This window comes from Telluria antibiotica (assembly GCF_011682055.1).
GTDB classification, from domain to species: domain Bacteria; phylum Pseudomonadota; class Gammaproteobacteria; order Burkholderiales; family Burkholderiaceae_D; genus Telluria; species Telluria antibiotica.
The window spans coordinates 129,327-184,791 of the sequence record NZ_JAAQOM010000004.1; the positions used below are offsets into that span (position 1 = coordinate 129,327).

Consider the following 55,465-nt stretch of genomic DNA (forward strand, 5'->3'; position numbering starts at 1 on the left):
CCGTGTCGTTAGCACGGAAGAAATTTAACACACGTACGACGTTCGGATGGACGATGCGCGCCAGTGCGCGCCCCTCCTCGAAAAAACACTTCAAGCCGATCCGGAAAATGGGCAGGTTCGCCTTCGGAATCACGGGTGCCAGCTCGCCCGGCGGGCGCAGCGCGAGGGCGCTGGGCAGGTACTCCTTGATCGCGACGGCATTGCCGTCGCCGTCATATGCCAGATAAACAATACTGAACCCGCCGGACGCAATTTTCTTTACAATGCGATATCCGCCAATTTCCAGCCCGTCGGGCAGGGGAGCATTATTCTGGGCAGCCATTTGGGAAAGTATTCCTTGCTAAACACGGCGATTGTGTGGATAAATCACCGCTTTGTAAAGAATAAGGGAATCTCGCAAAACCACAGCGCGCGGCGCCATCCGCACCGCGCCGCGTCGGGGGCCTTGCAGATTCCGGAAATCGGGGACTCCATTGAGCATTTCTAGCATGACAGGTTATGCGGTCGCCACAAGCGAAGGCGCTGCCGGCACGCTGACGATCGAGATCAAGAGCGTCAATTCGCGCTTCCTCGACCTGCAGTTCCGCATCAACGACGATTTGCGCGCGCTTGAACCGGACCTGCGCTCCGCCATCATGGCCGCCATCACCCGCGGCAAGGTCGAGGTCAGGCTGTCGTTCGGCCGCAAGGCCACGACCGGCTCCCAGGCCCTGAACCATACCCTCCTCGCCGACCTCGCGCGGCTGCAGGGCGAAGTCACGCGCCACTTCGTGTCCGCGCCGCTGATGACGGTGGCGGAGCTGCTGCGCTGGCCGGGCGTGATCGAGGAAGCGCAGATCGGCCAGGAATCGCTGCAGGCCGACGTCGCCGCGCTCGCCGCGAAAACGATTGCCGCCTTCGTCGACAGCCGCAAGCGCGAAGGCGCGGCGCTGGAAGCGATGCTGGTCTCGCGCATCGAGGCCATGGAAGCCATCGTCAAGCGCATCACCCCGTTGATCCCGCAAGTCATCGCCCAGTTCCAGCAAAAGGCCATCGAGCGCATGCAGGACGCGCTGGGCCTGGCCGGGCACGGCAATCCGCAAGTCCTCACGCGCCAGGAAGTGTTCGAACGGATCCGCCAGGAAGTCACGCTGTACGGCATCCGCATCGACGTCTCGGAAGAATTGTCGCGCCTGACGGCGCACCTGAACGAGACCCGCCACATCCTCAAAAAGGGCGGCCAGGTCGGCAAACGCCTCGACTTCATGATGCAGGAACTGAACCGCGAAGCGAATACGCTGGGCGCCAAGGCCTCGGTCAAGGAGCTGGCCGATGCGTCGATGGAGCTCAAGCTGCTCATTGAGCAGATGCGCGAACAGGTACAGAATCTCGAATAAGCGCGAGCACGCCGCGGGCGTGCATGCGTCACGCGTGGGCACGGGGTGTCCACCCTACCGCGATTTCGTAGGGTGGGCACCCCGTGCCCACGCGGATTTGAACATCATGATTTACACGTAATAAAGGAACCCACCATGCTCACCTCCGCTTTCTCCGGCAGCCTGTTCGTCGTCGCCGCCCCGTCCGGCGCCGGCAAGTCGACCCTGGTCAATGCGCTGCTGGCACAGGAACCGGGCATCAAGCTGTCGATCTCGACCACGACGCGTCCGCCGCGCCCGGGCGAACAGGACGGCCGCGAATACCACTTCACGACCGCCGAGGATTTCGTCGCCCGCGCCGACCGCGGCGAATTCCTGGAATGGGCCGAGGTGCATGGCAATTACTACGGCACGAGCCGCCTGACGGTCGAACAGGAAATGAAGACGGGCACCGACATCCTGCTGGAAATCGACTGGCAGGGCGCGCGCCAGGTGAAAAAACAGTTCCCGGACGCGGCCGGCATTTTCATTTTGCCGCCGTCGATCGCGGCATTGGAAGAGCGCCTGCACAAGCGCGGCACCGACGAGCCGCACATCATCACGCGACGCCTGCTAGCTGCGGGGGGCGAGATCGCTCACGCTCCCGAGTTCGAGTATGCTATCATCAACGAAGAGTTCAACGTCGCCCTGTCCGAGCTGCAGGCGATTGTCAAAGCGACACGTTCGCGCTTCGCCCAACAGGCCGCTCGCAACGCCTCGCTGTTTGCCCAACTGGGAATCCACGTTCAACAGCAGTCCTGACCGTCCCGCTACGGCTCGTAATTATTTGATCAGTCGGGGTCAGAGCCCAACCGAGAAATTCGGGCTCTGACCCCGAATATGTAAACTTCCCGGAGTATTGAATATGGCCCGCATCACCATCGAAGATTGCCTGAAAAACATCCCGAACCGTTTTCAGCTGACCCTGGCCGCTACGTACCGCGCGCGCCAACTGCTGCAAGGCCACACCCCGAAAGTCGAAGCCAAGGACAAGCCGACCGTCGTCGCGCTGCGTGAAATCGCAGCTGGCAAAGTCGGTCTGGAAATGCTGAAAAAAGTCCCGATGTAAGTCGGGCGGTGCCAGAGTACGTTCTTGGGGTCGGAGCCCGAATTTATCGGGTGGGCTCCGACCCCAACTGATCCCAGCCCGTGATTCTGTTATGCTGTTTCCATACTGCGGCTGATTGTCTTTACGTATGAGCTTATCCTCACCGGATTCCGTCCACTCGGGCACCAACAACAACAACAAGGCGAGCCGGCCCGGCCGGCCCGCCAACAAACCGCAGGAAGCCGAACCGGCCCCCGCTCCGGGCGTCGCGTCGATCACCCATCTGGCCACCAAGCTGGCCGAATACCTCACTCCCGTCGAACTCAAGCGCGTCAAGGAAGCCTACCGCTTCTCGGACGAGATGCACCTCGGCCAGGTCCGCAAGTCGGGCGAGCCGTACATTTCGCACCCGATCGCCGTCGCCGAGATCTGCGCCGACTGGAAGCTGGACGCGCAGGCCATCATGGCCGCGCTGCTGCACGATGTGATCGAGGACCAGGACGTCAAGAAGGAAGAGCTGCTCGAGCGCTTCGGGCCGCAGGTCGCCGACCTCGTCGACGGCCTGTCGAAGCTGGAGAAGATCGAGTTCCAGAGCGTCGTCGAAGCGCAGGCTGAGAACTTCCGCAAGATGCTCCTGGCGATGGCGTCCGACGTGCGCGTCATCCTGATCAAGCTGGCCGACCGCCTGCACAATATGCGCACGCTGGGCGTGATGGCCCCGGCCAAGAAACGCCGCATCGCAAGCGAGACGATGGAAGTCTACGTCCCGATCGCGCACCGCCTCGGCCTGAACGACATCTACCGCGAACTGCAGGACCTGTCGTTCTCGCACCTGTATCCGCTGCGCTACCGCACGCTGTCGAAGGCGATCAAGTCGGCGCGCGGCAACCGCCGCGAAGTGGTCAAGAAGATCCTCGACGCGGTCAAGACCCAGCTGGCCACGGCCGGCCTGCCCGCCGAAGTCTACGGCCGCGAAAAGACCCTGTTCGGCATCTACAAGAAGATGCGCAGCAAGCACCTGTCGTTCTCGCAAGTGCTGGACGTGTACGGCTTCCGCGTCGTCGTCGACACCGTGCCGAACTGTTACGTGGCGCTCGGCTCGCTGCATGCGCTGTATAAGCCCATGCCCGGCAAGTTCAAGGACTACATCGCGATCCGCAAGATCAACGGCTACCAGTCGCTGCACACCACCCTGATCGGCCCGTACGGCACCCCGGTCGAATTCCAGATCCGCACGCAGGACATGCACCGCACGGCGGAGTCCGGCGTGGCCGCGCACTGGTTGTACAAGACGGGCGACCAGAACATGACGGACCTGCAGCAGCGCACGCACGCGTGGCTGCAGTCGCTGCTCGACATCCAGCAGCAGACGGGCGATTCCGCCGAATTCCTCGAGCACGTGAAGGTCGACCTGTTCCCCGACTCCGTCTACGTGTTCACGCCGAAGTCGAAGATCATCGCCCTGCCGCGCGGGGCGACGCCGCTCGACTTCGCCTACAGCATCCACACGGGCATCGGCGACCACACGGTGGCCGTCAAGATCAACCACGAGCCCGCTTCGCTGCGCACGGAACTGCGCAACGGCGACATCGTCGAGATCGAGACCGACCCCGACTCGCGCCCCAGCCCCACGTGGCTGAGCTTCGTCCGCACGGGCAAGGCGCGCTCGGCGATCCGCCACCACCTGCGCACCATCAACCTGAACGAATCCGTCGAGCTGGGCCAGGAACTATTGAGCCAGGCGCTCGGACAGTTGGGCATCAAGCCCGAGCTGGCCCCGTCGACCATCGACCGGCTGCTGGCCGAATCGTCCGCGAAGTCGATGGACGAGGTGTATGCCGACATCGGCATCGGCAAGCGCATGCCCGCCCTCGTGGCGCGGCACATCGTGAGCCTGCTGGGCGGCGACGTCGCCTCCGTGCCGGCCCAGCCGAGCAATGGCAGCGAGCTCGACCCCGTGACGATCTACGGCAGCGAAGGCGTTGCGGTCCAGCTGGCGCCGTGCTGCCTGCCGATCCCGGGCGACCACATCATCGGCCAGCTGCGCCGCGACCAGGGGCTCGTCGTGCACACGGCCGACTGCTCGCAAGCGAACCGCCTGCGCCTGAAGGAACCGGACCGCTGGATTCCGGCCCAGTGGGGCACGGAACTGAACCGCCGCTTCGACTGCCGCATCCGCCTCCTGATCAACAACGAAAAAGGCATCCTGGCGCGCGTTGCCGCCGAGATCGGCGAATCGGACGCGAACATCACCTACGTCGGCATGGACGAGGACGACGAACACATGATGACCCAGCTGCGCTTCACGATCCAGGTCAAGGATCGCGTGCACCTGGCGCACCTGATCCGCAACCTGCGCCGTGTCGCCGGCGTCAACCGCGTCGAGCGCGAACGGGCGTAAGCGCGACGGTGCGTGATTGATGCCGTGTCATCAATCACGCGCTCACCATTCCCACCGCGACGCCTCCTCTTCACAGCGCCAGCGTGCACCGGAACCCGACGTAGGCCAGCTCCGCCTGCGGCCGTTCATCGACGACCGTGAAGACACCGGCCCCATCCCGCGACGACCAGCTCCCGCCGCGCGCCAGCGCCCTGCCCCACCAGCTGCGTCCGGCATGCGGCCACCAGCCGAGCCCCTGCTGCATCGATGCACCCGGCGCCGTCGCCAGCGTCGGCGAACCGGGCGCGAAACAGCGCGCGACGACACCCTCCGCATCGCCCTGCACGTCATCGAATACCCAGCTGAACGCGTTGCCCGCGACGTCGTGGATGCGCTCGCCGTTCGACAGCGCATGCCAGCGCCGTTCCAGCGGTTCGGCCGGCACGACGCAGGCCGGCTGGGCCGCGTCGACGCTGCCCAGGTGCAGGCCCTGGAACATCCGCCCCACTCCGACGGCGCCGCCGCTCCAGTTGGCGGCCTGGCCCGCGAGATCGTGCGCGATGGCCAGCGCCTGCAGTTCCGTCAGCAGCCCGTACCCCGCGCGCGCGCACGCTGCGCGCGCGGCGTGGTAGCCGATGTGCACCCACGGCGGCGCCGTTGCACTCAACACGACGTCGCCGTCGGGCCCGCGCGCCGCGAGCCAGCGTGACGCCGCGAAGGCGGGCACGGTGACGCCGCAGGGCAGCGTCGTGGCCGGCACGGCGACGAAGCCGGGCGGCAGGGAGCACGCGACCGCCACGACGGCCACGTCCGCGTCGAGATTCCCCATGCCGGCCTCACTCGGAAGGAATCAAACGGCAGCGATGTCCGGCACTCATGGCGCACCTAGAACATCTGGTAGACATACGGCGACAGCGCTGCCTCCGGCCGCGCCGCCACGTACAGCGCGTGCAGGGCGCGCGCGGCGTCGGCCACCTGCGGCGCGAGCGCGGCCAGCTCGGGATGCCCGTGCGCGCGCCAGTGCGTCGCCAGACGCGCGCCGAACTCGCCCGCATCCAGGCACGACGGGGCGAGGAAATCGTCGAGGCCCATCGTCGTGCGCGTGCGCTGGGCGTAATAAGTGGCCAGGCGCGGATTCGGGCCCAGCGGGAACGGCACCTCCCCTTGCCCCGTGCCAGCGATCAGGGCGTCGAACAGGGGCGCCGCCAGCGCCCGCAGCGCGCCGTCGTCAATCGAGCTCATAGGTCTTCCTCCAGTCTTCGTCATCCGGCAGAGGCGGCTGGTCGCGGCGCCACAGCACGACGTCTTCCAGCACCAGCATGTCCATCTCCGTCCGCATGAAGCAACGGTAAGCGTCCTGCGGACTGCACACGATCGGTTCGCCGCGCACATTGAACGACGTGTTCACGAGCAGCGGACATCCGGTCAGCCGTTCGAACGCCTCGATCAGGGCACGGAACTCAGGGTGGCTGTCGCGGTCGACGGTCTGGATGCGCGCCGAATAATCGACGTGCGTGACGGCCGGGACGTCGCTGCGCGGCTGGTTGATGAGGGCCATCATGTCGTCGTCGCCGGCCTCGAACGCCTGCATGTCCATCGGCAGCCGGCGCATGGCGTTCACCGGGGCCACCATCAGCATGTAGGGACTGTCTCCGTCGACGTCGAAATACTCGCGGCAGCGCTCGCGCAGCACGGCGGGCGCGAACGGGCGGAACGATTCGCGGAACTTGATCTTGAGGTTCATCGTCGCCTGCGTGCGCGGATTGCGCGGGTCGCCGAGGATCGAACGGGCGCCGAGCGCCCGCGGCCCGTACTCCATCCGCCCCGACAGCCAGCCGACGATCCGGCCCGCCGCGAGCGCTTCGGCCACAAGGCCAAGCCGCTCGCCACGGTCGGCGATCCGCCGGTACGGATAGCCCTTGCGCTCGAGGAAGGCGACGATTTCTTCGCTCGAATAACGCGGCCCCAGGTAGCTGCCGTGCTGCGCATCGCCCGCTCCCGGGACGCGCCGGCGCGGCGCTTCGTACGCCATGTGATGTGCGAGCAGCGCCGCGCCGAGCGCCCCGCCCGCATCGCCGGCGGCCGGCTGGATCCAGATGTCGTCGAAGATGCCGGCCGCGGCCAGCTTGCCGTTGGCGACGCAGTTCAGCGCCACGCCGCCCGCCAGCACGAGATGGCGCTCCCCGCTCAGGCGGCGCAGGTGGCGCGCCGTCTTGATTACGATCTCCTCCGTCACCTGCTGGATGCTGGCCGCGAGGTCCATCTCGCGCCGCGTGATGGGCGTTTCGGGCACACGGGCCGGACCGTCGAACAGCTCGGCGAAGCGCGGCCCCGGCATCGTCATCCCGTCCAGCCAGCCGAAATAGGCCATGTCCAGCCGATACGAGCCGTCGGCGCGGACGTCGATCAGGTGTTCGCGGATGCGCCCGGCGTAGCGAGGACGGCCATAAGGCGCCAGCCCCATCAGCTTGTACTCGCCGGAATTCACCTTGAAGCCGCAGAAGCTCGTGATGGCGCTGTACAGCAGGCCGAGCGAATGCGGGTAATCGATCTCGGCGAACAGCTCGAGCTTGCGGCCGTGGCCGACACCCAGCGTCGTCGTGGCCCATTCGCCGACGCCGTCGATCGTCAGCACGGCGGCGCTGTCGAACGGCGACGGGTAGAAGGCGCTGGCCGCGTGCGCCATATGGTGCTCGGCGAACAGCACGCGGCCGGCGCGCCCCAACGTGCCCAGCGTCTGGCGGACGTGTTCGTTCACCCAGATCTTGTCGCCCAACACGGCCCCGGCGGCCTGCACGAACAGGTCGCGCGCGCCGTCCGCATCGCCACGGCTCGCGCCGGCGCAGGCGTTCTGCACGACGCGGTCGAACGTCAGCAACGGATTGTCGTAGAAGACGATCGCATCGAGGTCGGCGGCGTCGACGAAGCCCTCCTCGAGGCAGTAATTGATGGCGTTGGCCGGGAACGACGGGTCGTGCTTGCGGCGCGTGAAACGCTCTTCCTGCGCGGCCGCGACGATCTCGCCGTCCCGCACGAGCGCGGCCGCGGCGTCATGGTAATAGCCGGCGATGCCGAGAATGGTCTTGCCCATGGCGCCTCCTCAGCTGGCCCGCGCCAGTGGCGCATCAAGCATCGCCGCGACGACAGGTTCGAGCGAACGCGCGAGGGCGTCGTGGCCGGCCGGCGTGAAATGGATGTCCTGTTCCCAGCGCAGCTTGCGGCGCGCGTCGGGCGCGATGCGCAGCAGGTGGGGCAAGGGGTCGTGCAGGCGGCAGCCGGCGTCGTGCGCCAGCTCCGCGAACCGGGCCTGGTAAGGCGCGGCATCGCACGTCTCGTCGAGATGCTGCGGCAACGGCAGCGGCATCAGCAGCACGGGCCGGTCGAGCCCGCGGATCCAGTGCAGCAGGATGGCGCGCAGCAGGCGCCACGCCGGGTTGGCGGGCGAGTCGTAATGCGGCAGCGGCTGGTATTGCGTGAGGTGCTGGATCATGTCGCGCATGCCCAGCTTCGTGACCATCTTGCGCAGCATGAAGAAGCGCCCGCCCTGGTCGACGGCCGCGGCCTGCGCCGCGTCCAGTTCGTCCTCCCCGTACGGTTCGCGCCGCGGCGGCACCTGGCACAGCCGTAACGCGTCGTTCTCCAGCACGTAGTAGGGCTTGGCATACAGGCGCTCGACGCCCCGCTCGTCGCGGTGCGGACGGAATTGCGCGACGACGCGCCGGATGTTCTCGACGAACACGGCGATGATGACGAGGTCGTGCTCGATGCCGCGGGCGAATTCGCGCCAGACGAGGTATTGCTGGTCGGTGCCCGTCGACGACAGGCCGAAGTTGTAGAACTCGACGGGCGGCGCGCCCGCGCCCTCCAGCCGCGCTTCCAGCAGGTCGGTGTAGCGCTGGCGGTTGCACACGGCGTCGCCGGCCGTGAACGAATCGCCGAACACGAGTACCCGCCGATGCCCCGGCGTGCGCGCGTGCGCGAAGGGCCGGTCGGCGCGGAAGCCCTGCTCGTTGACCTGCATGAGATACCCGCCGCCCTCGTGCGGAATGCGTGCTTTCAGGCCGGGAATATATCGATAACCGACGACCGGGTGGTATTCGTAGAGTTGCCTCATCATTTCCTCGTATGCGCTGCTGGACGAAACGATGATGCGATATTTGATTATGCGGATTTTTATGCCACCTCAACTTTCTCGGCACTCACTCCGCCGAAATCGAAATCCGCGTAAATGGAAACTCAATTTCTTCCGATATATTTTTCTCGAAAAATCATTTTAATGGGAAATAAAACAAATACTAGCAGCAGGAGATACCTTGAATGAATTGCACTCAGGCTATTTCTTTATCGTATCCAATAACGGCTCAAGCCGCCGCGCATGCGTGGCGACAGCCCTTGCCCGCATTTGCGCTTCATAGTCCGGATCGAGCGTGCCCATCAAACGGTCCCAGAACAGGAAGTACCAGCCGAAGTTGTAGCGCGCCCGCGCGTGGTGAATATTGTGCGCGACCGACGTATTGACCCAGCGCCCGAACCGATGCGTAGCCCAGCTTGCGGGCAGGATTTCATGGCCCAGGTGGGCATATACGGCATAAGCCGTGTTCACGTAACTGAAAACGAGATATGCGACGATATGCTTGGGCAAGAAAAACAGGATGATGACGACGGCCCCGGAATCGACCAGCGCTTCCAGCGGATTGATGGAATACGTCGTCAACGGCGTCGGATTCGTCGACAGGTGATGCGTACGGTGAAAGAACCGGAACAGCGCGCGATGATGCATGAGCCGGTGCGTCCAGTAAAAATATGTGTCCTGGACGGCCATCATGATCGGCACACTTAGGATCAGATATGCCCAGCCGTAATCCGATACATTTGCATAGAACAGGCGCTGCGATTTGCTGGCGACGAGAAGGATGGCGATCGATATCAGCGTGAACACGAGAATACTGCTCGTCGAATACAAAGCCTCGCGCATCAACTGCTGCCGGTCGATGCGCCCGGGCTGCAGGCGCCTGTTCGCGCTGGCCCGGCGTTGCCACCACGCCCGGGCGACGAAGCCCAACACAACGAACATCAGGTAGCGCTGCGCTTCAACGATGGCGATGAACCTCAGTTGATGCAGGAATTGAGAAGTCGCGGATAAGTGATGCGGAGGCGTCATCGGTCATCGGGCGCATCGACAATGTCGTGCTAGAAGGAAATGACCAAGCGTAACATAATGTCAATACAAGAATAATCACGGACTGTCACGCCCGGCGATCGACCCGGATGGCGCCGGCACCCGAACAACGCAACGCCGTTGGTGCAATTCGAGGATGCGGTCGAATGCCGCGCATGCCCCGGCGCACGCGTCCGCGATCTCGGCCGATGTGCGCACGCCCGCGCGCAGCGCTTGCATGAAGGCGCGCCAGCGCGGGCCGGGGCCGGCGGCGTCGCCTTTCAGGTAGCGCAGCGGGTGCGGCGCCAGACGGTCGCGGAGGCGGCCGTACAGCACGGCGCCGCCGAGTTGCGAACCTTCGATCACGTAGTGCACGCCCCAGCGGTAGGCGGCGCTCGCCGACGCGGGCCAGATGGGGCCGGCCGGGGTGGTCGCGAATGTGTATCCCGCATCCGCGAGGTCGGCGTCGATCTGCGCCAGGCGCGCCGCGTGGTCGACCTGGGGACCATCCGCGTAACCGTCCAGCCACGCTTCCAGGGGCGCGAGCCAGGCGCGCAGCAGGGCCAGGTGGGCGGTGTAGTCGTGCAGGGAGGCGTCGGGGGCGCCGATCGGCAGGTCGGCGTCGAGCGCCGCGTGGCGGCTGGCGGTGGCTGCGCGCAGGGCGGTCAGCGGATCGGCTTCGGACGCGACATCGGTGGAGCGGTTCATGGCATGCGGGAAGCTGAAACCGCCATCTTATCAGCCGCATCGGCGGCGCGCCGCGCGCCCGTCCGCGACATCAGTCGGCGGCCGGTTCCGGATACTCGACGCTCAGGATTTCCAGCTCGTCATTGCCTTGCGGCGTATGCAGCGCGACGACGTCGCCTTCGCGCGCCTTGGTCAGCGCGCGCGCCACAGGGGAGACCCAGCTGATCTTGCCCTTCAGCGGGTCGAGCTCGTCGATGCCGACGATGGTCACGGTATGTTCCTCGCCCGCCTTGCTGACGTAGCAGACCGTGGCACCGAAGAACACCTGGTCGTTGCCGTGGTGGACGGACGGGTCGACGACGAACGCGGAGTCGAGGCGCTTCGTGAGGAAGCGGATGCGCCGGTCGATCTCGCGCAGGCGGCGCTTGCCGTAGATGTAGTCGCCGTTTTCCGAGCGGTCGCCGTTCGACGCGGCCCAGTGGACGATGCGCACGACTTCCGGCCGGTCGACGTCGATCAGCTGCAGCAGCTCGTCCTTGATGGCCTTGTGGCCAGCCGGCGTGATGTAGTTCTTGGACCCGGCCGGAATCGCCCGGGCGAGCGCCAGGGCCTCGTCATCGTCGTCGTTGTCCGACTCTTTTACAAATGCCTTGTTCATGCGGCTATTGTAGCGCCTTCGACAACCCGCGCGCGCATGACCGGGACCGGTGCCGCCCCCGTTTTCCCGTATCATGAAGCCATGACACGAGCCCTGCCACGCAGCCGGATGTTCGCACCGCTGGTGTACCTGGCGGCCGTCGTGCTGCTCGTCGAGGAATGGTGCTGGGACGCCGGCATGCGCCTCGCGCGCGCCCTCGCGCGCTGGCCCGCGCTGGCCGCGCTGGAAGTCCGCGTGCGCCTGCTGCCGCCGTACGGCGCCCTGTGCGCGTTCGTACTGCCCGGCCTGCTGCTACTGCCCGTCAAGGTGGTGGCACTTCTCGCCATTGCCCACGGCCACGTGCTGTCCGGCATCGCGACCATCGTCGTCGCGAAGGTCGGCGGGGCGGCCGTCGTGGCCCGGCTGTACGTGCTGACGTTGCCGACATTGCTGGCCGTCGGCTGGTTCGCGCGCTGCCACGGCTGGTTCATGGCGGCCAAGACCCGCTGCCTCGATTACCTGCGATCGAGCCACGCCTATCACCTCACCGGACGCGCGTTGCGGGCGCTGCGCGTCGGCTTCAGGCGCGCGGTGCGCCGGTTGCGGCCCCGCCCGGCCGGCCCGAACGGCCGCCATGCCAGCCGCACCGTGCGCGTGCTGCGCCGCTTCGTGGTCCAGTGGCGTGCGCGCCGGCGCTAACCGGTAAACTGTGAACATGAGCCCAGACACGCCCTATCCCGCCCCCGATACCGCGGTAGCGTCCGCGCCGTCGCCCGTCCTCGCGCCCGCGATGCAGGCGTCGACGACCGAGATCTACCTGTTCGACGCCGACACGCTGCGCCTCGTCGACGTCAACCAGGCGGCCCGCCGCAACCTCGGCCATGAACTCAAGACACTGAGCGGCATGACCCCGCTCGACCTGGCGCCCCAGCTCGACCAGGGCGAGCTGCGCGCGCTCATCGATTCGCTGGGCCAGGAGATCGGCGACCAGGTCAGCCTGCGCACGCGCCATCGCCGCGCCGACGGCAGCACGTACCCGATCAGGCTATGCTTCCTGCGCATCGTGCGCGACGGCCGCTCGCTGATCCTCGCCATCGGCGACGACCTGTCGCTGGAACTCGCGGCCGGCATCGCGCTCGAGCAATACCAGGCGCGCTTCAACGCCGTCGTCAACCACACGCCCGGCCTCGTCTACCAGTTCGTGCTGCACGCGGACGGCACCATGGCCTATCCCTACCTGAGCGAAGGCTGCACGGCGCTGCTGGGCCTGTCGGTGTCGGAACTCCAACAGGATCCGGACCGCTTCGTGAAGCTGATCCTTCCCGAGGACCGCAAGGGTTACCAGGATGCGATGGCCGCATCGAAGACGGCGCTGGCCGCGTGGAACTGGGAAGGCCGGATCTGCGTGGAGGCGTGGAACGACGTCAAGTGGATCAGCCTGCGCGCGACGCCGTTGCCGCTGGATGGCGGCGGCATGCAGTGGGACGGCATCATGACCAACGTCACCGCGAGCAAGCTGGAACAGGAAGAGACGCGCCGTTCGCGCGCCCGGCTGGCCGAGCTGACGAACCACATCCAGCAAGTCAAGGAACAGGAACGGGCCCGCATCGCGCGCGAGATCCACGACGACCTGGGCGGCAACCTCACGGCGATCAAGATGGCACTCGCAATGCTCGCGGGGCGCCTGCCCGACGACCCCGCGTTGCGCGACAAGGCGGATTACCTGGACGACCTCGTCGACCGCACGATCGAGGCCGTGCACCGCATCTCGCTCGACCTGCGCCCCAGCACGCTCGACCTGGGGCTCGTCGCGGCACTCGAGTGGCAGGCGCGCGAATTCGAGAAGCAGATGGGCATCGCCTGCGTGTTGCGCTGCGCCGACCGGGAAATCGAACTCGACCCGGACCGGGCGGCCGCGCTGTTCCGCATCGTCCAGGAAGCGCTGACGAACATCGCCAAGCACGCGGGCGCCACGCGGGTGACGGTGAGCCTGCGCCGCCAGCGCCAGCACTTGACGCTCGGCATCTGCGATAATGGCCGCGGCATCACGCCCGCCGACCGTCTCAAGCCCCAATCGTTCGGCCTGCGCGGCATGAGCGAACGCGCCCGCGCGCTGGGCGGCACGCTCAGCCTGGAGCAGGCACCGGGAGGCGGCACGATGGTCGTCGTCAAGATCAGGCTGGCCGCCCCCGCGGCCGGACGCAGCGAATCCACCCGAGCATGACAGAAAAAGCCAGCATCCGCGTTTTTATTGCAGACGATCACGCCATCGTGCGTGAAGGCCTGAAACAGATCCTCGCCGAACAGCGCGACATCGTCGTCGCGGGCGAAGCCGAGACGGGCCTCGACGCCATCAAGCTGTTCCGCAAGTCCCGCTGCAACGTGGTGCTGCTCGACATCTCCCTGCCCGACCGCAACGGCATCGAAGTGCTCAAGCAGATCAAGAGCGAGAAGCCGGAGCTGGCCGTGCTGATGCTGTCCATGCACCGCGAAGACCAGTACGCCATTCGCGCGCTGAAGGCGGGCGCCGCCGGTTATCTCACCAAGCAGAGCGCGCCGAAGGAACTCGTCAACGCGATCCGCCAGGTGGCGAGCGGCCAGCGCTACGTCAGCGCGCAGTTGGCCCAGGTGCTGGCGGCCCAGTTGGGCGAGAACCACGACACGCCCGTGCACGAAACACTGTCCGACCGCGAATACCAGACCCTCACCCTGATCGCCTCCGGCAGGACCGTCAGCGAGATCGCGCGCGAACTCTCGCTGTCGGTGAAGACCGTCAGCGAATACCGCTCGCGCCTGCTGGCCAAGATGAAACTGAAGACCAGTGCCGAACTCACGCACTACGCCATCCGCAACCAGCTGATTGACTGATTCACCCGCTGTCAATACAGTCTGTACATATGCGTGGTAATTCCGCGTTTAATCAGCGATTTGATTTTCTGACAGCGGCTTACTATGGCGACAATAAGCATTCCATATTGCAACGTCCAAAATGTCCAGCTCAAATCGCCCGCCGGGGGATTCCGGCCCCAACCCCGCCGACATCGCACGCGAAGCGTTCCGCCGGCTTGCCACGCGGCGCGTCGCGCCGACGCCCGACGCCTATCGCGAGATCTATAACGAGATCGCCGGCACCGAGGCGCCGCCGCCCGCTCCGGCGTCCGACCCCGGCCCGGAACACGTGCTGTCCGGCTTTGCGCACAAGCTGGCCGACACGCCGGGCGAACTGGCGGAATTCGGCGTCCGCTTCAACCGTGCCGTCAAGCAGCGCGACTGGGACGGTTATGCGCGCACGCTGTCGCAACTGGCCGAGAAACACCTGCGCCGCCATACGCACCCCGCCCTCTCGCTGGGGGCCGAGGATGGCGACGCGAAGCTGCTGCGCGACCTGCTCAGCCGCACGCTGACGTTCGCCGTCGCGTCGCTGCTGTCGGGCACGCCGACGCTGTCCAGGGAGGCGGAATCGCTGGGCGCCGCTGTCAAGATCGCGCACAGCGAAGACGCGCTGCAGGAGATCGCGACGCGCCTGAAAGACTTGTGCTACCAGATCGAACTGAAGAGCGGCGACACGGCCGAGCAGCAGGAGCTGTTGTTGCGCCTCTTTAAACTGCTGCTGGAAAACGTGTCCGAACTGCTGGACGACGACAGCTGGATGCGCGGCCAGATCGCCGCCGTGCAGGACCTGATTTCGGGGCCCCTGGACCACCGCGCCCTGGAAGACGCCACGCGCAGCCTGAAGGACGTCATCTACAAGCAGGGGCAGCTGAAGCACGGCATCGCGGACGTCAAGGCGACCGTCAAAAACATGATGATGACGTTTATCGACCGTCTCGGCTCGGTGGCGGCGTCGACCGGCGACTTCCACGAAAAGATCGGCGGGTTTTCCGAGCGCATCCGCCACGCGGGCAATATCGAGGAATTGAACGTCGTGCTGGAAGAAGTGCTGCGCGAAACGAAGATCGTGCAGGCCGAGGCGATGGCGTCGCGCGACCGCATGCTGGCCGCGCACCAGGAAGTGCAGGAAGCCGAGGCGCGCATCCGCGACCTGGAAGCGAAGCTGCAGCACATGAGCGAGCTGGTGCGCGAAGACCAGTTAACGGGCAGCCTCAACCGTCGCGGCCTGGACGACGTGTTCGAACGCGAGAGCGCCCGCGCCGACCGCCGCGGCACGCCGCTGTGCGTGGCCCTGCTCGACCTGGACAATTTCAAGAAGCTCAACGACACCTACGGCCACCTGGCCGGCGACAACGCCCTGCGCCACCTGGTGAAAGTCGTGCGCGACACGCTGCGCTCGATGGACGTGATCGCGCGGTTCGGCGGCGAAGAATTCCTCATCGTGTTGCCGGAGACGAATGTCGAGGCCGCCTCCGCCGCCATGGTCCGGGTGCAGCGCGAATTGACGAAGCATTTCTTCCTGCACGAAAACGAGAAGATGCTCATCACGTTTTCCTGCGGCGTCGCGCTGCGCCGGCCGAACGAGGACCAGGCGAGCCTGATGGCGCGGGCGGACCGGGCCATGTACGAGGCGAAGCAGAACGGCAAGAACCAGGTGGTGGTGGCGCGGGACTGACCCCGCCGTCCTTCATTCCACGCACACGCCGGCCGTCGAGCCGGCTTTCCCCTTTCACGCAACCCCTGCAGGGCGCGGTGCCGTTCAACCGCGCCTGCAGCCGTTGCGCTCGCGGTTGCATGGTCACGCATCGCTGACACGGCGCCGTGGCCGAAAGACTGAATCGTAATCCCCCGCTTTATCGACGATTTGATTTCCTGGCGTCGGCTTACCATGGCACCAATAAGATTCCGTATTGCAACGGCCATGCGGAAGCTAGACCCATGACGTCACTTCAGGATCCGACATGTCCAAATTGCATCCCACGAAAACCCTGTCCGCGCTGGTGCCGCGCTACGTGACACGCTTCGCGTGCGTCGGCGCCGCCTGCGAAGACAATTGCTGCTCCGGCTGGCTCGTCACGCTCGACAAGAAGACCTTCAACGCCTATCGCAACTCGACCCATCCGGAGTTGAAGCCGATCTTCATCAAGCATGTCAAGCGTTCGCGTGCCACGAACAATGATCTGCACTACGGAAAGATCACACCCGAACCGGGCAGCCAGTCATGCTCGGCCCTGTGCGAGGGCCTGTGCGCTATCCAGAAGCACCTCGACGCGAGCCATCTGTCGAACACCTGCTTCACCTATCCCCGCCAGACGCGCCGTTTCCTCGGTCAGCACGAACAGGCCTTGAACCTGTCGTGCCCGGAAGCGGCCCGCCAGGCGCTGCTGCACTCGGATGCCTTCGATTTCGTTGAAGAAAAGGTCACGGTGCGCGATGCGGATATGGTCGAAGGCTTTGCCGCGTTCGGCCTCACCACTGCCGCGATGAACGACGTCCGCATCTTCTGCCTGCAACTGATGCGCACGACCGACCTGGCGCTGTGGCAGCGGCTGGCGATCCTGGGCGTATTCTGCGAACGCCTGAACGTCACACTGGCAAATGCGCAACATGTCGCCGTGCCCGCCCTGCTGCGCGATTTCGCCACCCTGATCGAACAAGGCGGCATCGTGGACGCACTGCGCGACCTGCGCCCGAACCACGAAGCGCAAGCAATGGTGTTCTCGACCCTGCTGGCCGACCGCGGTTTCACGACCACGTCTCGGATGCAAGCCGACCAGGTGCGGATGATCAGCGCCAACCTCGGCGCCGACGAAAGCGGCCAGACGACCGCGGAGGCCCTCGTCACCGCGTACACGCGGGGGCTGGAACGCCTGGGACACGCACTGGAGCAAGCGCCTCACCTGCTCGAGAACTACGTCCTTAACGAAATGTTCCTGACCTTGTTCCCGTTTTACGGCATCAATCCGTTCGACGCCTACCTGCAATTGGTGGCGCGTTTCGGCCTGTTGCGCCTGATCCTTGCCGCGCAGTGCAACAACGAAGGCGATTTACCGGACGCAAATGTCCTCGTGAACACCGTGCATGTCTATTGCCGCCGTTTCCAGCACCAGGGCACGTTCGCGCGCCGCGTCAACGGGGCGCTGCACGCCAGCGGCTGGTCGAGCCTGGACAAGCTGTACGGTTTTTTGCGTAGCTGAAAGAACAAAACGGAGCACTGAAAAACGCGGGGCCGGCAGAAAAACAAAAAAAATCTCGCCAGGGCCTAAACTTTTTCCGTACGGCACCGTTACCTGAATCAACGACGGTTTGAATGTCACAGAACAGCGTGACAGACCAAAGTGAACGAGCGGCACGTCGCCGCACCCACGTAAGACCAAGTCTGGAGAGACACCATGTCCTCGGTAATCAATACTAATATCGCATCCCTGAACGCCCAACGCAACCTGATGACGTCGCAGACTTCGCTGCAGACCTCGATCCAGCGCCTGTCGTCGGGCCTGCGCATCAACAGCGCACGAGACGACGCCGCCGGCCTCGCGATTTCGGACCGCATGACGTCGCAGATCAACGGCATGACCCAGGCGACGCGCAACGCGAACGACGGCGTGTCGATGTCCCAGACGGCCGAAGGCGCGCTCTCGAGCTCGGGCGACATCCTGCAGCGTATCCGCCAGCTGGCCGTCCAGTCGTCGAACGCATCGAACACCTCGAGCGACCGCCAGGCCCTGCAGACCGAGGTGACGCAGCTGGGTTCGGAACTGAACCGCATCGCGTCGACCACCTCGTTCAACGGCCAGAACCTGCTGGACGGCACGATGGGCACCGCCACGTTCCAGGTCGGCGCGAACGCCGGCCAGACCATCCAGGCGTCCGGCGCCAATTTCCTGACCAACGTCTACGGCAATAACGAATTGCAGTCCGACCAAGTCGCCGTAGGCGCAGCCACCAAGGTCGTGGCGGCCAAGACGCTGACGATCAACGGCTCGGTCGGTACCGCCACCGTCACCACGGCGGCAACAGACACCGCCAAGACGATCACCGCCAATATCAACGCCGCCACCGGCAGCACCGGCGTCACGGCCACGGCAAACACGAACGCCAGCCTGTCGCTCGCCGCGAACAACAACTACCAGTTCACGCTGAAGTCGGACAACGCCACTGCCGTGACGATCTCGTTCTCGACCGGCGCAACCGTCGCCTCGGCAACGGACTTCGCCAGCGGCATCGCCGCGATCAACGCGCAGACGGCCAACACGGGCGTCATCGCCCAGTACGACCAAAAGAACAACTCCATCAAGCTGACCAATGCCAACGGCAACGACATCAGCTTGGCCAATACCAGCGCAGCAGGCAACACCACGTTCGGTGTCGACAGTTACAAGGCCGATGGCGTCACAACGTTGGGCACGGCCTTCGACATGAAAGCGGCCGCCGCGACGAGCGTCGTCAACGGCAACATCACCCTCGACTCGGCAACCAGTTTCTCGATGACCGATGCCGGCAGTGGCCTTGCCCTGTCCGCCCTCGGCACCGGCTCGAAGCTGCAGGCCGTCTCGACGATCGACATCACCAGTTACACCGGTGCGCAGACCGCGATCAAGATCGCCGACGCCGCCCTGGCGGCCGTCGACAAGCAGCGCGCCCAGTACGGCGCACTGGAAAACCGCTTCAGCAGCACGATCTCGAACCTGGCGAGCTCGAACGAGAACCTGTCGGCATCGCGCAGCCGCATCACCGATACCGACTTCGCTGCGGAAACCGCGAATATGACCCGTTCGCAGATCCTGCAACAGGCTGGTACCTCGATGCTGGCCCAGGCGAACTCGCTGCCGAACGGCGTCCTGTCGCTGCTGCGCGGCTAATCGTCAAGCCCGTAGCACTTCAATAGCTGTCGTGCAACGCCTCGGCCGGACATTGTTCCGGCCGGGGCTTTTTCTGTTAGGGATTCTCATGAACATCCAGCCCCTCGCTTCTCCGGTCGCCCCAAAACTCGACGACCGCACGGTTGCCGCGGCCGACGCCGTCGCCCCCACCAGGACGCAAACCGATCCGGCCACGAAGACCGCCGCGCCCACGCGCGAGGAAGTCGATACTGCCGTCAAGAAACTGAACGAGTCGCTGCCCGGCTCGTCGCAAATGCTGCAATTCTCCGTCGACCACGACAGCCACGAAATCGTCGTCAAGCTGATCGACCAGAACACCCAGGAAGTCGTGCGCCAGATCCCGTCGGTCGAGGCACTGCAGATCGCCAAGTCGATCGACAAGATGCAAGGCCTGCTGATCCACCAGAAGGCCTGAGCCCGGTCACGTAGTTTCCGCACACCCCGACGCTGCCTCGTCCAGGCCGGCGTAACGGGTCGCGCCATGCCGCGCCGCCCCTGTCCGCACGCTGCGGCAAAATTAGCGCATATTTCCTGCTCTCAAGTACGCATTGCTTCTGCCGATAATCACTTACATTAGTGGCTCAACAGGAGAATCGTGATGGGCATCAGTACTCCCGGCCTCGGGTCCGGTCTCGACGTCAGCGGCCTCGTCGGCAAGCTGATGGCGGCCGAGTCGATACCGCTGCAATCGTATGACACCAAGACCGGTGTGCTGCAGGGCCGGATCGCGTCCTATGGACAGCTGAGCGGCGCGATCGGCACCTTCCAGGGAGCGCTCGCGTCGCTGAGCAAGAGCTCGACTTTCCAGGCGCTGACCGCCACGCCGAGCAACAGCGACGTCCTGGGCGCCTCCGCCACGAGCACTGCGGTCCCCGGCAGTTACCAGGTCAACGTGCGCCAGCTAGCGCAGGCGCAGAGCCTGAACACGGCCGGCCAGGCCAGCACGACCGCCACCATCGGCACGGGCGCGGCGGCCACGATCAGTTTCCAGTTCGGCAGCGTCAGCGGCGGCAGCTTCGGCATCAAAGGCACGGCCATTCCGCTCACGACCACGACGGGCGGCATCGCGAAAGGCGCGCTCTCCATCAACGGCACGACGATCGCCACCGACGGCACGACCAAGAGCGGCCTCGACCTCGCGAATGCCATCAATTCGCAGACCAGCACGACGGGCGTCAGCGCCACCGTCGGCGCGACCACGACCTCCGCCACTCTATTCGGCAACGGCACCACGTCCAGCTTCGGCAACATCACGACGGGCGCCAGTAGCAGCTACGCGCTGACCGTCGGCGGCGTGCAGATCGCAGCCCAGGGCGCGGGCGTCGCCGCGGGCGCGGGCGTGACGGCGGCGTCGATCGATGCCACCCTGGCCGGCAACAACGCGACGACGCAGGCGCTAGCCGCAGCCGGCATCACCGTCAGCGGCACGGCCGCGGGCGGCAATCTGCAATTCACGGCGGCGAACGGCGCGAACATCAACGTCACCGAGGCCGTGACCGGCACCGTCACGGGCGGCCTAGGCAATAGCGGCACGGCCAATAGCGGCTCCAGCGCGACGGCGACGGCCACCGTCAGCCTCGTCTCGGCGGCGGGAAGCCCGATCATGGTGGGCGGTTCCAATCCCGCGGCGGCGGGCCTGACGGCCGGCACGGGCGGCAGCTATATCGGCGCCGGCTTCACGCTGGACGGCACGCAGCCGCTCGGCACCGTCAACATCGCCGCAGGCAGCACGACCCTCACGGGTCTCCGCGACGCGATCAACAATGCCAACGTCGGCGTGACCGCGAGCATCGTGTCGGACGGCAGCAACAGTCCCTACCACCTGGTGCTGACCTCGAGCAAGACCGGCGCCAACGCCAACATGAAGATCACGGTGAGCGGCGCCAACGGTGCCGCTGCCGACCCCGCGCTGGCCAACGTGCTGAACTACGACCCGTCCGGCGCACAGAACATGCAGCAGACGGCCGCCGCCCAGGATACGCTTTTGAGCGTCAACGGCATCGCAGTCCAGGGCCACGGCACCGACGTCAGCGGCGCGATCGACGGCGTCACCATCAGCGCAAAGCAGACGGGCACGTCGACGCTCAACGTCGCGCGCGACACCAAGTCGGTGACCGATGCGATCAACGGGTTCGTCAAGGCGTACAACTCGCTGAACACGACCATCGCGAACCTGACCAGCTATGACCCGACCTCGCAAAAGGCGGGCGCCCTGCAGGGCGACTTCACGGTGCGCAGCATCCGCAGCCAGCTGCGCGCCCAGCTCGATACGGCCGTGCAGGGACAGAATGGCATCACCACGCTCAGCCAGATCGGCGTCACTTTCCAGAAGGACGGTTCGCTGGCGGTCGACTCGAGCAAGCTGAATACGGCGATGACGAGCAATTTCAGCAGCATCGCCGGCCTGTTTGCCGCCGTCGGGCAAGCCACCGACAGCCTGGTCACGGTCGCGGACTCCTCGACCAAGACGCAGCCCGGCAACTACGCACTCAACATCACGCAAATGGCGACGCAGGCCACGCTCGCCAGCTCGGGCGTCCTGCCCGCGACGACGACGGTCGCGGCTAACACGACCTGGTCGGTCACGCTGAACCAGACCAATCCGGCGACGTCGAGCAAAGTGCAGAACATTTCGATTGCGGCGGGCACGTACAGTGCCAGCACCCTGGCCGCGCTGCTGAGCTCCTCGATTAACGGCAACGCTGGTTTCGCCGCGTCGGGCGACACCGTGGCCGCGTCGATCGATGCGACCGGCCATCTCGTGCTGTCGTCCACCAAATGGGGCAGCGGATCGAACCTGAGCGTGTCCAACGTGACCGGCACCACGGTCGCCAGCGTGTTCGGCACCGCTACGCCGACCACCGGCCTGGACGTGGCCGGCACCATCGGCGGCGTCCAGGCCATGGGCAACGGCCAGACCCTGACCGGCGCGGCCGGCTCGCCGACCGAAGGCCTGAAGTTGACCATCAACGGCGGCAATACCGGCGCGCGCGGCACCATCAATTTTTCGCAGGGCTATGCCGTCCAGCTGACGAGCCTGGCCGCGGGCTTCATCGGCACAAATGGCGTGATCACGTCCCGGACGAGCGGCCTGAACGATTCGATCAAGTCCCTCGCCGACCAGAAGGCATCTTTCCAGACCCATCTGGACGCGATGCAAAAAATGTACACCGCGCAATTCAACGCACTCGACATCCTGGTGGCGTCAATGCAGTCGACGCAGAGCTACCTGACCCAGCAGCTCGCGGCGATCGCCGCCAACAAATAGTCGTATCCAGATTAATTGGAGAGAATCATATGTTTGGAACCATGAAACGCGGCGTCAGCGCCTACGCCAATGTCGACCTCGAGACCGGCATTGCCTCCGCTTCCCCGCACAAACTGATCGTCATGCTGTACGACGGCGCGCTGGTCGCGCTGCGCACGGCCAAGACCAATATGGTCGCCGGCAATATTCCGACCAAGGGCGCTGCGATTTCGAAGGCTATCACGATCATCGACAACGGCCTGCGTGTCTCCCTCGACAAGGAAGCGGGCGGCACGATCGCCGAGAACCTCGACGCGCTGTACGATTACATGAGCCGCCGCCTGTTCGAGGCCAATCTGCGCAACGACGTCACGATCCTTGACGAAGTGCACGGCCTGCTGGCCGACCTGCGCGAAGCGTGGGCGGCGATCGGCGACAAGGTCCAGCACGCGCCTGCGGCGGCGACCGCGGCCATGCCGAAAACCCCGTCCCTGGTGGGTGCATGATGGGACGCGCAACGATGATGACGAATACGGAAATCGCGTCGCTGTACGAAGCGATGGTCGGCATCACCGACCAGATGCTCGCCGCCGCCACCGCCAGCGACTGGGACCGCCTGGTCCAGCTCGAGCACCAGTGCGCCGCGTGCGTGCGCCAGCTGAAGGACAGCGGCGACACGCCCCTGGCCGGCCAGGAACGCGTGCGCAAGGTGAACGCCATCCGCAAGATGCTCGATGCCGACCGCAAGATCCGCGACCTGACCCAGCCGTGGATGGTGAAGCTGCAAGCCATGATCAACAACAAGACCGTCGAACGCCGCGTCGCGCGCGCCTACGGCATCTGACGGGCGTTCCCGCCCTCACTAAACCATGCTGCCGCGCGATACCGTCTCGCTGACCCAGGTCGCGCCAGCCCGCCCCACCCTCCCCGTCGGCGACCCGCGCCAGCAAGCATTTACGCGCGCCCTCGCCGGCCTCGTCGGCCAATCGCTGCAAGCCGACGTGATGACGAAACTTCCCGACGGCAGCTTCGTCGTGCGTGTCAACGACATGGCCGCGCGCATGCCGCTGCCGCCGGGCGCCCAGCCCGGCACGCAGGTGCCGCTGACGCTCGTCGCGCTGACGCCGCGGCCCACGTTCCAGGTCCGCACGGACCAGGGTGGCGCCGCGTTCGCCGAAGCGGGGCCGCCGCTGCCGGAAGGCACCAGTCCGCAATCCGCCCCGCTCGCTTATCTGGAAGGCAAGGAGGCCGCCGCGCTCGCGCGCACGGCCGCCCTGCTGGCCGGCACGCGCAGCCTGGCGCGCTTGCCGTCCGGCGCCGCCGACGGCGCCAACGCCTCGATCAGCACCGCGGGCAAGGCGCTGGGCGACGTCATCGCCGCCGCCCAGAAGGCCGACACGCAGGCGAGCGCCGCCGTCGGCCGCACGCCGCTGCTGGCCGCGCCGTCCGGCGACGCGGGCGCCATCGCGCAGGCGCTGAAGGATGGCCTCGGCAAGAGCGGCCTGTTCTACGAATCGCACGTGGCCGAGTGGGCCGAGGGTACGCGCTCCCGCGCCGACCTGGCGGCCGAGCCGCAGGCGCGCGGCATGCCGCCGCCCACCGATCCGAACACGGCCCAGTTCATCAACCTGCAACTGAATGCCCACGAACAGGGCCGCGTCGCCTGGCAGGGCCAGCTGTGGCTGGACCGCGACATGCACTGGGACGTCGAACGGGACGCGCACAGCGGCCAGGAGGGCGACCAGGCCGACGGCACGACGTGGCGCAGCAGCCTGCGCCTGCGCTTCGGCGCGCTGGGCGACGTGGTGGCGCGCGTCGTGCTGTCCGGCGACCGGCTGCAGATCCGCCTCGACGCGCCCGACGCCGGCATCAAGGACTTGCTCGACGCGCACCGCGCGCGCCTCGCCCAGGCGCTGGACGCGGCCGGCACGCCGCTGGCCCAGCTCGCGATCCACGCGGCGCACGAGGACGGCGACGTCGATGGACAAGGATAAGTCCGCCCGGCGCCAGACCGCCGTCGCACTCGCGTACGGCGCGGGCGACCCGGCCCCGAAGGTCGTCGCCAAGGGCTCGGGCCTCGTCGCCGAACAGATCATCGGACGCGCGCAGGAGGCCGGCGTGTTCGTGCACGAATCGAAGGAACTCGTCGCGTTGCTGATGAACGTCGACCTGGACCGCCAGATTCCGCCTGCCCTGTACCGCGCCATTGCCGAACTGCTGGCGTGGCTCTATCATATTGAATCCGCGCAAGTTTCTGGGCAGACCCCACCGCCCGCACCGGACACCGCACGGCTCCTCCCCTCACAAGAAAGCACTCCGGTTGACACAGATGCAAGCAATCACTGACGCCGAATTAGAAGCCTGGCACGACTACGAGATCGAGTCGCCGCGGGAGATCGTGGCCCTGCTGCGCCAGCTCGCCGAAAAGAACCAGCTGGTCCGCATGCTGATCAAGGGCGAGGCCGACGTCTGCGTCACGTCGCTGCTGCACGTCGATCCGGACACGGACACCGTCATCGTCGACCGCTCCGTCAGCCCCGAACAGAACCAGCGCATCGTGGCGGCCGGCACGGTGCGGTGCGACACGTCGCTGGACAAGATCCGCATCGTGTTCGGCCTCGAGGGCCTGAGCGAAGTCGAGTACGACGGCGGCACCGCGCTGCGCGCCGCCATCCCGGCCAGCCTGATCCGCCTGCAGCGGCGCGAGTTCTACCGCATGCCGACGCCCGTGACGAACCCCGTGCGCGCGACGATTCCCCTGCCTGTCGACATGGGCGGCGCCGTCGCCGTGTTCCCGCTGGCCGACATCAGCTGCGGCGGCATCGCGATCTACGACAACAAGATGCAGCTCGGCACGACCATCGGCGAAACGTACGCCAACTGCCGCATCGACCTGCCGGAAATCGGGCCCGTGACGTGCTCGCTGCAAATCCGTAACTCGATCGACATGACGCTGCTGAACAACAAGACGAGCCGCCGCCTCGGCTGCCAGTTCGTCGACATTTCGCGCGGCAACCTCGCCGCCGTGCAGCGCTACATCACGAAGCTCGAACGCGAGCGCAACGCGCGGCTGGCCGGCCTCGCCTGACGTATCCTGGCGGCGGGAACGCGGGGCGCTCGTCCCGCATCCAATCGTCAGGCACACGACCAGGAGACGCCATGCATGCCGCCGCACCGAATCCCGCTTCCCTCGACGACGACGCGTTGCTGGGCCGCATCCGCGCCGGCGACCGCGACGCGTTTTCTCTTCTCATGCGACGCTACAACCGTCGGCTCTACCGCGTGGCGCGCAGCGTCCTGCGCGACGACGCGGAAGCCGAGGACGCCCTGCAGGACGCCTATCTGCAGGCCTACCGCGCCCTGCCCGCGTTCCGCGGCGAAGCCGCGCTGGGCACGTGGCTCACGCGCATCGTCGTCAATGCCGCGCTGATGCGCCAGCGCAAGACCGGGCGCCTGGCCGAAGTTATCGAACTGGCGGCGGATTACGGTGCCGAAGCGGCTGTACCGCATTCGCCCGACGACAGCCCAAGCGACGCCGAGCAGCCGGACCTGGCCGCCTTCCGCGGCCAGACGCGGCGCCTGATCGAGACGGGCATCGACAAGCTTCCCGCCGCCTTCCGTACCGTGTTCGTGCTGCGCGCCGTGGAAGAGCTGACCGTCGAGGAGACGGCGGACACGCTTGGCATTCCGGAGGCCACCGTACGCACCCGCTATTTCCGCGCACGCGCCATGCTGCGCGAGGCGCTCGCGCGCGAGATCGATTTCGCAATCGAGGACGCGTTCGGCTTCGACGGCGCGCGCTGCGACCGGATCGTGGACACCGTGCGGCGCCGGCTCGACGTGGAATGGGGTGTGTGACGAACGGCGGGAACGTGGACGCCATGACATGCATCCAATGGGTTGTTCCACCTTTTCCAACTCATTGAAGGATGCTGCCATGAACAAATCCATTTCCCTGCTGCTGTCGTCCGTATTCGCCCTGGGGCTTTCCGTCCCCGCGCACGCGGCGGGCCCGAACGACGCGCAGATCGCCGCCATCGTCGTCGCCGCCAACACGGTCGACATCGACGCCGGCAAACAGGCCGAGACGAAATCGAAGAACAAGGACGTGCGCGCGTTCGCCAAGCGCATGGTGGCCGACCACACGGGCGTCAACCAGCAGGCCACGGCACTCGTGCAAAAGCTGCACGTGACACCGGAGGACAACGATACGAGCAAGAGCCTCACGCAGGGCGGCGAGACGACGCGCACCCGGCTTGCGGGCCTGTCTGGCAAGGCATACGACAAGGCCTACGTCGACAACGAGGTGACGTATCATCAGACCGTGCTCGACGCCCTCGACAAGACCTTGATCCCGAACGCGTCGAATGCCGAGCTGAAGGCGCTGCTCGTCAAGGTGCGCCCGGCCTTCGTCGCGCACCTGGAGCACGCGAAGCACATCCAGGCCGAGCTCAAGTGAAACCGCTGCTCGCCGCCCTGTGCTGGCTGCCCGCCCTGGCGGGCGCGGCGGAGCACCACGTCGTCATCGACGGCATGCAGTTTTCGCCGCAGGTCGTCGAGGTCAAGCCGGGGGATACGATCGTCTGGGAAAACCACGACATGTTCGCGCACAACGTGACGGCGGCCGGCGCCAGGGTGAGTTCGGGCGAGCTGGCGCCCGGAACATCGTGGCGGTATAAGGTAGCGAAGGGCCCGTCGTTCGACTACCTGTGCACCTTGCACCCCGTGATGAAGGGGCGCGTAGAAATTGCCAGGCCAGCGCACCGCGTTCCGGCCCGCTAGAATTCGGGGTCAGAGCACGCTTTTCCGCAAATTCGGGGTCAGAGCAGCTATTTGAACAATTGCGCACTGCGGCGCGTAGACAAGGCAAGGACGACTGGCTGGCACCATGTCGTAGCCTATAAAACGTAGCGGCCGAACGATAGTGTCAATTTAATTCCGAGAGGCTCTTGTCCAACAATGTGCTCTGACCCCGAATTCTGACGACATTGTGCTCTGACCCCGAATTTACTGACCCCGAATTTACACTTGCATGTTCATGATGTCGTGATACGCGGACACGAGCTTGTTGCGCACCTGCACGGTGGCCTGGAAGCTGATGCTGGCCTTTTGCATTGCGATCATCGTATCGGACAGGCTCACGGAATCGTCGCCGGCGGCAAACTTCTTGCCCATGTCGTCGGCCTGGTTCTGGGCGTTGCTGACGTTTTGCAGCGCCCCCTTCAGCGCATCGGAGAAGCTGACCTTCGACGATGACTCGGCCGCATCCGGGCCCACCGGCTTGCCGATGCCGCCGATGCCACCCATGCCCAGCGCGTCCGCCGGCGACGCCGGCCCGGCCGGCTTCTGCGCCGCCGCCTTCAGCTGCGCCATCATCGCCTCGATCCGGCTGCTGTCGATGCCGCCGATATTCATGTCCGTTCTCCCAGGTGCTCGCAAACAATTCGATTCAGGCTGTCAGAATATCAGCGGCCTCACAACTGTTGCCCTCGAGCAGCGCCGTAAATAGGGTCTTATTCCGGGGTTTGGATGTTGCCCTACGGCTCGATAATGGCGTTCATAAACCCATTCCCTCCCCCAACCATGGCAACCACAGCGGAAGAACTCCTCGACAGCGACATCGCAACCCCGGCCGAAGAAAAGCCGAAGTTCTGGCAGACGACGATCGGCAAACGCGTCGTCATCGGCGGCGCCATCGCCGGCGTGGTGGCCGTCGTGGCCGCCTTGTGGCTGTGGACGTCGGCGCCGGAATACAAGGTGCTGTTCTCCAACTACACGGACAAGGACGGCGGCGCCATTACCGCGTCGCTCGACCAGATGGGGGTCAAGTACAAGTTTTCCGACAGCGGCAGCGCGATCCTCGTGCCGGCCGACCGCATCCACGACCTGCGCCTGAAGCTGGCGTCGCAAGGCCTGCCGCGCGCCGGCAACGTCGGCTTCGAACTGCTCGAGAACCAGAAGCTGGGCACGTCGCAATTCGTCGAGCAGGTCAACTACCAGCGCTCGCTGGAAGGCGAACTCGCCAATTCGATCCAGTCGCTGGCCGCCGTCGCGTCGGCACGTGTGCACCTGGCGCTGCCGAAGCCGTCCGTGTTCGTGCGCGAGCAACAAAAGCCGACGGCGTCCGTGCTGCTGAACCTGCAGCCGGGCCGCACGCTGGACCAGGCGCAAGTCAGCGCCATCGTGCACCTCGTCGCGTCGTCGATCCCGGAACTGCCGCCGTCGAACGTGACCGTCGTCGACCAGAACGGCACCCTGCTGTCGGATAACACGAACAAGAACGGCAAGCAGCTCGACCCGAACCAGCTGAAATACGTCGAGGCGCTGCAGCAGAACATCGTCAAGCAGGTCGAGTCGATCATCGCCCCGCTCGTCGGCCAGAACAATGTCCGCGCCGAAGCAACGGCCGACGTCGACTTCGCCCAGACCGACACCGCGGCCGAGCTGTACAAGCCGAACTCGCCGCCGGAGCCGCAGGCAATCCGCAGCCAGCAGACGTCCGAGCAGACCGGCCCCGGCAGCACGAACCCGTCCGGCATCCCGGGCGCCCTGTCGAACCAGCCGCCGGGCGTGGCGACCGCACCGATCGACGGCGGTGCCCAGCCGCAGGCCCAGGGCACGACGACGGGCCCGAGCCGCAAGGACTCCACGACGAATTACGAAGTCGACAAGACCGTCCGCTTCGAACAGAAGCCGATGGGCGGCATCAAGCGCCTGACGGTGGGCGTGGTCGTGAACTACCGCCGCACCGTCGACCCGAAGACGGGCAAGGTCGTCATCAAGCCGCTGTCGGCCGCCGAAGTCGCGCAGATCAACGAACTGGTCAAGCAGGCCATGGGCTACAGCCAGGCGCGCGGCGACACGCTGAACGTGACGAACGCCCCGTTCGACGGCGTCGACAAGCCGGACGAGCAGGCACCGGAATGGTGGAAGGACCCGGCCAACCTGCCACTGTTGAAGGACATCGCGCGCTACGTGTTCATCGCCCTCGTGCTCGCGTTCCTGTGGTTCCGCTTCGTGCGGCCGCTGCTGAAGCCGGCGATCAAGAAATTCGACGAAGCCGTGGCGATCCCGCCGGAACCGGAACCGGAAGTGCCGGAACCGGAACCGGAACCGGACCCGGACGAGGAAGCCCGCATCCAGCGTGAAGTGGAAGAACACCAGAAGGTCCAGGTCTACAAGAGCAACCTGGAAATGGCAAAAGACATGGCAAAGAACGATCCGCGCATCGTGGCCAACGTGATCAAGGAATGGCTGGGGACTGAGTAATGAGCGACAAGGACAAGGAAAGCACGACCAAGGCAGCCATCCTGATGCTGGCGCTGGGCGAGGCCGAGGCGGCCGAGGTGATGAAGTTCCTCGGCCCGCGCGAGGTCCTGAAGCTGGGCGCCGCAATGGCGCAGATGAAGGCCGTGCAGCATGAGGAAGTCCTCTCGGTGCTGGGCGAATTCCGCGAACGCGTCGACCTGCAGTCGACCGTCGGCCTCGATTCCGACGAGTACATCCGCCAGGTGCTGACGAAGGCCCTCGGCGACGACAAGGCGGCCGTGCTGCTGAACCGCATCCTGGGCGGCAAGGACGCCTCCGGCATCGAGAGCCTGAAGTGGATGGACTCGCCGTCCGTCGCGGAACTGATCCGCAACGAGCATCCGCAGATCATCGCCACGATCCTCGTGCACCTCGAACGCGACCAGGCGTGCGAAGTGCTGGCCCATTTCACGGACCGCCTGCGCAACGACGTCGTGCTGCGTATCGCCACGCTGGACGGCGTGCAGCCGGCCGCGCTGCGCGAACTGAACGACGTGCTGACCAAGCTGTTGTCGGGCAACGAGAACATCAAGAAATCGTCGCTGGGCGGCGTGCGCACGGCGGCCGAGATCTTGAACTTCATGAGCGGCGAGCAGGAAAGCTCCGTCATGGAAAACATCAAGAACTACGACAACGACATGGCGCAGAAGATCATGGACGAGATGTTTGTGTTCGACAACATCATCGACATCGACGACCGCGGCATCCAGTTGCTGTTGCGCGAAGTGCAGTCGGAAATGCTGATCATCGCGCTGAAAGGCGCGTCGCAGGACTTGCGCGATAAAATCTTCAAGAACATGTCGCAGCGTGCGGCGGAAATGATGCGCGAAGACCTGGAGTCGAAAGGTCCCGTGCGCTTGTCGGAAGTGGAAACCCAGCAGAAGCAGATCCTGCAGATCGTGCGGCGCCTCGCCGACGAAGGCCAGATCGTGCTGGGCGGCAAAGGTGAGGACTCGTTCGTCTGATGGCCATCTCGAAAGAATTCCAGACCGCGTATCAACGCTGGGAAATGACGTCGTTCGGCGACGAGCGTCCCAGCGTCCGGGCGCAGCGCGAAGCCGAAGCGGCCGCTGCCGCTGCCGCCGCGCGCGCGTACGAACCGCCGCCGCCCGTGGAACCCCTCGTGCAGCTGCCCACCGCGGCGGAGCTGGAAGCGATCCGCGCGGCCGCGCGCGAGGACGGCTATGCCGAGGGTCTCGAAGCGGGCCAGGCGCAAGGCCATGCGGCCGGCTACGCGGAAGGGCTGGCGCTCGGCCGTGCCGAGGCGGCCGAGGAACTCGAACACGTGCGCCAGCTGGCCGCGACGTTCGGCGACGCCGTCACGGCGGCCGACGACACCATCTCGAACGACGTATTGGAACTCGCGCTGCACCTGGCGCGCGGCATGGTGCGCACGGCGTTCGAAGTCAAACCCGACCTGATCATCCCCGTCGTGCGCGAAGCCGTGGACTACCTGCCGAACCTGCAACAGCCGGCCCTCCTGATGCTGCACCCGGAAGACGCGCTGATCGTGCAGAGCACCATCGGCCACGAGCTGGACAAGGGCGGCTGGCGCATCGTCGAGGACGAGAGCATCGCGCGCGGCGGCTGCCGCGTGGACACCGCGAGCAACCAGATCGATGCGCAGATCGCGTCGCGCTGGCAGCGCCTGACGCACGCGCTGGGCAAGAACATCGAGTGGCTCGAATGAAGGGCGCCGACGCGCACACCGCCCGCTGGCGGTCCTACCTGAAGGACTGCGGCAACGTGCTCGATTTCGTCGAGCCGATGCAGGTGTCGGGGCGCGTCACGCGTGTCGCGGGCCTCGTGATGGAGTGCGTGGGCCTGAAACTCGCCGTGGGCAGCGCGTGCACGATTCCCGTCGCGTCGGGCGCCCGCATCGAGGCGGAAGTCGTCGGCTTCGAAGGCGACAAGCTGTTCCTGATGCCGCAGTCGGACGTCGAAGGCGTCGTGCCCGGCTCGCGCGTGTTCCCCGTCGAAGCGAGCGTGCCGAAGCCCGGCTCCGTGCCGCATCCGCGCCGCCGGCCGATGGACCGCGCGCGCCACCTGCCCGTCGGCTGGGGCCTGCTGGGCCGCGTCGTCGACGGTGCCGGCCGCCCGCTGGACGGCAAGGGCCCCGTCGTCACTGACCAGATGGGCCCGCTCAACGCGCGCCCCATCAACCCGCTCGACCGCGCGCCGATCTCGGAAACGCTGGACGTCGGCGTGCGCGCCATCAACTCGATGCTAACGGTGGGCCGCGGCCAGCGTCTCGGCCTGTTCGCCGGCACGGGTGTCGGTAAATCGGTACTGCTCGGGATGATCGCGCGCTACACGACGGCGGACGTGATCGTCGTGGGCCTGATCGGCGAGCGGGGCCGCGAGGTGAAGGAATTCATCGAGCAGATCCTCGGCGAGGACGGCTTGGCGCGCTCGGCCGTCGTGGCCGCGCCGGCCGACGCGCCGCCGCTGATGCGCCTGCAAGGTGCCGCCTACGCCACCGCCATCGCCGAGCACTTCCGCGACGAGGGCAAGAACGTCCTCCTGATCATGGATTCGCTCACGCGCTACGCGATGGCCCAGCGCGAGATCGCGCTGGCCATCGGCGAACCGCCGGCGACGAAAGGCTATCCGCCGTCCGTGTTCGCCAAGCTGCCCGTGCTCGTCGAACGCGCGGGCAACGGCCAGGCGGGCGGCGGCTCGATCACGGCGTTCTATACCGTGCTGTCGGAAGGCGACGACCAGCAGGACCCGATCGCCGACGCGGCGCGCGGTATCCTCGACGGCCACATCGTGCTGAACCGCAAACTGGCCGAGGCGGGCCACTACCCCGCCATCGACATCGAACAATCGATCTCGCGCGCGATGCACGGCATCACGTCGCGCGAACACCAGCAGGCCGCGCGCACGTTGAAGCAGCTGTATTCGCGCTACGAGCGCTCGCGCGACCTGATCAGCGTGGGCGCCTATGCGCCGGGCACGGACCCCGTGCTGGACAAGGCCATCGCGCTGCACGAGCGGATCGAAGCGTTCCTGTGCCAGGAAATCCATGACAACGTCGGCATGCTGCAGAGCTTGGGGGAATTGACCTCGCTGTTCGGCTGATTGGCCGGAGCGCTCATCGGTATACTTGACGTACCATGGCCAACGCATCCGCACTCGAGACCCTGATCGACCTCGCCCAGCGCGAGTCCGACGCCTGCGCGAAACGCCTCGGCGTCGCGCTGAAGGCCGTCGACGATGGCGAGCAGAAGCTGCAGATGCTGCTGGGCTACCGTGACGACTACGCGAACCGGCTCGACGCGGCGCAGATGGCGGGGATCACGCCGTTCGCGTACCAGAATTTCGTCGCCTTCCTGGGCAAGCTGGAACAGGCGATCGACGGCCAGCGCGAAGTGCTGAAGCACGCACGTGCGAAAGCCGACATGGAAAAGAAGGCATGGCAGGAAAGCGAGCGCAAGCGCCTGTCGTACCGCACCTTGAACGAGCGCGCGGCCGCGGAAGCGCTGGCGCTGGAAAGCAAGCGCGACCAGAAGATGATGGACGACCACGCAGCACGGACGGCGCGCTACAAGCGCTGACGGCAGCCCCACCCAACCGAAGCGACGAACGACATGACCACGACTTCCCCACTCCAGCTCAACACGGCCGGCGGCATCACGCCCCGCTCGAGCAACCCGGTCAACAGCAGCAACGGCAACGGCGGCAGCCAGTTCAGCGCCATGCTGTCCGGCGAGCTGGAACGCAGCGGCACCGCGTTCGCGCTCGCCTCGATGCCGGCCCCGGCGCCCGCACCGGCGCCCGCACCGGCGCCCGCTCCGGCCCAGAACGCCGCCAAGCCGGCCGATGCCGACACGCCCGCCAAGCACGACGCCGCGCCGCAACCGACCGCCAAGCCGGCCGAGAGCAAGGCCGAGTCGAGCGACGCCAAGGACACGACGGCCGACAAGGCCGACGACAAGAAGGACGACGAGTCCACCGCAAAATCGGGCGACCCGGCCAGCGCCATGCTCGCGCTGATGGCCAGCCTGCACAAGCCCGTCGCGGACGCGGGCAAGACGACGCCGGGCCAGGCCTTCGACGCGCTCGCCGGCAAGGGCAAGCGCACGGACGCCGGCCAGCTGGCCGCGCTGCAGGCCGCGATGAAGTCGGTGTCGAAAGAGACCGGCGCGGACGCCGCCGACGGGAAGACCTTCTCGGCCGCATCGATCAAGAACCCGGCCCTCGCGGCCGCCGGCGCCGACCTCGGCGCGGACAAGGCGTCGGCCACGGCCGACCTGCGCGCCGCGCTGGGCAACGCCAAGGCCGACGCGACACCGCAGGTGGACGCCACCGACTTCACCGTGCAGCAGGCGCGCGACGCCGCGCTGCTCGCGCAGAAGGAACAAGCCCAGGTGGCCGTCGCGGCCGCCCAGCTGCAGCCGGCCGTGCTGGAAGCCGCGCAGGCTGCTGCTGCCGGCGAGGAATTGACGGCGCACGTGGGTACGGATGCGTGGAACGACCAGGTCGGCCAGAAGGTCGTCTACATGCTCGGCGCCGAAGACCAGACCGCGTCGCTCACGTTGAACCCGCCGGACCTGGGTCCGTTGCAGGTCGTGCTGTCCGTGTCGAACGGCCAGGCCGACGTGACGTTCTCGTCGAACCAGCTGGAAGTGCGCCAGGCGCTGGAAAACGCCCTGCCCCGCCTCCAGGAAATGATGGGCGAGAGCGGCATCGCGCTGGGCAATGCCACCGTCAACGCGGGCATGTCGAACGGCGGCCAGGCGCAGCAGGAGCAGGCGGCGGCATCGAGCGGCTTCGGCCGCGGCGGCCACAACGGCCGCGGCAACGAGGCGGGCATGGTGACGGGCGAAGCCACCGTGCGCCCGGCCACGCGCGCGGCCGCGATCGGCGACCGCGGCATGGTCGACACGTTCGCATAACCACCGAAATACAGCATCGACAACACATCCGTCAAGAAACAAGGAGATACCCCGGGTTCCTCCTTCTTTTCGACCGTTGCCGCTGCTCACTTTTTCCCGATAATGACATAATGACGGGACGATCCAACAGCGGGACCGAAGACTCTTGAAAGCAAATCCAAAAATCAAAGCCGATCCGAAAGCGGATGCGGCACCCGTGGCCGCCAGCGGCAAAGGCAAGCTGTTCATCATGATCGGCGCGGCCGTGCTCGTGCTGGCACTGGGCGGCGGCGCCGGCTGGTACTTCATGCACAAGGGCGCCGACGACAGCGCGGCGGCCGACCCGGCCAAGAAAGAACACGCGAGCGACAAGAAAACGAAGAAGAAGAACGACGCCAAGCCCGAGTACATCGCGGTGGAGCCGTTCACGGTCAACCTGCAGCCGGAGCACGGCGACCAGTACCTGCAGGTCGCGTTCACGCTGCAGGTGAACAGCCCGGAACAGGTCGAGCTCATCAAGGCCAACATGGCGAAGGTGCGCAGCCGCGTGCTGCTGCTGTTGTCGGGCAAGAAGGCGTCCGAGATCAGCACCGTGGAAGGCAAGCAGCAACTGGCCGGCGAGATCCTGGCCGCAGTCAACGCGCCGTTCGAAGAGCACGGCGACGAACAGGAAGTAGCCGACGTCCTGTTCACGTCATTCATCATTCAGTAAAGCAGAAGTCATTACGGTAGAGCAGCATGGCCGATAATTTTCTCTCACAGGAAGAAGTCGATGCCCTCCTAAAAGGGGTCAACGGCGATCAGGACGACATTGCGGCGCCTGAAGACACCTCGGGAGTCCGCACGTATAACCTGGCAACGCAGGAGCGGATCGTCCGCGGCCGCATGCCGACGCTCGAGATCATCAACGAGCGTTTCGCCAGGTATCTGCGGGTCGGCCTGTTCAACTTCCTGCGCCGTTCCGCCGAGGTGTCGGTGGGGTCCGTGCGCGTGTCGAAGTACAGCGAGTTCATCCGTAACCTCGTCGTGCCGACGAACCTGAACCTGATCCACATGAAGCCGCTGCGCGGCACGGCGCTGATGGTGTTCGACCCGGGCCTCGTGTTCCTGCTGGTGGACAACCTGTTCGGCGGCGACGGCCGCTTCCACACGCGCGTGGAAGGCCGCGACTTCACGCAGACGGAGCAACGCATCATCATGCGCATCCTCGACATCGTGTTCGAGGCGTACGCCAAGTCGTGGGAACCCGTGTATCCGGTCGAATTCGAGTACATCCGCTCGGAGATGAACACGCAGTTCGCGAACATCGCCACCCCGAACGAAGTCGTGGTATCGTGCACTTTCACAGTCGAACTGGGTTCGGTGTCGGGCCAGATCCACTTCTGCATGCCCTATTCGATGATCGAGCCGATCCGCGACACGATGACGTCGAGCCTCCAGGGCGAAGCGCTGGAAGTCGACAAGCGCTGGATCCGCCTGCTGACGCAGCAGATCCAGGTGGCGGAAGTGGAACTGGTGGCCGTGCTGGGTCACGGCAAGGCGAATTTCGACGAAATCTTGAACATGAAGGTCGGCGACGTGATCCCGATCTCGGTCCCGGAAACGCTCCAGGCCACCGTCGACGGCGTGCCAGTGATGGACTGCAGCTATGGCGTGTATAACGGACAATATGCGCTCAAGGTCGAAAACCTGCTGGCCAACAGCGAAACCTTCAACAAATAACACGTCATGCGAAGCGCCGGGGTCCGACCGCGGCACAGGCAACACAGGAGAGAATCATGTCTGACACTCAAGACGACCAAAGCAGCCTCGACGACGATTGGGGTGCCGCGATTGCCGAGCAGGCCGCCGCGGAAGCCGCTGCGCTGGCCAGCCAGCAGCAGACGGCCTCGGCCGCAGTGTTCAAGGACTTCTCGAACAAGGGCCCCCGTCCGGAAACGCCGAACGATATCGACTTCATCCTCGACATTCCCGTCCAGCTGACGGTGGAACTGGGCCGCACGAAGATCGCCATCAAGAACCTGCTGCAACTCGCGCAGGGTTCCGTGGTCGAACTGGATGGCCTGGCCGGCGAACCGATGGACGTGCTCGTCAACGGCTGCCTGATCGCCCAGGGCGAGGTCGTGGTCGTGAACGACAAGTTCGGTATCCGCCTTACCGACATCATCACCCCGTCGGAGCGCATCCGCAAACTCAACAAATGACGGCCCGCCTGCTGACCATCCTGACCCTGGCCCTGCCGCTGACGGCCTGCGCGGCCCAGCCGGGGTCCGGACAGGCGCCGGCGGCGGCTCCGGCTGCCGCGACGGCAGCGGAACAGAGCGTGCGCGCAGCCGCGCCGGCTGCGCCGGTGCCGGCCGCCGTGCAGGCCGATAGCGCGCGGCAGGACACCGCGCAGCACCGCGCCGAAGCGGGCGTCAAGGAGGTCGGCAACGGCGTGACCACGCCCGCCGCATCCAACACGCGACGGGCTGTCGCACCGGTGACATCGGCCCGCGGCAGCGCTGCAGCCGGCACGTCCGCTACCGGCACGTCCGCTACCGGCACCGCAACAACTCCCGCCTCCGCCGGCGGCACCTCCGTAAGCGGCACCTCCGTAAGCGGCACCTCCGCAAGCGGCACCTCCGCAACCACAACACCCGCGAACGACACCGCAACCGCAGCGCCCGGCGCGACGACACCGGCCGCCCCGGACGTCGCCGCCCCCCGCCCGACTGCTCCTGCCGCAACGGTCCCGCCCGTGACGATGCCGGCCGGCTCGTCCACGGGCAGCCTGCTGCAGACGCTGTTCGCGCTGATCCTGGTGCTCGCGGTGCTGGGCGCCCTCGCCTGGTTCCTCAAGCGCTACGGGCCCAAGGTCGGCGGCGGCAACGCGAACGTGCGCGTCGTCGGCTCGCTGAACCTGGGCGGGCGCGAGCGCATCGTCGTGGTCGAGGTGGGCAATGAATGGATCGTGGTCGGCGCATCACCCGGCCGCATCAACGCGCTGGCGACCATGCCGCGCCAGGACGCGCAACATGGCGACCACGGCGGCACGAACGCCGCGCTGGCGCCGCACTCACCAGCGGCGCACAGCTTCGCCGACTGGCTCAAACAGACGATCGACAAACGCAAGTGATGCAAAAAAATAAGCGACTCCTGCTGGCGGCAGGCCTGCTGGCCCTGCCGCTGGCGGCGGCGGTAGCGGCACCCGCGATCCCCGCGTTCACGACGAGCGCCGCACCGGGCGGCGGCACCGCGTATTCGCTGCCGGTGCAGACGCTGCTCCTGATGACGGCGCTGACCTTCATCCCGGCCGCCCTCCTAATGATGACGAGTTTTACGCGCATCATCATCGTGCTCTCCTTGCTGCGCCAGGCGCTCGGCACGCAGACGGCGCCGCCGAACCAGGTGATGGTCGGCCTCGCGCTGTTCCTCACGCTGTTCGTGATGGGGCCGACATTCGACCGCATCTACACGGAAGCGTACGTGCCGCTGCAGGAAAACCGCATCCAGATGGGCGAGGCGATGGACAAGGCCGCGGCGCCGCTGAAAGGCTTCATGCTGAAGCAGACGCGCCAGTCCGACCTCGCGCTGTTCGTCAAGATCTCGCGCACGCCCGCGCTGCAAGGCCCGGAAGACGTGCCGTTGCGCGTGCTGATCCCCGCCTTCATCACGAGCGAGCTGAAGACGGCGTTCCAGATCGGCTTCGCCATCTTCATCCCGTTCCTCATCATCGACATGGTCGTCGCGTCCGTGCTGATGTCGATGGGTATGATGATGATGTCGCCGGCCGTGATCTCGCTGCCGTTCAAGCTGATGCTGTTCGTGCTCGTCGACGGCTGGCAGTTGCTGCTGGGCTCCCTGTCCCAGAGCTTTTACTAGAAAGGGCGAACGATGACTCCGGAAAGCGTCCTCGCGATGGGCCGCACGGCGATGGAAGTCACGCTGATGGTGTCGGCGCCGCTGCTGCTCGTCGCGCTCGTCATCGGCCTCGTCGTCAGCATCTTCCAGGCGGCCACGCAGATCAACGAACAGACCCTGTCGTTCATCCCCAAGCTGGTCGGCGTCTTCGTCGCGCTCGTGCTCGCGGGGCCGTGGATGCTCTCGGTCATGACGGACTACATGCGCAACGTGTTCAGCGGCATTCCGCAGATGATCGGTTGACGCCGGCGCGATGATCTCGTTCACCACGACCCAGCTGTATGCGTGGATCGGCGGCCTGTTGTGGCCGCTGACGCGCATCCTCGGGCTCGTCGCGGCGGCGCCCGTATTCGGCAACACGGCCGTGCCCATCCTCATCAAGACGACGCTCGGCGTGCTGCTGGCGGCCATCGTCGCACCGACCCTCCCCGCCGTGCCGGCCGTCGATCCGACGTCGTGGGCGGGCATCCTCATCGTCGCGCAGGAACTGCTGATCGGCATGGCGATGGGCTTCGCGATGCGCCTCGTGTTCGCCGCCATCGAGTTCGCCGGCGAGGTCGCCAGCACGACGATGGGCTTTTCGTTCGCCACGTTCTTCGATCCCACGTCGGCCGGGCGCTCGTCGGCCATCAGCCAGTTCCTCGCCCTCGTCGCGACGATGGCCTTCCTCGCCATGAACGCCCACCTCGTGCTGATCGAGGCGCTGGTGGAAAGCTTTTTCACGTTGCCGATCTCGGCGTCGCCGATGTCGGTGACGGCGCCGCTGGAAATGGTTCGCTGGGGCAGCCGCGTGTTCTCGGCCGGCATGCAGATCGCGATGCCGATGGTGGCCGCCATGCTCATCGCCAACATCGCACTTGCGATCCTGACGCGCGCGGCGCCGCAGCTGAACCTGTTCGGCATCGGCTTCCCGATCACGCTGGGCGCCGGCTTCCTCGTCATCAGCCTGACGATTCCCTATCTCGGCACGCCGTTGCAGACCCTGTTCAACCAGGGCATCGAGGCGGGGCGCAAGATTCCGCGTGTCGGTGGGCAGCGGCCGCCCCAGCCGCCACCGGCAGCGCCGCGTTGACGCATGCGTTTGGTGGGCGGAGGCCGCCCACCCTACGATTGACCGTGGCCGTAGGGTGGGCTCCCCGTGCCCACCAACATCGAAATCTCGGTAGCCGTAGGGTGGGCTCCCCGAGCCCACGCGTTGCGTCTGCTTACGAGATGTAGTTGAAGAGGGACAGCCCCGACATCGTCTTGAACGACACCTGCGCCGCCTGCAGCGTCTGCTGCTGCTGGGTGAACAACGAAATCGCCTTCACCATGTCCAGGTCCTGCAGGCCGCTCAGCGTGGTCTGGTACTGGAGGTTCAAGTCCTCGCCCGAGCTGTCCAGGTAGTCCACTTCCTTCAGGCGCGCGCCCACGGACGCCTGCACGGTCAGCACATTGTCCAGTGAGTTCTTCATGTTCTGGCCGGCCATGCTCAGGCTGTTGGCCAGCGCGGCCTTGCCGGTCGAGCCGTCGGCCGGGCTGCGCAGCGTCTTGATCAGGTCCGTGACCGTCGTGAACACCGATTGCTTCTGGCTGGGCTGGACGCTGAAACTATCGCCGTTGGCTGGATCGCCCTTGACGTCGAGCGCGATCCCGTCGAAGGAAATCGACGCGCCCGCCGTGTACGGCTGGTTGCTCAGCACGGCGCTGGCCGGCGACGTCGAATTGTCCGTCACGGTGTAGGTCGTCGCGGCGGGCGAACCCGTCACGCTGAAGGCGATCGAATAATCGTGGCCCGTCAGCTTCGTGCGGTCCGACACGGCGCCCGGCGAGATGATGCCCGAGCCGGTGTTGGCGGCCGCCGGCTGCGCGACGAACGTACCGTTGCCGGTGGCGTTCGCTTCGAAGATCGCGCTGCCGCTCTCGCTGATGGGCATCTTGCGCGCCGAGCCCACCTGCAAGGTGCGCTGGCCCTGGTCGCCCTGGTAGGCGGCGCCCGTCGGCGTTTGCGTGAACGGCTGCGTGGTCGTCTGGTAGCCGGAGAACAGATACGTGCCGGAACCGTCGGTCGTATTCGCGAGGCCGATCAGGTCGGTGAGGCGCCCTTCCAGCTCGGTGGCCAGCGCTTCGCGATCGCTCTGCGAATAGCCGCCGTTGCCGGCCGTGACGATCAGCGACTGGATGTCCTGGATCTGGCCCGTGACGTCCTGCAGCGTCTTGTCGACCATCGACAGCGACGCTTTCGCATTCGCGCGGTTGGTGCCGAACTGCGTGTTCATCGACTGCGACTGCGTCAGTTCCAGCGCCTTCGCCGAAGCGATGGGGTCGTCGGCCGCCGACAGCATGCGCTTGTTCGTCGACAGCTGCATCTGCGTCTTGGCCATCTGGCCCTGCAGCGTGTTGAGCTGCGAGGTGCCGGCCTGGAAAATCGCGTTGGTGCTGATACGTAATGTCATGGCGTCGTTCCGCGTGCGCTGGTGGTTGCCCGGTTACCGGTCTCAGTGGCCGATCTGCAGCAAGGCGTTGAAGATCGTGTCGGCGATCTGCATCACCTTCCCCGACGCCTGGTAGGCCTGCTGGTACTTCAGCAGGTTGGCCGCCTCTTCGTCCAGGTTCACGCCCGAGACGTTGTTGGCCGCCGCCTGCGCCTGCGTCAGCTGCGAAGAGGCGGCCTCGGCATTGGCCTGCACTTCGCGCGTCTTGTTGCCGATCGTGCTGACGAGCGTGGCGTAGGCCGACTGGTACGTCGCCTTGCCGCCGTCGAGGATGTTCTTCGACTGCAGGTCGGCCATCAGGCTCGCGTTGCGAGTATCGCCCAAACCAACGTTCGGCGCGATCTGGAACGTGTCGCCGTTGCCGGGCGCGCCGTTCAGCATGAAGTTCATCCCGCCCACCGTGTAGCTGGCGCCGTCCTGGAACGGCACGCTGGCGCCGGCCGGGTACGAGGTCGTCGTGCCGTTCACCGTCATGCTGACGGGCTGGCCGCCCGGGAAGCCGGACAGCGTGGCCGTCGCCGTGCTGTACGTGAGCGTGACGGGGCCGGACAGCGGCGCGCCGAGATAGCTCTGGTCGATCGAGCCCGCGCTGATCTTGCCCGAACCGCTGTTGCTCAGCGGGACGCTCGTGGCGATCGGCGCAGCCGCGGCGATCTGCGCGCCGTCCGTCAGCGCCAGCTTGAAGTTGGACGCGCCGGCCTGCGTGGGACGCACGAGGAAGTTGTCGCCGGAATCGGCAGCGCCCGTGACGGCAAACGCGAGGCCGTCGATGACCTGCGCCTGGGCCTGCGGGAACGGCGAGATCACCGTCTTCTTGTTGTCCGCCAGGCGGTACACGTTATAGTTCGTGCCGTCGAAATCGACCTTGTAGTCGCTCGTCGTGAGTTTCGTGGCGTCGACGACGGTGGCCGTGATGGCCGTCGTGCTCGTCTGGTTGTTGTTGACGTTCTTCGTCACCTGGGCCGGCGCGATCGAGAAGATGTCGCCGCCCGGCTTGCCGTTGCCGTCCAGGCCGAGGTGGTTCTGGTCGTTCATCGACGTGGCCACCGCGATCGCGACGCGGCCCAGCGAGTTCTGCGCGAGGTCCAGCGACTGCGTGCGGAATTGCAGCGCGGCGCCGAGCTCGCCACCGGTCAGCGAGCTCTCGGCCAGCGGCGTGATCTTGCCCTGCAGGACGTAGCCGACCGTGGTGCGCGTCTGGTCGGTCGGCGAATTCGTCGCGGCCAGCTGGAACGCGCTCCTGCCGACGACGAGGGGCTGGCCGTTGCCGATCGACACGGTCAGGCTGTTGTTGTCGCCCGGCACGACGGTGGCCTTGATCTGCTTGTTCAAGTCCATGATCAGCTGGTCGCGCTTGTCCAGCAATTCGTTCGGCGGGTTCAGGCCCGACGGGTCCGTCAGCTTGCCGATCTGGTCGTTCAGTTGGGCGATCTGATTGGCGTAGGTATTGATCGTCGTGACGCTGGCCGTGATCTGCGTGTTGACGCCCTTGCGGATCTCGTCGAGCCGGCCGTTCATGCTCTGGAAGCGGGCGGCCAGGGTGTCGGCCGACGTCATGAACGAACCGCGCGACGACACGCCCGCGCCGTCGCCCGTCAGGTTCTGCACGGACGCGAAGAAATCCTGCAGCGCCGGCGACAGGCCGGACGTCGTGTCGGCCAGCAGGTTGTCGACCTGCTGGACTTGCGCCTGGTACGCGTCGAGGCCGCTGCTCGATGCCTGGGCCGTGCGCACCTGCGCGTTCAGGAAGTCGTCCGAATAGCGCTTGACCTGTGCGATCTGCGTGCCCGTGCCGATATAGCCGTTGGTGCCTCCCATCGGCGTCGACGCAGCCTGCACCACCACCTCGCGGCTGTAGCCCGCGACGTTGGCGTTGGTGATGTTGTTGCCGGTCGTCGCCAGGGCTGCCTGGGCGGCGTACAAGCCGGTCTTGCCGATGCTGAGGAGTGACATGATGGTTTTCTTTCTGCTACGTCATTGACGGCAAGTTTCGCCAAAACTTGAGTTGCTATCCGTTCAATAACTCCGGTCAGGCGAGCGAGTGTTTGATGATGCGCGACAGCTTGGCCGCGTACTGCGGGTCCGTCGCGTAGCCGGCGCGCTGCAGGCCGTGCGCGAACGCGGTGGCGTCACCGCCGTGCGCCAGCACTTTTTCGTAGCGCGGGTTATTGCTCAGCATCTTGGCGTAATCCTTGAACGCGTCGGCATACGAATCGTACGCGCGGAATTTTTCCACCCGCGCATGCGGCTTGCCGTTGATGTATTCCGTCGTGACGGCCGTCGCGACCTTGCCTTTCCAGCCCGGGCCGGCCTTGATGCCGAACAGGTTGTTGCTGGAGCTGCCGTCCGCATTGCGGATCACGCGGCGGCCCCAGCCCGTTTCCAGCGCGGCCTGGCCCATCATGAATTTCGCGGGCACGCCGGTCGCGTGTTCCGCTTCCTCGGCGGCGTCGGCCAGCTTTTCCTGGAACGCGCGCACGTGGGCCGGCTTGTTCGCGTTGTCCGTGCCGCGCGCGCTGCCCGTGACGCCGGCCGCGCCCGCAGCGGGCGCGCCGTCCGTCGACAGCGTGTCCGGATCGTTCTGCATGCGCTGCGCTGCGCCGGACTGCTGGTCGCCGCCGATGCCCAGCGCCTGCTCGTTCATCTTCTGCATTACCTGCTGGCCCTGCTGCTGCGCGGTGAGCTGGCGCACGAGCACGTCCGCGAGACCGATGCCGCGCTTCGCCAGCTTCTGGCTCATCTGCTGGTCCAGCATCCCGGTGAACGTCTTGGACTCCTGGCTGTCCATCATGCCGTCCTGCGGCGTCGCGTCGCGCATGCTCTTCATCATCATGTTGATGAACATGGATTCGAACTGCGTCGCCGCACCCTTCATCGCTTCGGGCGAGCCGGCCTTCGCCGACTGCTTCAAGTCGCCGAGGCTATTGGTGTCGAGCGCGAATTTGCTGGACAGGTCAGAAGTGGAACCGAGCATGATGGCCTCGCGGGTTATCGGTTAGATGATCTCGAGCTCGGCGCGCAGCGAACCGGCCGCCTTCAGCGCCTGCAGGATCGCGAGCAGGTCTTGCGGCGTGGCGCCGATCGCGTTCATCGCCTTGACGACTTCCGCCAGCGACGCGCCGCCGTTCAGCATGATGACCTTGCCGGCGTCCTTCTTGACGGACACCTGCGGATTCTTCGTGACGACGGTGCTGCCCAGCGAACCGGCGTTCGGCTGGCTGACCTGCGTGTCGGCGCCGATGCTGACGGACAGGTTGCCGTGCGAAATTGCGCACGGCTCCAAGGTGACGGCGCGGTTCATGACGACGGAACCCGTGCGCGCGTTCAGGATGATCTTGGCGGCCGCGTCGGCGGGCTTGACGTCGATGCCTTCGAGGATGCCGAGGAAGCTGACGCGCTGGTCGCTCGACGACGGCACGCGCACGCGGATCACGCGGCCGTCCAGCGCCGTCGCGATGCCCGGACCGAACTTGTCGTTGATGGCTTCCACGACGCGGCTCGCGGTGGCGAAGTCCGTTGTGTTCAATTCCAGCTTGACCTGGTTGTCGGCGCCGAGGTTCGACGCGACGGCGCGCTCGACCGTGGCACCGGACGAGATGCGACCGACCGACAACTGGTTCACCTGCACCTGCGCACCACCGCCCGCGGCGCCGGCACCGCCGACGAGCACGTTGCCCTGGGCCATGGCGTACACCTGGCCGTCGGCGCCCTGCAGCGGCGTCATCAGGAGCGTGCCGCCGCGCAGGCTCTTCGCGTTACCCATCGACGAGACGGTCACGTCGATCGTCTGGCCCGGCTGGGCGAACGCGGGCAAGGTGCTCGTCACCATGACCGCGGCCACGTTCTTCAGCTGCAGCTGGGTGCCGGCCGGCAGGCTGACGCCCTTCTGCTGCAGCATCGCCATGATCGACTGCACGGTGAACGGGGTCTGCGTCGTCTGGTCGCCCGTGCCGTCGAGGCCGACGACGAGGCCGTAGCCCGACAACTGGTTCTGGCGCACGCCGCCGATGCTGGCGAGGTCTTTCAAACGCTCGGCGTGGGCGGTCGTGGCCATCAGGGGACCGAGCAGTGCGGCGCAGAGGGCGATGGTTTTGAGGTTCATGTTTAGTCAGTTGGGGTCAGAGCCCAGCCGGGAAATTCTTTTTAGTCAGTTGTAGTCAGTTGGGGTCAGAGCCCACCCGGGAAATTCGTCTAGCCAGTTATAGTCAGTTGGGGGCAGAGCCCACCCGGGAAATTCGTCTAGCCAGTTATAGTCAGTTGGGGTCAGAGCCCACCCGGGAAATTCGTCTAGCCAGTTATAGTCAGTTGGGGTCAGAGCCCACCCGGGAAATTCGGGCTCTGACCCCAAATTATTAAAATGGGAGCAGCGACTGGAAGAAACGCGACATCATCGAGGTCATCTCGGCGCGGTCGATCTGGCTGTTGGTGCGGTACTCGACGCGCGCATCGGCGACCAGCGTGGACTGCACGATATTGCCCGGCTGGATCGAATCCGGATTCACCATGCCCGAGAAGCGGATGAACTCGACACCCTTGTCCATCGCGACCTGCTTCTCGCCCACGACGATCAGGTTACCGTTCGTCAGCACTTCGGACACCGTCACGCCGATCGTGCCCGTGAACGCGTTCGACGCGGTCTGCGTGTCGCCGTCGGCGTACTTGGTGCCGCTGCTCGTGGCGAGGTTGGCGCCCAGGCGGCCCTGCAGCGGACCCGGCACGCCGAGGTTGACGCTGCCCGACTTGTTGCCCGTGCTGGCGCCGCTCTTGTTCGCGGCCGTCTTCTCGACGATGTTGATCGTCAGGATGTCGCCGATGTGGCGCGCGCGGCGGTCCTCGAACATGGGACGGAACGTGTTCGCGTTGTAGATGGCGCCTTCCGTGGGCGTGCCGGCGTCGGCCAGCATCGGGCGCGCGGAGGTCGGGCCCTTGACGATCGACGTCGGGGTGGCCGCGCAGCCGGCCAGCGCCAGCGCGCACACGAGGAAGCTAAGCGTTTTCATAACTGGGAAATCTTTTGCAGCATCTGGTCGGAGGTGGTGATGGCCTTGCTGTTGATCTCGTACGCGCGCTGCGTCTGGATCATATTGACCATCTCTTCGACGACGTTCACGTTCGACGTCTCGACGAAGCCCTGCATCAGCACGCCGGTGCCGTTCGTGCCCGGGGTGCTCGCCTGGGCGGTGCCCGACGCGCCCGTTTCGGCATACAGGTTCTCGCCCAGCGATTCCAGGCCGGCCGGGTTGACGAAATTCGACAGCTGGAGCGAGCCGATCTGCGTAGGCGCCACGGTGCCCGGCGTCGTTACGGACACGGTGCCGTCGCGGCCCACGGTCAGCGTCAGCGCGTTGCTGGGCACGGTGATCGGGGGCTGCACGACGTAGCCGCTCGCCGTGACGAGCTGTCCGTTGTTATCCGTCTGCAGGGAGCCGTCGCGGGTGTACGCGGTCGTACCGTCCGGCATCAGGACCTGGAAGAAGCCCGAGCCGTTGATCATCACGTCCTTCGAGTTGCCCGTCTGCTGGGGATTGCCCTGCGTGTGGATGCGCTCGGTCGCGACGGTGCGCACACCGGTACCGATCTGCAGGCCGGACGGCAACTGCGTCTGTTGCGACGATTGCGCGCCGGGCTGGCGCACATTCTGGTACAGCAAGTCCTCGAACACGGCACGCGACTTCTTGAAGCCGTTCGTGCTCACGTTGGCGAGGTTGTTGGTGATGACGTCGAGGTTGGTCTGCTGCGCTTCGAGACCGGTCTTGGCGATAAACAGCGAACGGATCATGGTGTTCTCCTATGACGACGGCAAACCCGTCGCCCACCATGAAATTATGTCCCAGGAGAAATCAACTCAAAGCGAGGATCTGCGTCGCTTTCGCCGCGTTATTCTCGGCGTTCTTCAACAGGCTCATTTGCGTTTCGAGAGAACGTGCCAAAGAGATCATGTTGACCATCGAGTCGACGGCGGAGACGTTGCTGCCCTCCAGCGCGCCGCTCGCCACCGTCACGGCCGGATCGGCCTGGGCCGGGCTGCCGTCCTGCTGGCGGAAAAAGCCGTCGTCGCCGCGCACGAGCTGCTTCTCGTCCGGATTGACGAGCTTGAGGCGGCCGACGACGGTCGACGTGGCCGGCACGGTGTCCGTCGTCATCGACGTGATGGAACCGTCCTTGCCGACGGCGACCGTCGTGTTCGGCGGAATGGCGATCGGGCCGTTCTCGCCCATGACGGCCTGGCCGTTGGCGGTCTGCAGCACGCCGTTGGGGCTGATCTGCAACGAACCGTTGCGCGTATAGGCTTCGGTACCGTCCTGCATCTGCACGGCGATCCAGCCGCGGCCCTTGACGGCCACGTCGAGATCGCGCCCCGTCACCTGCAGCGGCCCGGCCGTGAAGTCCGCGCCGACCGTGTTGTCGACGACGAACGCCCGCGTCGGCAAGCCTTCGCTGACGACGGGCACGGCGCGGAACGTGTCCAGCTGCGCGCGGAAGCCCGTCGTGCTGAGGTTGGCCAGGTTGTTCGACGTCGTGGCCTGCTGCTCGAGGATGTGCTTGGCGCCGGAGGCTGCCGTATAAATCAACCTATCCATCTGATCATCTCTCCCAAAAACCGTAGGGTGGGCAACCCTGTGCCCACGCGTAACGTTCGCGTCTCGTTCGCGTTCGCGTGGGCACGGAGTGCCCACCCTACTTTAGCGCAGGCTCACCAGCGTCTGCAGCACCGAGTCCTGCGTCTTGATCGTCTGAGCATTGGCCTGGTAGACGCGCTGCGCGGTAATCATGTCGACCAGTTCGGCCGTCAGGTCGACGTTCGAGCTTTCCGTCGCGGACGACTGCAGCACGCCGAAGCCGCCTGTGCCCGGCGTGCCCAGCAGCGGCGTGCCGGACGCCGACGTCTCGGTCCACGAGTTGTTGCCGATCGGCTCCAGGCCGTTCGAGTTGGTGAAGTTGGCAAGGACGACCTGGCCCAGCGCCCGGGTCTGGCCGTTGCTGTACTGGCCCTGCAAGGTGCCGTCGGCCGCGGCCGAGAAGCGCTGCAGGTGGCCGGCCGTGAAGCCGTCCTGCGTCGTCAGTTTCTCGCTCGTGTCGGCGCCGTACTGGGTGCTGCCGTTGAAGCCGACGTTAATCGCCAGCGTTTCCTTGGCGCCCGTTGCCGGGTACACGGGGAACGACACGGCGAGCGGCAGCGTCTGCGGCGACATCAGCGGGGCCGACAGCGCGCCGTTCGAGTCGAACTTCAGCGTACCGATCGGCTTCGACGGCACAGACACGGCGGCCGCGATGTCGCGGTCGACCTGGTCCGGCGTGTAGCCGATCGTGGCGCCCGAGCTCGTGGCGGCGGACTGGATGGCGGTGACGGTGGCCGCGGTGGCGCCGGCGGCGCCCGCCGCGGTGGTGACGGCGGTCGATGCCGCGGCGGCATAGCTGGACAGCGCGGCGGCGACGGCGGCCGGGTCCTGGGGCGACGCCTTCGTGGCGGCCGTCCAGGCGGCGCGCGCGGCCATCGCGGTCGGGTCGCTGCCGGCGGCCTTCTCCACGCCGACGTTGCTGATCTCGGTGCCATCGGCGCCGGCGTACACGTCCCACGTGCCCGAACCCGTCTTCACGTAGTACAGCGACATCGTGTGCTCGTTGCCCAGCGTGTCGTACACGCTGACGGGGACCTGCTTGTTGTACGTGGTCGCGTCGTTCGCGCTGAACGGGAAATTGGTGGGCGTCGCCTCGCGCGAGTCGAGGTTGATCGACGTGTCGACCTTCGTGGTCGCGTTCGGTTTCATGTCGACCGTGCTGATCTTCAGCGGCGTCGGGGTGCTGGCCAGGATCTGGCCGTTCGCGGACACGCCATAGCCCGTCACGTTGGCGCCTTGCGGCGTCACGATGAAGCCGTTCTTGTCCAGCGAGAACTGGCCGTTGCGGGTGTACTGGATGGCGCCGCCCATCTCGGTGCGGAAGAAGCCGCCGCCGTTGATGGCGATGTCGAGCGGGTTCGCCGTCGTCTCGATATTACCTTGCGTGAACTGCTGGGCGACGGACGCCACGCTCACGCCGATGCCGGCCTGCGTCGCGCCGGCGCCGCTCAGCGAGCGCGCGTAGACGTCGGCGAATTCCGTCGTCGAGCCCTTGAAGCCCACGGTGCTCGCGTTGGCGATGTTGTTACCGATGACGTCCAGCGATTTCGCGGCGCCGTTCAAGCCGCTCAGGCCTTGTTGGAAGGACATGTTGTGCTCCTGTTGTTCGTTCGATGCGTTGGGTGGGAGGTCTGCAAGCGCCGCTTACAAGACTTCCTTGATGTCGGCCAGCGTGAGCGTGCCCTTGCCGGACAGGTTCACCTTGACGCCATCGGTACTGTTGGTGGTGACGCTGGCGACGCTGTCGAACGACAGGCCCTTGGCATCCGTGAGGTTGGCGCCGCCGCGCGTCGCCACGACCTTGAACGTGTAGTTGCCGTCGGCCAGGGCGATGGGCTTGCCGCTGCTGTCGAGCTTGGTCGGATCGGGCACGCCGTTCCACGCCAGCGGCAACACGCCGGCCTTCTGCGCACCGAGGTCCATCGTCTCGACGTCGTTGCCCTTGGCGTCGCTGATGACGACCTTCAGGTTGTCGGCGTCGCTGCCCAGTTCCACGCCCAGCACGGCCTTGCCGCTGGCCAGCGTGACGCCGCTGCCCGCGACGAGCACGCCGTGGCCGATCAGGTTCGTCGCCTGCATCGCTTCCGAGCTCTGGTAGCTGGACTTCAGCGATTCCAGCGTGGTGTTCAACTTGTTCACGCCCGTCACCGTTTGCAGCTGCGCGAGCTGGCTCGTCATCTGGGCGTTGTCCATCGGGTTCAGCGGATCCTGGTTCTGCAGCTGGGTCACCAGGAGGGTCATGAACTTGTCGGTGTCGGCGGAGACGCTGTCGGTGCTGCCCGGTTTCTTCGCGTTCATCGTCGCCATCAAGTCGGTGGCGCGGGTGCTGGTGGTATCGGTTACGGTCGCCATGGGAGCGTGTCAGTGTGAGTAAGCGGTTATCGAATTACTGGCCGAGGGTCAGCGTCTTGAGCAGCATGGTCTTCGCGGCATTCATCGTCTCGACGTTCGTCTGGTACGAGCGCGACGCCGACAGCATGTTGACCATTTCGTCGACGACGTTCACGTTGGGCATCGAGACATAGCCCTTGTCGTCGGCCAGCGGATTCTTGGGGTCGTACACCTGCTTCAAGGGCGAGGCGTCCTCGACCACTTCGCGCACCTTGACGCCAGTGCCGCTTTCCATCGGCACGGCCTCGAACACGACCTGCTTGGCGCGGTAGGCCTGGCCCGTGGCGCTCGTCGCGCTGTCGGCGTTGGCGAGGTTGCTGGCCGTCGTGTTCAGGCGCTGGGCCTGAGCGCTCATCGCAGAGCCGGCCACGTTGAAGACATTAAATAAGGACATGATTACTGGCCTCCCTGGATGGCTGCGAGCATATTGCGGATCTGCTGGTTGAGCATCGTGATGCCGGCTTCGTAGCGCAGCGCGTTGTCGGCGAACTGCGTGCGTTCCGTATCCATGTCGACCGTGTTGCCATCGACGGCACCTTGCGTCACCGTGCGGTACAGCACGGGCGTGGCACCGTCGGCCAGCGTCTTGCCGTCGGCGGCCGCCTGCGCGTTCGGAAAATGCGCGCCGGCCGTCGTCGCCAGCGGCGCCGAGTTCGTCGCACGGGCCAGCGCACCCTGCAGGGCGCTGGAAAAATCGATGTCGCGCGCCTTGAAGTTCGGCGTGTCCGCGTTGGCGATGTTCGACGCCAGCAATTCCTGGCGCTGCGAACGCAGGCTGAGCGCCGTTTCATTGAAGCGCAGGTAGTCGTCGAGTTTGCCGATCATGATTGCTCCGTGGTTGCCAGGCATCTGGTGGTGGACAGGATGGATCATACGGACGGGCGAACTCTTCCAATCGGGCAATAAAGAGACCCAAACCACGGCTATTCAAAGTTTCGACCGGGCGGCACCGGACCTAAGATGGCAGCGTCGCAAAAAACCGTACGCCCTTTTATTTATGAAACGCACGCTCCTCATCGCCCTGCTCGCCGCAACCGCCTCGCTGGCGGCCGCGCAGACGCAGCCCGCCGGTCGTCAGAACGTCAACACCCTGCGCACCGTCGTCGAGCAATTCCTGCAGACGCAGACGGCCGGCCTGCCCGGCACCGTGACGGTGAAGGTGGGCGCGATCGACGCCCGCACGGCCCTGGCCGCCTGCCCCGCGCCGGAAGCCTTCCTGCAGCCGGGCGCGCGCGCCTGGGGCAAGACGACCGTGGGCGTGCGCTGCACGGCGCCGTCGAACTGGACCATCTTCGTGCAGGCGCAGGTGAACGTGCAGGCGGAATACGTCGCCGCCGCGCTGCCGCTGGCCCAGGGCCAGGCGATCGAGCAAAGCCAGCTCGTGTTGGTAAAAGGCGACATCGCCGCGATGCCGAACGGCATCATCACGGACATGGCGCAGGCCATCGGCCGCGCGCCGACCGTGTCGCTGGCAGCCGGTACGCCGCTGCGCCTCGACACGCTGCGCAGCAAGCCCGTCGTGCAACAGGGCCAGTCCGTGCGCATCGTGTCGAACGGCAATGGATTTTCGGTATCGGCCGAAGGCAAGGCCATCGGCAACGCGGGCGACGGCCAGGTCGTGCAGGTGCGCACGCCGTCCGGCTCGGTCGTCAGCGGCACGGCGCGGGCCGGCGGGATGGTCGAGGTGGCGTTTTAAGGCAGCATGGAGCGGCATGGGAGGCGCTGGCAGCGGGAAACCGGCCTGATGGGACTTTCAAACACGGCATCCGGCCGCATTTGTTTGATGTCCCCTAAAGTTTTCGGCAACATGGCCGTTACTTCAGGCAGATCCCGGGCTTTCTGCTCCGACCTGAGAAGGATGATGCTGTGAAAATCAACGATACACTCAAGAGCAACGCAGGCGTTCAGGCCAACAACACGCCGGCCACGACTGCGAAGAGCAGCGACGCGGCCGCCGCGAAGACGGTCACGCCCGCTGCAGCCGATACCGTGCGCCTGTCCCCGCAAGGCCAGGCGCTCGCGGCTGGTGGCAGCACCAGCCAGGTGTTCGACAGCAAGAAGGTCGAACGCATCAAGGCGGCCATCGCGGATGGCCAATTCCACGTCAATTCCGAGAAGGTGGCGGACGGCCTGCTGGATACAGTGCGCGACCTGCTGCATTCCCGAAAACAGTAGATAACCCATGGCCATAGCATCCCCCGGCGCAACCCTGCGCGACGAACAGCACGTGATCGGTTCCATCGTGGAACTGATGAAAACCGAGCAACAGCTCCTGATCAGTGCGGATGCGGATGGCCTCTCGACCATCACCCCCAACAAGCTGCAACTGGCGCAGCGCGCCGCGACCCTGTCGCGCGTACGCCACAAGGCCCTCGCCGCCGCCGGTTTTCCCGCGGACGAAACGGGGATGGAGCCGTGGCTGGCCGTTGGCGGCAACGACGAGCACCGCGCGGACTGGAACCGCCTGCTCGACCTGACCCGCGAAGCAAAGGAACTCAACCGCGTCAACGGCATGCTGGTCAACCGCCAGCTGGGCCAGACGCAGGCCGCGCTGGGCGAATTGCGCGGTCCGGGCGGCAATCCGGGCGGCGTCTACGGCCCGGGCGGGCAGACCATGTCGACGGGGCCGTCGCGCCGGTTCGTGGTCGGTTAAACGCAGTCAGCTGTAGGGTGGGCACCCTGTGCCCACGCGAACGCCGGCATGACGCAAACGTCACGCGTGGGCTCGGGGAGTCCACCCTACGAAATCATGCAGTCGTGCGCAACGGCACGTCGGTGCCCGCCCCACGATCAAGCAATTCTTCGATCTGCTCCGGCCACACGGGCGGGCTGAAGTAATACCCCTGGATTTCGTCGCACCCGTTCTCGCGCAGGAACGCCACCTGCTCGGCCGTCTCGACACCCTCCGCCACCGCCTCCAGGTTCAAGGTATGCGCCAGCGCGATGATCGCGCGCGTGATCGCGGCGTCGTTCGCGTCGACCGTCACGTCGCTGATGAACGAGCGGTCGATCTTCAGCACGTCGATGGGGAAGCGCTTCAGGTAGCTGAGCGAGGAATAGCCGGTGCCGAAGTCGTCGATCGACAACGCCACGCCCAGCGCCTTCAGTGAACGCAACACGCTCGCCGCCTCGGCCGTGTCGCGCATCACCGTACTTTCCGTGATCTCGATCTCCAGGCAGCCCGGCGGCAGGCCGCTCTTCTCCAGCGCCGCCTGGACGCGCTGCGCGAGGCCGGCCTGCTGGAACTGGCGCGCCGACAGGTTGACGGAAACACGTAGCGGCGGCAGCCCCTGCGCGCGCCACGCGGACGCGCGCGTGCAGGCTTCGTCCAGTACCCACATGTCGATATCGTCGATGAGGCCCGTCTCCTCGGCCAGCGGGATGAAGCGCGCTGGCGGCACGAGACCCAGCACCGGATGGCGCCAGCGCACGAGGGCCTCGACGCCCAGCACGGCACCGCTGGCCAGCTCGACGCGCGGCTGGTATTGCAGTGCGAACTGGTTGCGCTCGATGGCGTGGCGCAGCAGCGATTCCATGTCGACCCGCTCGCGGATCGCCAGCGCCATCGCGTCCGTGTGGAAGCGATACCGCGCCGGGCCCTCGGCGCGGGCCCCGGCCATCGCCACCTGCGCCATCTGCAGCAGTTCGTGCGCGCAGCAGCGGCCGTCCGGCAGCAGGGCGATGCCGACGCTGGCCGCGAGGAACACGCGCTGCCCGCCGACGAGGAACGGCTCGCGTACGGCCTCCAGCAGGCGCTCGGCCAGCGCCGTGGCGGCGTCCTGGCCGGCGTGTTTCTGCACGACGATGAATTCGTTGCCGCCCTGGCGCGCCAGCATGTCGCCGCCAGCCAGCACGCCGGACAGCCGAACGACGCATTCGCGCAGCACGTCATCGCCGCCGGCATAGCCGTAGCCGCTGTTGATCTTGCGGAACTCGTGCAGGTCAAACACGAGCACGGCCAACGTGCGCCCGTCGTGCCGGGCGCACGCGATCGCCTCGTCCAGCGCCTCGAGGATGCGGTTGCGGTTCGGCAGGCCCGTCAGGGCGTCGTGCGTGAGCTGCTCGACGAGTGCCCGCTCAAGCCGGCGCCGCTCCGACAAATCGCGCACGATCGCGACCTGCTGGCCGCCCGGCATGACGGCACGGCGCACGTCGGCCGGGAAGGCGGGGCCGTACAGGCGGCGGCAGTCCAGCTCGGCGTCGCCGGCACCGGGCGGCACGAGCACGTCCAGCAGCAGGCCGGCGGCCGTCTCGCGCGGCACGCCGAACAGGCTTTCCGCGCGCGCATTCATCATCGTGATGCGCCCCTCCCCGCCGACCAGCAGGATGGCGTCCGGCGCGCATTCCATCAGGCTGCGAAAGCCCGCTTCGCTCTCGGCCAGCGAACGTTCCGACCGCTGCAGCCGCAGGTACGGCGCCTGCACGGCCGCCACCCAGATCGCGCGGTGCAGACACAGGTAGGCGATCACCTTGTACACGTGGCCGACCAGGTTCACGACGTCGTCCGGCCGTGCGTACGACGCGAAACTGACGCCGCCCAGCGCCATCACCGCGGCCGTCGCGGCCAGGTAGCGGTCGGTGCGCAGCCCCGTAACGAGCGCGCGGCGCAGCAGGAACAGCGCGGCGAGCGCGTTCAACGCGATCAGCACCACCTCGCAACCGATCTTGAACGGTGTCAGCCCCCGTCCCGGCACATACGTCGCAGGCAATGTCATCGGGTCGGCCACGGCGAGCCAGTAGCCGAACGCGGCGAGCGCGAGCGCGGCCAGCACCGCCCAGCCGCGCACGCGGCGGCCGACGGTCCGTTCACGCGGGGCAAATGCGGCCGCGAGCAGCGCGGCGGCACTGACGGCGCGGGCCAGCAGCCAGAATTCGATGCCCCGCCCCGCGTCGCCCGGCCCCGCCACGCCCGGCATGCCCGGCATGGACATCAGGTGGCCGAAGTCGAGCAGGCCGACCGCCAGCGCGGCGGGCGACAGCAACGCCACGCGGATCGGCATGTCGCGCCCGATGCCGTGCCAGCCGGTGGAAAACACGAGCATGGCGACGACGACCGAGAACACTTCCATCGCCGTATGCGCCGTCAGGTACCAGCGCGGATCCCACGGCAGCAGCGCCGCATGGCCCAGCACGAGCCAGCCCATGAACACGGCCAGCAGCGCCGTCAGGACGGACAGCCTCACGGTGGACGGCATTTTGCGGGCACGCCGCCTCATGCGACCCCGCCCGCATGCGGCCGGTCCGCGCCAGGCGCCGGACGCGCGCCGGGACCGGTCGTGCGGAATCCGCTCATGCGGAAGGCTGGGCTGTCGTGCTCGATAATCATGTGCTGAAACATAGGTGCCGTACGCTCGCGCGGCGGCCGGGTGAAGTAGATTCTCAGGTGAAACATTCATACTCAGAGAATCAACAAATGATATCAACTTATCAAATGTAGATCGAGCAATACTTTATCATCTTGGCTAAACTGTTGCGATAATGCAGCAAGTTGCCTGCTTACGGCAAGTTATCGCAACGAAGATGACGAGACGGTCATGGCGCGATGTGGCGGAACATCACGGTG

At 66.1% G+C, this 55,465-nt stretch carries 58 protein-coding genes (2 of these 58 only partly in view); 36 read left to right on the top strand and 22 right to left on the bottom strand.

Annotated features, from left to right (window positions below):
- Nucleotides 1–322, bottom strand: partial view of a serine/threonine protein kinase gene (locus HAV22_RS08140; protein ID WP_166858350.1) — the start only. It extends 671 nt beyond the left edge of the window; the window shows 322 of its 993 coding nt (coding positions 1–322); its start codon is at nucleotides 320–322; its stop codon lies beyond the left edge, outside the window.
- Nucleotides 323–488: 166 nt separating this feature from the next.
- On the opposite strand from HAV22_RS08140, the gene HAV22_RS08145 reads away from it, so the two are divergent.
- The 4 genes from HAV22_RS08145 to HAV22_RS08160 all read left to right on the top strand — a co-directional run bounded on the left by HAV22_RS08145 (nucleotide 489) and on the right by HAV22_RS08160 (nucleotide 4,843).
- Nucleotides 489–1,376 carry a YicC/YloC family endoribonuclease gene (locus tag HAV22_RS08145; RefSeq protein ID WP_166858353.1) on the top strand — a complete coding sequence of 296 codons (888 nt, stop codon included), beginning with the start codon at nucleotides 489–491 and terminating at the stop codon, nucleotides 1,374–1,376.
- A 135-nt stretch (nucleotides 1,377–1,511) separates the two neighbouring features.
- Complete coding sequence (gene gmk, locus HAV22_RS08150) at nucleotides 1,512–2,156, top strand: guanylate kinase (RefSeq protein ID WP_166858354.1); 645 nt, start codon at nucleotides 1,512–1,514, stop codon at nucleotides 2,154–2,156.
- Nucleotides 2,157–2,259: 103 nt separating this feature from the next.
- The gene (gene rpoZ / locus HAV22_RS08155; protein ID WP_056443456.1) at nucleotides 2,260–2,463 is read left to right on the top strand and encodes a DNA-directed RNA polymerase subunit omega; all 204 of its coding nucleotides are present in this window, start codon (nucleotides 2,260–2,262) and stop codon (nucleotides 2,461–2,463) included.
- Between the two features lie 127 nt (nucleotides 2,464–2,590).
- A complete protein-coding gene (locus tag HAV22_RS08160) occupies nucleotides 2,591–4,843 on the top strand; it encodes a RelA/SpoT family protein (protein WP_166858355.1) in 2,253 nt (750 codons plus the stop codon).
- Nucleotides 4,844–4,913: 70 nt separating this feature from the next.
- On the opposite strand, the gene HAV22_RS08165 is transcribed toward HAV22_RS08160, so the two are convergent.
- From HAV22_RS08165 to greB, 7 genes are all read right to left on the bottom strand, one after another.
- Nucleotides 4,914–5,651 (bottom strand): hypothetical protein, encoded by a 738-nt coding sequence (locus HAV22_RS08165; RefSeq protein WP_166858357.1) that lies wholly within the window; start codon nucleotides 5,649–5,651, stop codon nucleotides 4,914–4,916.
- A 56-nt stretch (nucleotides 5,652–5,707) separates the two neighbouring features.
- The gene (locus tag HAV22_RS08170) at nucleotides 5,708–6,064 is read right to left on the bottom strand and encodes a hypothetical protein (protein WP_166858359.1); all 357 of its coding nucleotides are present in this window, start codon (nucleotides 6,062–6,064) and stop codon (nucleotides 5,708–5,710) included.
- Nucleotides 6,051–7,913, bottom strand: coding sequence for a carbamoyltransferase family protein (locus tag HAV22_RS08175; protein WP_166858361.1), 1,863 nt, complete (start codon nucleotides 7,911–7,913; stop codon nucleotides 6,051–6,053). The genes HAV22_RS08170 and HAV22_RS08175 overlap by 14 nt, the downstream gene beginning before the upstream one ends.
- Nucleotides 7,914–7,922: 9 nt before the next feature.
- Nucleotides 7,923–8,939, bottom strand: a complete 1,017-nt coding sequence (locus tag HAV22_RS08180; protein ID WP_166858363.1) for an SGNH/GDSL hydrolase family protein — start codon at nucleotides 8,937–8,939, stop codon at nucleotides 7,923–7,925.
- 216 nt (nucleotides 8,940–9,155) lie between these two features.
- On the bottom strand, nucleotides 9,156–9,983 hold the full coding sequence (locus HAV22_RS08185) for a sterol desaturase family protein (RefSeq protein WP_166858366.1): 828 nt from the start codon (nucleotides 9,981–9,983) through the stop codon (nucleotides 9,156–9,158).
- Between the two features lie 75 nt (nucleotides 9,984–10,058).
- Nucleotides 10,059–10,688: a biliverdin-producing heme oxygenase gene (locus HAV22_RS08190; protein WP_229421142.1), complete on the bottom strand. Its 630-nt coding sequence runs from the start codon at nucleotides 10,686–10,688 to the stop codon at nucleotides 10,059–10,061.
- Nucleotides 10,689–10,758: 70 nt separating this feature from the next.
- Complete coding sequence (gene greB, locus HAV22_RS08195) at nucleotides 10,759–11,325, bottom strand: transcription elongation factor GreB (RefSeq protein ID WP_166858368.1); 567 nt, start codon at nucleotides 11,323–11,325, stop codon at nucleotides 10,759–10,761.
- Between the two features lie 81 nt (nucleotides 11,326–11,406).
- Between greB and HAV22_RS08200 the strand changes: the two genes are divergently transcribed.
- The 16 genes from HAV22_RS08200 (at nucleotide 11,407) to HAV22_RS08275 (ending at nucleotide 27,108) form a co-directional block, all read left to right on the top strand.
- Complete coding sequence (locus tag HAV22_RS08200) at nucleotides 11,407–12,003, top strand: hypothetical protein (protein WP_166858370.1); 597 nt, start codon at nucleotides 11,407–11,409, stop codon at nucleotides 12,001–12,003.
- 16 nt (nucleotides 12,004–12,019) lie between these two features.
- On the top strand, nucleotides 12,020–13,528 hold the full coding sequence (locus HAV22_RS08205) for a PAS domain-containing sensor histidine kinase (RefSeq protein ID WP_229421143.1): 1,509 nt from the start codon (nucleotides 12,020–12,022) through the stop codon (nucleotides 13,526–13,528).
- Complete coding sequence (locus HAV22_RS08210; protein ID WP_166858372.1) at nucleotides 13,525–14,172, top strand: response regulator; 648 nt, start codon at nucleotides 13,525–13,527, stop codon at nucleotides 14,170–14,172. The genes HAV22_RS08205 and HAV22_RS08210 overlap by 4 nt, the downstream gene beginning before the upstream one ends.
- 121 nt (nucleotides 14,173–14,293) lie before the next feature.
- Entirely contained in the window at nucleotides 14,294–15,871 is a 1,578-nt protein-coding gene (locus HAV22_RS08215; RefSeq protein WP_166858374.1) for a GGDEF domain-containing protein, read from the top strand.
- Between the two features lie 286 nt (nucleotides 15,872–16,157).
- Nucleotides 16,158–17,393, top strand: coding sequence for a flagellin lysine-N-methylase (gene fliB / locus HAV22_RS08220; protein WP_166858376.1), 1,236 nt, complete (start codon nucleotides 16,158–16,160; stop codon nucleotides 17,391–17,393).
- 195 nt (nucleotides 17,394–17,588) lie between these two features.
- A complete protein-coding gene (locus tag HAV22_RS08225) occupies nucleotides 17,589–19,058 on the top strand; it encodes a flagellin N-terminal helical domain-containing protein (RefSeq protein ID WP_166858378.1) in 1,470 nt (489 codons plus the stop codon).
- Between the two features lie 88 nt (nucleotides 19,059–19,146).
- Nucleotides 19,147–19,494 (top strand): flagellar protein FlaG, encoded by a 348-nt coding sequence (locus HAV22_RS08230; protein ID WP_166858379.1) that lies wholly within the window; start codon nucleotides 19,147–19,149, stop codon nucleotides 19,492–19,494.
- A gap of 183 nt (nucleotides 19,495–19,677) precedes the next feature.
- A complete protein-coding gene (gene fliD, locus HAV22_RS08235; protein WP_166858381.1) occupies nucleotides 19,678–22,347 on the top strand; it encodes a flagellar filament capping protein FliD in 2,670 nt (889 codons plus the stop codon).
- A 29-nt stretch (nucleotides 22,348–22,376) separates the two neighbouring features.
- A complete protein-coding gene (gene fliS / locus HAV22_RS08240) occupies nucleotides 22,377–22,832 on the top strand; it encodes a flagellar export chaperone FliS (RefSeq protein ID WP_166858383.1) in 456 nt (151 codons plus the stop codon).
- Nucleotides 22,829–23,170, top strand: a complete 342-nt coding sequence (locus HAV22_RS08245) for a flagellar protein FliT (RefSeq protein WP_229421144.1) — start codon at nucleotides 22,829–22,831, stop codon at nucleotides 23,168–23,170. The genes fliS and HAV22_RS08245 overlap by 4 nt, the downstream gene beginning before the upstream one ends.
- 25 nt (nucleotides 23,171–23,195) lie before the next feature.
- Nucleotides 23,196–24,320, top strand: a complete 1,125-nt coding sequence (gene fliK, locus HAV22_RS08250) for a flagellar hook-length control protein FliK (protein WP_166858385.1) — start codon at nucleotides 23,196–23,198, stop codon at nucleotides 24,318–24,320.
- Nucleotides 24,307–24,672: an EscU/YscU/HrcU family type III secretion system export apparatus switch protein gene (locus tag HAV22_RS08255; RefSeq protein WP_166858387.1), complete on the top strand. Its 366-nt coding sequence runs from the start codon at nucleotides 24,307–24,309 to the stop codon at nucleotides 24,670–24,672. The genes fliK and HAV22_RS08255 overlap by 14 nt, the downstream gene beginning before the upstream one ends.
- Nucleotides 24,656–25,414: a flagellar brake protein gene (locus HAV22_RS08260; protein ID WP_166858389.1), complete on the top strand. Its 759-nt coding sequence runs from the start codon at nucleotides 24,656–24,658 to the stop codon at nucleotides 25,412–25,414. The genes HAV22_RS08255 and HAV22_RS08260 overlap by 17 nt, the downstream gene beginning before the upstream one ends.
- Before the next feature lie 71 nt (nucleotides 25,415–25,485).
- A complete protein-coding gene (locus HAV22_RS08265) occupies nucleotides 25,486–26,184 on the top strand; it encodes an RNA polymerase sigma factor (protein ID WP_166858391.1) in 699 nt (232 codons plus the stop codon).
- Between the two features lie 79 nt (nucleotides 26,185–26,263).
- Nucleotides 26,264–26,785 carry a DUF4142 domain-containing protein gene (locus HAV22_RS08270; RefSeq protein WP_166858393.1) on the top strand — a complete coding sequence of 174 codons (522 nt, stop codon included), beginning with the start codon at nucleotides 26,264–26,266 and terminating at the stop codon, nucleotides 26,783–26,785.
- Nucleotides 26,782–27,108, top strand: a complete 327-nt coding sequence (locus HAV22_RS08275; protein WP_166858395.1) for a plastocyanin/azurin family copper-binding protein — start codon at nucleotides 26,782–26,784, stop codon at nucleotides 27,106–27,108. Before HAV22_RS08270 ends, HAV22_RS08275 begins: the two co-directional genes overlap by 4 nt.
- Before the next feature lie 240 nt (nucleotides 27,109–27,348).
- On the opposite strand, the gene fliE is transcribed toward HAV22_RS08275, so the two are convergent.
- Nucleotides 27,349–27,741 (bottom strand): flagellar hook-basal body complex protein FliE, encoded by a 393-nt coding sequence (fliE, locus tag HAV22_RS08280; RefSeq protein ID WP_166858397.1) that lies wholly within the window; start codon nucleotides 27,739–27,741, stop codon nucleotides 27,349–27,351.
- 168 nt (nucleotides 27,742–27,909) lie between these two features.
- On the opposite strand from fliE, the gene fliF reads away from it, so the two are divergent.
- The 13 genes from fliF (at nucleotide 27,910) to fliR (ending at nucleotide 39,489) form a co-directional block, all read left to right on the top strand.
- Nucleotides 27,910–29,595 carry a flagellar basal-body MS-ring/collar protein FliF gene (gene fliF / locus HAV22_RS08285; protein ID WP_166858399.1) on the top strand — a complete coding sequence of 562 codons (1,686 nt, stop codon included), beginning with the start codon at nucleotides 27,910–27,912 and terminating at the stop codon, nucleotides 29,593–29,595.
- Entirely contained in the window at nucleotides 29,595–30,599 is a 1,005-nt protein-coding gene (fliG, locus tag HAV22_RS08290) for a flagellar motor switch protein FliG (protein WP_166858401.1), read from the top strand. The genes fliF and fliG overlap by 1 nt, the downstream gene beginning before the upstream one ends.
- The gene (gene fliH, locus HAV22_RS30795; protein WP_208296114.1) at nucleotides 30,599–31,324 is read left to right on the top strand and encodes a flagellar assembly protein FliH; all 726 of its coding nucleotides are present in this window, start codon (nucleotides 30,599–30,601) and stop codon (nucleotides 31,322–31,324) included. Before fliG ends, fliH begins: the two co-directional genes overlap by 1 nt.
- Nucleotides 31,321–32,718, top strand: a complete 1,398-nt coding sequence (gene fliI / locus HAV22_RS08295) for a flagellar protein export ATPase FliI (protein ID WP_208296115.1) — start codon at nucleotides 31,321–31,323, stop codon at nucleotides 32,716–32,718. Before fliH ends, fliI begins: the two co-directional genes overlap by 4 nt.
- A gap of 35 nt (nucleotides 32,719–32,753) precedes the next feature.
- On the top strand, nucleotides 32,754–33,194 hold the full coding sequence (gene fliJ, locus HAV22_RS08300; protein ID WP_166858403.1) for a flagellar export protein FliJ: 441 nt from the start codon (nucleotides 32,754–32,756) through the stop codon (nucleotides 33,192–33,194).
- A 33-nt stretch (nucleotides 33,195–33,227) separates the two neighbouring features.
- Nucleotides 33,228–34,535, top strand: a complete 1,308-nt coding sequence (locus HAV22_RS08305; RefSeq protein ID WP_166858405.1) for a flagellar hook-length control protein FliK — start codon at nucleotides 33,228–33,230, stop codon at nucleotides 34,533–34,535.
- A gap of 145 nt (nucleotides 34,536–34,680) precedes the next feature.
- A complete protein-coding gene (gene fliL, locus HAV22_RS08310; RefSeq protein ID WP_208296116.1) occupies nucleotides 34,681–35,226 on the top strand; it encodes a flagellar basal body-associated protein FliL in 546 nt (181 codons plus the stop codon).
- Between the two features lie 26 nt (nucleotides 35,227–35,252).
- Entirely contained in the window at nucleotides 35,253–36,236 is a 984-nt protein-coding gene (gene fliM, locus HAV22_RS08315; RefSeq protein ID WP_166858407.1) for a flagellar motor switch protein FliM, read from the top strand.
- 56 nt (nucleotides 36,237–36,292) lie between these two features.
- Nucleotides 36,293–36,718 carry a flagellar motor switch protein FliN gene (gene fliN, locus HAV22_RS08320; RefSeq protein ID WP_166858409.1) on the top strand — a complete coding sequence of 142 codons (426 nt, stop codon included), beginning with the start codon at nucleotides 36,293–36,295 and terminating at the stop codon, nucleotides 36,716–36,718.
- Complete coding sequence (fliO, locus tag HAV22_RS31125; RefSeq protein WP_229421145.1) at nucleotides 36,715–37,632, top strand: flagellar biosynthetic protein FliO; 918 nt, start codon at nucleotides 36,715–36,717, stop codon at nucleotides 37,630–37,632. The genes fliN and fliO overlap by 4 nt, the downstream gene beginning before the upstream one ends.
- On the top strand, nucleotides 37,632–38,378 hold the full coding sequence (gene fliP / locus HAV22_RS08330) for a flagellar type III secretion system pore protein FliP (protein ID WP_166858411.1): 747 nt from the start codon (nucleotides 37,632–37,634) through the stop codon (nucleotides 38,376–38,378). Before fliO ends, fliP begins: the two co-directional genes overlap by 1 nt.
- A 12-nt stretch (nucleotides 38,379–38,390) precedes the next feature.
- Nucleotides 38,391–38,660, top strand: a complete 270-nt coding sequence (fliQ, locus tag HAV22_RS08335; RefSeq protein ID WP_166858413.1) for a flagellar biosynthesis protein FliQ — start codon at nucleotides 38,391–38,393, stop codon at nucleotides 38,658–38,660.
- Between the two features lie 10 nt (nucleotides 38,661–38,670).
- Nucleotides 38,671–39,489, top strand: coding sequence for a flagellar biosynthetic protein FliR (gene fliR, locus HAV22_RS08340; protein WP_166858415.1), 819 nt, complete (start codon nucleotides 38,671–38,673; stop codon nucleotides 39,487–39,489).
- Between the two features lie 133 nt (nucleotides 39,490–39,622).
- Here the strand turns inward: fliR and flgL are convergent, their stop codons facing one another.
- From flgL to flgB, 11 genes are all read right to left on the bottom strand, one after another.
- Nucleotides 39,623–40,852, bottom strand: a complete 1,230-nt coding sequence (gene flgL, locus HAV22_RS08345; RefSeq protein ID WP_166858417.1) for a flagellar hook-associated protein FlgL — start codon at nucleotides 40,850–40,852, stop codon at nucleotides 39,623–39,625.
- 42 nt (nucleotides 40,853–40,894) lie between these two features.
- The gene (gene flgK / locus HAV22_RS08350; protein ID WP_166858419.1) at nucleotides 40,895–42,844 is read right to left on the bottom strand and encodes a flagellar hook-associated protein FlgK; all 1,950 of its coding nucleotides are present in this window, start codon (nucleotides 42,842–42,844) and stop codon (nucleotides 40,895–40,897) included.
- Nucleotides 42,845–42,920: 76 nt separating this feature from the next.
- Nucleotides 42,921–43,865, bottom strand: a complete 945-nt coding sequence (flgJ, locus tag HAV22_RS08355) for a flagellar assembly peptidoglycan hydrolase FlgJ (protein WP_166858421.1) — start codon at nucleotides 43,863–43,865, stop codon at nucleotides 42,921–42,923.
- 21 nt (nucleotides 43,866–43,886) lie between these two features.
- Entirely contained in the window at nucleotides 43,887–44,993 is a 1,107-nt protein-coding gene (locus tag HAV22_RS08360; protein ID WP_166858423.1) for a flagellar basal body P-ring protein FlgI, read from the bottom strand.
- Between the two features lie 250 nt (nucleotides 44,994–45,243).
- Nucleotides 45,244–45,891, bottom strand: a complete 648-nt coding sequence (locus HAV22_RS08365; RefSeq protein ID WP_166858424.1) for a flagellar basal body L-ring protein FlgH — start codon at nucleotides 45,889–45,891, stop codon at nucleotides 45,244–45,246.
- Nucleotides 45,888–46,670: a flagellar basal-body rod protein FlgG gene (flgG, locus tag HAV22_RS08370; RefSeq protein WP_166858426.1), complete on the bottom strand. Its 783-nt coding sequence runs from the start codon at nucleotides 46,668–46,670 to the stop codon at nucleotides 45,888–45,890. Before flgG ends, HAV22_RS08365 begins: the two co-directional genes overlap by 4 nt.
- A 61-nt stretch (nucleotides 46,671–46,731) precedes the next feature.
- Entirely contained in the window at nucleotides 46,732–47,472 is a 741-nt protein-coding gene (flgF, locus tag HAV22_RS08375) for a flagellar basal-body rod protein FlgF (protein ID WP_166858428.1), read from the bottom strand.
- 102 nt (nucleotides 47,473–47,574) lie between these two features.
- Nucleotides 47,575–49,101, bottom strand: coding sequence for a flagellar hook protein FlgE (locus HAV22_RS08380; protein WP_166858430.1), 1,527 nt, complete (start codon nucleotides 49,099–49,101; stop codon nucleotides 47,575–47,577).
- Between the two features lie 54 nt (nucleotides 49,102–49,155).
- Complete coding sequence (locus tag HAV22_RS08385) at nucleotides 49,156–49,863, bottom strand: flagellar hook assembly protein FlgD (RefSeq protein ID WP_166858432.1); 708 nt, start codon at nucleotides 49,861–49,863, stop codon at nucleotides 49,156–49,158.
- A 34-nt stretch (nucleotides 49,864–49,897) separates the two neighbouring features.
- A complete protein-coding gene (gene flgC / locus HAV22_RS08390) occupies nucleotides 49,898–50,296 on the bottom strand; it encodes a flagellar basal body rod protein FlgC (protein ID WP_166858434.1) in 399 nt (132 codons plus the stop codon).
- A gap of 2 nt (nucleotides 50,297–50,298) precedes the next feature.
- A complete protein-coding gene (flgB, locus tag HAV22_RS08395; RefSeq protein ID WP_166858436.1) occupies nucleotides 50,299–50,727 on the bottom strand; it encodes a flagellar basal body rod protein FlgB in 429 nt (142 codons plus the stop codon).
- A 172-nt stretch (nucleotides 50,728–50,899) separates the two neighbouring features.
- Between flgB and flgA the strand changes: the two genes are divergently transcribed.
- The 3 genes from flgA (at nucleotide 50,900) to HAV22_RS08410 (ending at nucleotide 52,555) form a co-directional block, all read left to right on the top strand.
- The gene (gene flgA, locus HAV22_RS08400; protein WP_166858438.1) at nucleotides 50,900–51,598 is read left to right on the top strand and encodes a flagellar basal body P-ring formation chaperone FlgA; all 699 of its coding nucleotides are present in this window, start codon (nucleotides 50,900–50,902) and stop codon (nucleotides 51,596–51,598) included.
- A 170-nt stretch (nucleotides 51,599–51,768) separates the two neighbouring features.
- Nucleotides 51,769–52,077: a flagellar biosynthesis anti-sigma factor FlgM gene (gene flgM, locus HAV22_RS08405; protein ID WP_166858440.1), complete on the top strand. Its 309-nt coding sequence runs from the start codon at nucleotides 51,769–51,771 to the stop codon at nucleotides 52,075–52,077.
- Nucleotides 52,078–52,084: 7 nt separating this feature from the next.
- A complete protein-coding gene (locus HAV22_RS08410) occupies nucleotides 52,085–52,555 on the top strand; it encodes a flagella synthesis protein FlgN (protein WP_166858442.1) in 471 nt (156 codons plus the stop codon).
- A gap of 94 nt (nucleotides 52,556–52,649) precedes the next feature.
- On the opposite strand, the gene HAV22_RS08415 is transcribed toward HAV22_RS08410, so the two are convergent.
- On the bottom strand, nucleotides 52,650–55,097 hold the full coding sequence (locus HAV22_RS08415) for a bifunctional diguanylate cyclase/phosphodiesterase (protein WP_166858445.1): 2,448 nt from the start codon (nucleotides 55,095–55,097) through the stop codon (nucleotides 52,650–52,652).
- Between the two features lie 337 nt (nucleotides 55,098–55,434).
- Nucleotides 55,435–55,465: the end of a hypothetical protein gene (locus tag HAV22_RS08420; protein WP_166858447.1), read on the bottom strand. Its footprint extends 380 nt past the window's final position; the window shows 31 of its 411 coding nt (coding positions 381–411); its start codon lies beyond the right edge, outside the window; its stop codon occupies nucleotides 55,435–55,437.

Excerpts from the sequence above, each read along its gene's own strand:
- HAV22_RS08160 (WP_166858355.1), top strand. The coding sequence starts at position 2,591 with ATGAGCTTATCCTCACCGGATTCCGTCCACTCGGGCACCAACAACAAC.
- HAV22_RS08255 (WP_166858387.1), top strand. The coding sequence starts at position 24,307 with ATGGACAAGGATAAGTCCGCCCGGCGCCAGACCGCCGTCGCACTCGCG.
- gmk (WP_166858354.1), top strand. The coding sequence starts at position 1,512 with ATGCTCACCTCCGCTTTCTCCGGCAGCCTGTTCGTCGTCGCCGCCCCG.
- HAV22_RS08415 (WP_166858445.1), bottom strand. The coding sequence starts at position 55,097 with ATGCCGTCCACCGTGAGGCTGTCCGTCCTGACGGCGCTGCTGGCCGTG.
- HAV22_RS08245 (WP_229421144.1), top strand. The coding sequence starts at position 22,829 with ATGATGGGACGCGCAACGATGATGACGAATACGGAAATCGCGTCGCTG.
- fliE (WP_166858397.1), bottom strand. The coding sequence starts at position 27,741 with ATGAATATCGGCGGCATCGACAGCAGCCGGATCGAGGCGATGATGGCG.
- fliG (WP_166858401.1), top strand. The coding sequence starts at position 29,595 with ATGAGCGACAAGGACAAGGAAAGCACGACCAAGGCAGCCATCCTGATG.
- fliO (WP_229421145.1), top strand. The coding sequence starts at position 36,715 with ATGACGGCCCGCCTGCTGACCATCCTGACCCTGGCCCTGCCGCTGACG.
- rpoZ (WP_056443456.1), top strand. The coding sequence starts at position 2,260 with ATGGCCCGCATCACCATCGAAGATTGCCTGAAAAACATCCCGAACCGT.
- flgF (WP_166858428.1), bottom strand. The coding sequence starts at position 47,472 with ATGGATAGGTTGATTTATACGGCAGCCTCCGGCGCCAAGCACATCCTC.
- fliI (WP_208296115.1), top strand. The coding sequence starts at position 31,321 with ATGAAGGGCGCCGACGCGCACACCGCCCGCTGGCGGTCCTACCTGAAG.
- fliB (WP_166858376.1), top strand. The coding sequence starts at position 16,158 with ATGTCCAAATTGCATCCCACGAAAACCCTGTCCGCGCTGGTGCCGCGC.
- fliF (WP_166858399.1), top strand. The coding sequence starts at position 27,910 with ATGGCAACCACAGCGGAAGAACTCCTCGACAGCGACATCGCAACCCCG.
- fliD (WP_166858381.1), top strand. The coding sequence starts at position 19,678 with ATGGGCATCAGTACTCCCGGCCTCGGGTCCGGTCTCGACGTCAGCGGC.
- HAV22_RS08380 (WP_166858430.1), bottom strand. The coding sequence starts at position 49,101 with ATGTCCTTCCAACAAGGCCTGAGCGGCTTGAACGGCGCCGCGAAATCG.
- flgC (WP_166858434.1), bottom strand. The coding sequence starts at position 50,296 with ATGTCCTTATTTAATGTCTTCAACGTGGCCGGCTCTGCGATGAGCGCT.
- HAV22_RS08145 (WP_166858353.1), top strand. The coding sequence starts at position 489 with ATGACAGGTTATGCGGTCGCCACAAGCGAAGGCGCTGCCGGCACGCTG.
- HAV22_RS08200 (WP_166858370.1), top strand. The coding sequence starts at position 11,407 with ATGACACGAGCCCTGCCACGCAGCCGGATGTTCGCACCGCTGGTGTAC.
- HAV22_RS08365 (WP_166858424.1), bottom strand. The coding sequence starts at position 45,891 with ATGAAAACGCTTAGCTTCCTCGTGTGCGCGCTGGCGCTGGCCGGCTGC.
- HAV22_RS08410 (WP_166858442.1), top strand. The coding sequence starts at position 52,085 with ATGGCCATAGCATCCCCCGGCGCAACCCTGCGCGACGAACAGCACGTG.
- fliK (WP_166858385.1), top strand. The coding sequence starts at position 23,196 with ATGCTGCCGCGCGATACCGTCTCGCTGACCCAGGTCGCGCCAGCCCGC.
- fliP (WP_166858411.1), top strand. The coding sequence starts at position 37,632 with ATGCAAAAAAATAAGCGACTCCTGCTGGCGGCAGGCCTGCTGGCCCTG.
- HAV22_RS08175 (WP_166858361.1), bottom strand. The coding sequence starts at position 7,913 with ATGGGCAAGACCATTCTCGGCATCGCCGGCTATTACCATGACGCCGCG.
- flgB (WP_166858436.1), bottom strand. The coding sequence starts at position 50,727 with ATGATCGGCAAACTCGACGACTACCTGCGCTTCAATGAAACGGCGCTC.
- flgG (WP_166858426.1), bottom strand. The coding sequence starts at position 46,670 with ATGATCCGTTCGCTGTTTATCGCCAAGACCGGTCTCGAAGCGCAGCAG.
- greB (WP_166858368.1), bottom strand. The coding sequence starts at position 11,325 with ATGAACAAGGCATTTGTAAAAGAGTCGGACAACGACGACGATGACGAG.
- fliJ (WP_166858403.1), top strand. The coding sequence starts at position 32,754 with ATGGCCAACGCATCCGCACTCGAGACCCTGATCGACCTCGCCCAGCGC.
- HAV22_RS08225 (WP_166858378.1), top strand. The coding sequence starts at position 17,589 with ATGTCCTCGGTAATCAATACTAATATCGCATCCCTGAACGCCCAACGC.
- HAV22_RS08305 (WP_166858405.1), top strand. The coding sequence starts at position 33,228 with ATGACCACGACTTCCCCACTCCAGCTCAACACGGCCGGCGGCATCACG.
- HAV22_RS08385 (WP_166858432.1), bottom strand. The coding sequence starts at position 49,863 with ATGGCGACCGTAACCGATACCACCAGCACCCGCGCCACCGACTTGATG.
- fliS (WP_166858383.1), top strand. The coding sequence starts at position 22,377 with ATGTTTGGAACCATGAAACGCGGCGTCAGCGCCTACGCCAATGTCGAC.
- HAV22_RS08205 (WP_229421143.1), top strand. The coding sequence starts at position 12,020 with ATGAGCCCAGACACGCCCTATCCCGCCCCCGATACCGCGGTAGCGTCC.
- HAV22_RS08260 (WP_166858389.1), top strand. The coding sequence starts at position 24,656 with ATGCAAGCAATCACTGACGCCGAATTAGAAGCCTGGCACGACTACGAG.
- HAV22_RS08180 (WP_166858363.1), bottom strand. The coding sequence starts at position 8,939 with ATGATGAGGCAACTCTACGAATACCACCCGGTCGTCGGTTATCGATAT.
- HAV22_RS08360 (WP_166858423.1), bottom strand. The coding sequence starts at position 44,993 with ATGAACCTCAAAACCATCGCCCTCTGCGCCGCACTGCTCGGTCCCCTG.
- HAV22_RS08265 (WP_166858391.1), top strand. The coding sequence starts at position 25,486 with ATGCATGCCGCCGCACCGAATCCCGCTTCCCTCGACGACGACGCGTTG.
- flgL (WP_166858417.1), bottom strand. The coding sequence starts at position 40,852 with ATGACATTACGTATCAGCACCAACGCGATTTTCCAGGCCGGCACCTCG.
- HAV22_RS08210 (WP_166858372.1), top strand. The coding sequence starts at position 13,525 with ATGACAGAAAAAGCCAGCATCCGCGTTTTTATTGCAGACGATCACGCC.
- fliN (WP_166858409.1), top strand. The coding sequence starts at position 36,293 with ATGTCTGACACTCAAGACGACCAAAGCAGCCTCGACGACGATTGGGGT.
- fliM (WP_166858407.1), top strand. The coding sequence starts at position 35,253 with ATGGCCGATAATTTTCTCTCACAGGAAGAAGTCGATGCCCTCCTAAAA.
- HAV22_RS08270 (WP_166858393.1), top strand. The coding sequence starts at position 26,264 with ATGAACAAATCCATTTCCCTGCTGCTGTCGTCCGTATTCGCCCTGGGG.
- flgA (WP_166858438.1), top strand. The coding sequence starts at position 50,900 with ATGAAACGCACGCTCCTCATCGCCCTGCTCGCCGCAACCGCCTCGCTG.
- HAV22_RS08230 (WP_166858379.1), top strand. The coding sequence starts at position 19,147 with ATGAACATCCAGCCCCTCGCTTCTCCGGTCGCCCCAAAACTCGACGAC.
- fliR (WP_166858415.1), top strand. The coding sequence starts at position 38,671 with ATGATCTCGTTCACCACGACCCAGCTGTATGCGTGGATCGGCGGCCTG.
- HAV22_RS08190 (WP_229421142.1), bottom strand. The coding sequence starts at position 10,688 with ATGAACCGCTCCACCGATGTCGCGTCCGAAGCCGATCCGCTGACCGCC.
- fliQ (WP_166858413.1), top strand. The coding sequence starts at position 38,391 with ATGACTCCGGAAAGCGTCCTCGCGATGGGCCGCACGGCGATGGAAGTC.
- HAV22_RS08170 (WP_166858359.1), bottom strand. The coding sequence starts at position 6,064 with ATGAGCTCGATTGACGACGGCGCGCTGCGGGCGCTGGCGGCGCCCCTG.
- fliH (WP_208296114.1), top strand. The coding sequence starts at position 30,599 with ATGGCCATCTCGAAAGAATTCCAGACCGCGTATCAACGCTGGGAAATG.
- flgJ (WP_166858421.1), bottom strand. The coding sequence starts at position 43,865 with ATGCTCGGTTCCACTTCTGACCTGTCCAGCAAATTCGCGCTCGACACC.
- HAV22_RS08165 (WP_166858357.1), bottom strand. The coding sequence starts at position 5,651 with ATGGGGAATCTCGACGCGGACGTGGCCGTCGTGGCGGTCGCGTGCTCC.
- HAV22_RS08215 (WP_166858374.1), top strand. The coding sequence starts at position 14,294 with ATGTCCAGCTCAAATCGCCCGCCGGGGGATTCCGGCCCCAACCCCGCC.
- flgK (WP_166858419.1), bottom strand. The coding sequence starts at position 42,844 with ATGTCACTCCTCAGCATCGGCAAGACCGGCTTGTACGCCGCCCAGGCA.
- HAV22_RS08185 (WP_166858366.1), bottom strand. The coding sequence starts at position 9,983 with ATGACGCCTCCGCATCACTTATCCGCGACTTCTCAATTCCTGCATCAA.